This is a genomic window from Bacteroides sp. AM54-2NS (assembly GCF_003602935.1).
Lineage (GTDB): Bacteria > Bacteroidota > Bacteroidia > Bacteroidales > Bacteroidaceae > Bacteroides > Bacteroides xylanisolvens.
Map to the genome: position 1 here is coordinate 1 of NZ_QTMZ01000026.1, position 57,671 is coordinate 57,671.

34 protein-coding genes and 11 pseudogenes (1 of these 45 running past the window's edge) are annotated in these 57,671 nt (G+C 42.5%); 24 read left to right on the forward strand and 21 right to left on the reverse strand.

Annotation, left to right across the window (positions count from 1 at the left end; all coding sequences use genetic code 11):
* The first annotated feature begins 192 nt into the window (after positions 1–192).
* The 3 genes from DXA05_RS16070 (at position 193) to DXA05_RS16080 (ending at position 3,713) form a co-directional block, all read left to right on the forward strand.
* Entirely contained in the window at positions 193–1,848 is a 1,656-nt protein-coding gene (locus tag DXA05_RS16070) for a hypothetical protein (protein WP_128859378.1), read from the forward strand.
* A gap of 162 nt (positions 1,849–2,010) precedes the next feature.
* Entirely contained in the window at positions 2,011–2,415 is a 405-nt protein-coding gene (locus tag DXA05_RS16075; protein ID WP_128859379.1) for a hypothetical protein, read from the forward strand.
* Positions 2,416–2,426: 11 nt separating this feature from the next.
* Positions 2,427–3,713 carry a leucine-rich repeat protein gene (locus tag DXA05_RS16080; protein ID WP_074636427.1) on the forward strand — a complete coding sequence of 429 codons (1,287 nt, stop codon included), beginning with the start codon at positions 2,427–2,429 and terminating at the stop codon, positions 3,711–3,713.
* A 136-nt stretch (positions 3,714–3,849) separates the two neighbouring features.
* Here DXA05_RS16080 and DXA05_RS16085 read toward each other — a convergent pair whose 3' ends face one another.
* Both DXA05_RS16085 and DXA05_RS16090 read right to left on the reverse strand, forming a co-directional pair.
* Positions 3,850–4,557, reverse strand: coding sequence for a TIGR02757 family protein (locus tag DXA05_RS16085; RefSeq protein ID WP_128859380.1), 708 nt, complete (start codon positions 4,555–4,557; stop codon positions 3,850–3,852).
* 42 nt (positions 4,558–4,599) lie between these two features.
* On the reverse strand, positions 4,600–5,892 hold the full coding sequence (locus DXA05_RS16090) for an MATE family efflux transporter (RefSeq protein WP_128859381.1): 1,293 nt from the start codon (positions 5,890–5,892) through the stop codon (positions 4,600–4,602).
* Positions 5,893–6,331: 439 nt separating this feature from the next.
* On the opposite strand from DXA05_RS16090, the pseudogene DXA05_RS16100 reads away from it, so the two are divergent.
* Positions 6,332–7,644: pseudogene (locus tag DXA05_RS16100) on the forward strand (aspartokinase).
* 53 nt (positions 7,645–7,697) lie between these two features.
* Positions 7,698–8,512 (forward strand): annotated as a pseudogene (locus DXA05_RS16105) (pyrroline-5-carboxylate reductase).
* A gap of 92 nt (positions 8,513–8,604) precedes the next feature.
* Here the strand turns inward: DXA05_RS16105 and DXA05_RS16110 are convergent.
* Positions 8,605–9,944, reverse strand: a pseudogene (locus DXA05_RS16110) (sigma-54 dependent transcriptional regulator).
* A gap of 130 nt (positions 9,945–10,074) precedes the next feature.
* Here DXA05_RS16110 and DXA05_RS16115 point away from each other — a divergent pair.
* From DXA05_RS16115 to DXA05_RS16130, 4 genes are all read left to right on the forward strand, one after another.
* Positions 10,075–12,600 (forward strand): FAD-dependent oxidoreductase, encoded by a 2,526-nt coding sequence (locus tag DXA05_RS16115; protein ID WP_128859382.1) that lies wholly within the window; start codon positions 10,075–10,077, stop codon positions 12,598–12,600.
* 31 nt (positions 12,601–12,631) lie between these two features.
* Complete coding sequence (locus DXA05_RS16120) at positions 12,632–12,982, forward strand: winged helix DNA-binding protein (protein ID WP_004314299.1); 351 nt, start codon at positions 12,632–12,634, stop codon at positions 12,980–12,982.
* A gap of 227 nt (positions 12,983–13,209) precedes the next feature.
* Positions 13,210–13,845, forward strand: coding sequence for a DUF4136 domain-containing protein (locus DXA05_RS16125; protein ID WP_004314298.1), 636 nt, complete (start codon positions 13,210–13,212; stop codon positions 13,843–13,845).
* A gap of 15 nt (positions 13,846–13,860) precedes the next feature.
* Positions 13,861–14,487, forward strand: coding sequence for an outer membrane beta-barrel protein (locus DXA05_RS16130; protein ID WP_008019936.1), 627 nt, complete (start codon positions 13,861–13,863; stop codon positions 14,485–14,487).
* Positions 14,488–14,575: 88 nt separating this feature from the next.
* On the opposite strand, the pseudogene DXA05_RS16135 reads toward DXA05_RS16130, so the two are convergent.
* From DXA05_RS16135 to DXA05_RS16145, 3 genes and pseudogenes are all read right to left on the reverse strand, one after another.
* Positions 14,576–17,584, reverse strand: a pseudogene (locus DXA05_RS16135) (glycoside hydrolase family 3 N-terminal domain-containing protein).
* Positions 17,581–18,419: pseudogene (locus DXA05_RS16140) on the reverse strand (metallophosphatase). Before DXA05_RS16140 ends, DXA05_RS16135 begins: the two co-directional pseudogenes overlap by 4 nt.
* A gap of 25 nt (positions 18,420–18,444) precedes the next feature.
* Positions 18,445–19,230 carry a 5'-nucleotidase gene (locus DXA05_RS16145; protein WP_004307002.1) on the reverse strand — a complete coding sequence of 262 codons (786 nt, stop codon included), beginning with the start codon at positions 19,228–19,230 and terminating at the stop codon, positions 18,445–18,447.
* A gap of 155 nt (positions 19,231–19,385) precedes the next feature.
* Between DXA05_RS16145 and rplS the strand changes: the two genes are divergently transcribed.
* Positions 19,386–19,736, forward strand: coding sequence for a 50S ribosomal protein L19 (rplS, locus tag DXA05_RS16150; RefSeq protein ID WP_004296199.1), 351 nt, complete (start codon positions 19,386–19,388; stop codon positions 19,734–19,736).
* A 319-nt stretch (positions 19,737–20,055) separates the two neighbouring features.
* Here the strand turns inward: rplS and DXA05_RS16155 are convergent.
* A pseudogene (locus tag DXA05_RS16155) lies at positions 20,056–21,035 on the reverse strand (ROK family protein).
* A 179-nt stretch (positions 21,036–21,214) separates the two neighbouring features.
* Between DXA05_RS16155 and DXA05_RS16160 the strand changes: the two are divergent.
* The 6 genes from DXA05_RS16160 to msrB all read left to right on the forward strand — a co-directional run bounded on the left by DXA05_RS16160 (position 21,215) and on the right by msrB (position 28,144).
* A complete protein-coding gene (locus tag DXA05_RS16160) occupies positions 21,215–21,931 on the forward strand; it encodes an ABC transporter ATP-binding protein (protein WP_008026229.1) in 717 nt (238 codons plus the stop codon).
* A 90-nt stretch (positions 21,932–22,021) separates the two neighbouring features.
* Positions 22,022–23,281 (forward strand): ABC transporter permease, encoded by a 1,260-nt coding sequence (locus DXA05_RS16165; protein ID WP_008026227.1) that lies wholly within the window; start codon positions 22,022–22,024, stop codon positions 23,279–23,281.
* 4 nt (positions 23,282–23,285) lie between these two features.
* Positions 23,286–24,527, forward strand: coding sequence for an ABC transporter permease (locus tag DXA05_RS16170; RefSeq protein WP_008644985.1), 1,242 nt, complete (start codon positions 23,286–23,288; stop codon positions 24,525–24,527).
* Between the two features lie 56 nt (positions 24,528–24,583).
* Entirely contained in the window at positions 24,584–25,684 is a 1,101-nt protein-coding gene (locus tag DXA05_RS16175; RefSeq protein ID WP_008644983.1) for an efflux RND transporter periplasmic adaptor subunit, read from the forward strand.
* Positions 25,685–25,693: 9 nt separating this feature from the next.
* A complete protein-coding gene (locus tag DXA05_RS16180; RefSeq protein WP_008026224.1) occupies positions 25,694–27,031 on the forward strand; it encodes a TolC family protein in 1,338 nt (445 codons plus the stop codon).
* Positions 27,032–27,115: 84 nt separating this feature from the next.
* Entirely contained in the window at positions 27,116–28,144 is a 1,029-nt protein-coding gene (gene msrB, locus DXA05_RS16185; RefSeq protein WP_128859383.1) for a peptide-methionine (R)-S-oxide reductase MsrB, read from the forward strand.
* Positions 28,145–28,288: 144 nt separating this feature from the next.
* Here msrB and DXA05_RS16190 read toward each other — a convergent pair whose 3' ends face one another.
* On the reverse strand, positions 28,289–28,804 hold the full coding sequence (locus DXA05_RS16190; RefSeq protein WP_128859384.1) for a DUF3836 domain-containing protein: 516 nt from the start codon (positions 28,802–28,804) through the stop codon (positions 28,289–28,291).
* Between the two features lie 315 nt (positions 28,805–29,119).
* On the opposite strand from DXA05_RS16190, the gene DXA05_RS16195 reads away from it, so the two are divergent.
* Positions 29,120–31,078: a biosynthetic peptidoglycan transglycosylase gene (locus tag DXA05_RS16195; RefSeq protein ID WP_128859385.1), complete on the forward strand. Its 1,959-nt coding sequence runs from the start codon at positions 29,120–29,122 to the stop codon at positions 31,076–31,078.
* 27 nt (positions 31,079–31,105) lie between these two features.
* Here the strand turns inward: DXA05_RS16195 and DXA05_RS16200 are convergent, their stop codons facing one another.
* From DXA05_RS16200 to DXA05_RS16210, 3 genes are all read right to left on the reverse strand, one after another.
* Positions 31,106–32,341, reverse strand: a complete 1,236-nt coding sequence (locus DXA05_RS16200) for a hypothetical protein (protein ID WP_004314990.1) — start codon at positions 32,339–32,341, stop codon at positions 31,106–31,108.
* Positions 32,342–32,427: 86 nt separating this feature from the next.
* Entirely contained in the window at positions 32,428–33,120 is a 693-nt protein-coding gene (locus tag DXA05_RS16205) for a DUF4476 domain-containing protein (protein WP_128859386.1), read from the reverse strand.
* Between the two features lie 115 nt (positions 33,121–33,235).
* The gene (locus tag DXA05_RS16210; RefSeq protein WP_128859387.1) at positions 33,236–34,075 is read right to left on the reverse strand and encodes a S1-like domain-containing RNA-binding protein; all 840 of its coding nucleotides are present in this window, start codon (positions 34,073–34,075) and stop codon (positions 33,236–33,238) included.
* 187 nt (positions 34,076–34,262) lie between these two features.
* On the opposite strand from DXA05_RS16210, the gene DXA05_RS16215 reads away from it, so the two are divergent.
* Positions 34,263–35,264, forward strand: a complete 1,002-nt coding sequence (locus DXA05_RS16215) for a malate dehydrogenase (RefSeq protein WP_008644979.1) — start codon at positions 34,263–34,265, stop codon at positions 35,262–35,264.
* 71 nt (positions 35,265–35,335) lie between these two features.
* On the opposite strand, the gene DXA05_RS16220 is transcribed toward DXA05_RS16215, so the two are convergent.
* The 3 genes and pseudogenes from DXA05_RS16220 to DXA05_RS27785 form a co-directional block, all read right to left on the reverse strand.
* The gene (locus DXA05_RS16220; RefSeq protein ID WP_004314986.1) at positions 35,336–35,776 is read right to left on the reverse strand and encodes a transcriptional regulator; all 441 of its coding nucleotides are present in this window, start codon (positions 35,774–35,776) and stop codon (positions 35,336–35,338) included.
* A 7-nt stretch (positions 35,777–35,783) separates the two neighbouring features.
* Positions 35,784–37,729, reverse strand: a pseudogene (locus DXA05_RS16225) (heavy metal translocating P-type ATPase).
* 124 nt (positions 37,730–37,853) lie between these two features.
* Positions 37,854–37,985, reverse strand: coding sequence for a hypothetical protein (locus DXA05_RS27785; protein ID WP_008026195.1), 132 nt, complete (start codon positions 37,983–37,985; stop codon positions 37,854–37,856).
* A gap of 998 nt (positions 37,986–38,983) precedes the next feature.
* Here DXA05_RS27785 and DXA05_RS16235 point away from each other — a divergent pair.
* Positions 38,984–40,305, forward strand: a pseudogene (locus DXA05_RS16235) (ATP-binding protein).
* Between the two features lie 71 nt (positions 40,306–40,376).
* Here the strand turns inward: DXA05_RS16235 and DXA05_RS16240 are convergent.
* The 5 genes from DXA05_RS16240 to rpoN all read right to left on the reverse strand — a co-directional run bounded on the left by DXA05_RS16240 (position 40,377) and on the right by rpoN (position 45,543).
* Positions 40,377–42,221, reverse strand: a complete 1,845-nt coding sequence (locus DXA05_RS16240) for a 4-hydroxy-3-methylbut-2-en-1-yl diphosphate synthase (protein ID WP_008026191.1) — start codon at positions 42,219–42,221, stop codon at positions 40,377–40,379.
* Positions 42,222–42,368: 147 nt separating this feature from the next.
* Complete coding sequence (gene purE, locus DXA05_RS16245) at positions 42,369–42,878, reverse strand: 5-(carboxyamino)imidazole ribonucleotide mutase (RefSeq protein WP_004296231.1); 510 nt, start codon at positions 42,876–42,878, stop codon at positions 42,369–42,371.
* Between the two features lie 52 nt (positions 42,879–42,930).
* The gene (gcvH, locus tag DXA05_RS16250; RefSeq protein WP_087317834.1) at positions 42,931–43,311 is read right to left on the reverse strand and encodes a glycine cleavage system protein GcvH; all 381 of its coding nucleotides are present in this window, start codon (positions 43,309–43,311) and stop codon (positions 42,931–42,933) included.
* 29 nt (positions 43,312–43,340) lie between these two features.
* The gene (locus tag DXA05_RS16255) at positions 43,341–44,012 is read right to left on the reverse strand and encodes a hypothetical protein (protein ID WP_004316578.1); all 672 of its coding nucleotides are present in this window, start codon (positions 44,010–44,012) and stop codon (positions 43,341–43,343) included.
* Between the two features lie 46 nt (positions 44,013–44,058).
* On the reverse strand, positions 44,059–45,543 hold the full coding sequence (gene rpoN / locus DXA05_RS16260; RefSeq protein WP_074558636.1) for an RNA polymerase factor sigma-54: 1,485 nt from the start codon (positions 45,541–45,543) through the stop codon (positions 44,059–44,061).
* A 196-nt stretch (positions 45,544–45,739) separates the two neighbouring features.
* On the opposite strand from rpoN, the pseudogene DXA05_RS16265 reads away from it, so the two are divergent.
* From DXA05_RS16265 to DXA05_RS16285, 4 genes and pseudogenes are all read left to right on the forward strand, one after another.
* Positions 45,740–50,580: pseudogene (locus DXA05_RS16265) on the forward strand (RecQ family ATP-dependent DNA helicase).
* 43 nt (positions 50,581–50,623) lie between these two features.
* A pseudogene (locus DXA05_RS16275) lies at positions 50,624–51,423 on the forward strand (KilA-N domain-containing protein).
* A 115-nt stretch (positions 51,424–51,538) separates the two neighbouring features.
* Positions 51,539–52,912 (forward strand): aminopeptidase P family protein, encoded by a 1,374-nt coding sequence (locus DXA05_RS16280; RefSeq protein WP_015531661.1) that lies wholly within the window; start codon positions 51,539–51,541, stop codon positions 52,910–52,912.
* A gap of 16 nt (positions 52,913–52,928) precedes the next feature.
* Positions 52,929–54,237 (forward strand): annotated as a pseudogene (locus tag DXA05_RS16285) (acetylxylan esterase).
* A gap of 4 nt (positions 54,238–54,241) precedes the next feature.
* On the opposite strand, the gene DXA05_RS16290 reads toward DXA05_RS16285, so the two are convergent.
* On the reverse strand, positions 54,242–54,643 hold the full coding sequence (locus DXA05_RS16290) for a hypothetical protein (protein WP_008026182.1): 402 nt from the start codon (positions 54,641–54,643) through the stop codon (positions 54,242–54,244).
* Between the two features lie 220 nt (positions 54,644–54,863).
* On the reverse strand, positions 54,864–56,537 hold the full coding sequence (locus DXA05_RS16295; RefSeq protein ID WP_008016291.1) for a nucleoside kinase: 1,674 nt from the start codon (positions 56,535–56,537) through the stop codon (positions 54,864–54,866).
* 82 nt (positions 56,538–56,619) lie between these two features.
* On the opposite strand from DXA05_RS16295, the gene DXA05_RS16300 reads away from it, so the two are divergent.
* On the forward strand, positions 56,620–57,671 hold the 5' portion of the coding sequence (locus tag DXA05_RS16300; RefSeq protein ID WP_009040175.1) for a Na/Pi cotransporter family protein. Its footprint extends 646 nt past the window's final position; the window shows 1,052 of its 1,698 coding nt (coding positions 1–1,052); the start codon lies at positions 56,620–56,622; its stop codon lies off the right edge, out of view.

Here is a 57,671-nt window from a genome sequence, read left to right on the forward strand (position 1 = left end):
TACACAACAAACATTCAACTTTAAAGTTGAAAAAGAACTATTAAAAGACTATATATTCAAGATATATTGATATTAGTCCGAAAAATTCAACTCGAATCTATTTTCCTACCTTTACAAAATTAAACATCATAAGAATTATAAAGATATGACGATTCCATACTAAACTCGAAATATTTTCACTACATTCACAGCATGAAATGCAGAATTATACTCGAACTATTAGTAATTCTCTTTTTTACAGGATGTTATAACAGAGAACAGATTTCCCGGCTTGATGAGGCGGAAGCACTGTTACAAAATAAGCCGGATAGTGCCTTAACAATATTACAACAACTCAAATCGGAAGGCGGCCAGGCTGAACAGGCCAGGTATGCGTTGCTTTATTCAGAGGCTTTAGACAAAAATCACATCAAAGTAACCAATGATTCGCTCATTCGCCAGGCTTGGAGCCATTATAAACATCATCCCAAAGATTTACGCCGCCAATGCAAAACTCTCTATTATTGGGGACGGGTTAAACTGCGCGCAGGAGACAAACCGGGAGCGTTACGTCTTTTCCTAGAAATTGAAGAGAAACTGAAAGATACCAATGAGCCTTATTATGCAGGACTTTTATACAGTCAAATCGGTGAAGTGTATTATGACCAAATGAACTATAGCCGGGCTTATCATTATTTTCGTGAAGCTCGCAATAACTTCCGGCAGACTGATAACACTCGTGAAGAAACAGAGGCAACTCTCGATATGGCAGCCGCAACTTTCAATTCAAAAGATATGGAGAAAGCCATGCGACTCTATTCTGCCGCACTCGATTTGGCTGATGAGCACAAGTACAATAAGCTAGCCAAAGCCAGTCTCACCAATCTTGCTTCTCTCTATGTGGTGTCAGGCAAGAAACAAATTCCTCATGACCTATTGCAACGCATCGAACTCTCTGCCCGGCAAGATACGTTATACGGATACCATACATTAGTAGATGTGAATCTACTAAAAAACCGTATAGACAGCGCACGCTACTATCTGGCACTTGCAGAAACACATTCCACCGATATACGTGACATGGCAGACCTGCAATACACCGCTTATCGGATTGAAGCGCAGGCCAGAAACTTCGAGAAAGCGACAGAGAAGATACACCATTATATCTATCTGACTGACTCGCTGACACGTTCAAATATGCAATTCTCCGCCGGTATGGTGGAACGTGACTATTTCAAGGAACGCTCCAAATTTGCCGAATACCGGATGAAGAACCGTACTACCTGGGAGATTACCATAGCAAGCGTAATTTTTCTAATAATAGGGGTAGCATACTACATCATCCGTCAACGTCTGCGCCTGCAACGCGAACGTACCGACCGCTACCTGCTATTGGCGGAAGAAGCCAACACCCAATACAAAACCCTGACAGAACATATGGAAGGACAGCGCAATGCAGAAAGCCATTTAAAAGGTTTGATAGCTTCACGATTCGACATCATTGACAAACTGGGAAAGACTTACTATGAACGTGAGAATACCGCATCGCAACAAGCAGCCATGTTCCACGAAGTGAAACAGATTATCACCGATTTTGCAGAGAACAATGCAATGTTGCAAGAACTGGAACTTATCGTAAATACCTGCCATGATAATGCAATGGAGAAGCTGCGGAATGAATTTTCGTCAATGAAAGAAGCTGACATACGACTGCTTTGTTATATTTTTGTAGGTTTCTCTCCACAAGTAATCAGTTTGTTTATGAAAGATACGGTAGCTAATGTATATGCTCGCAAGTCACGGCTCAAATCACGTATCAAATCGGCAGAAACGGCCAATAAAGAGTTGTTTTTAGCACTTTTCGGATAGGTATTAGACCTGTGTTAGAAATCTTAGAATACATCTTTCATAATTCATTGAATATCAATATACTTTAAATCAAAGTGTTAGATTTGCGAGATTGCATCACAACCCGAATTTGATGCAATCTTATTACTTTTGCATTCGAAAAATTAGAAAAAAGAAAAGATTATGAAGAAGATTGTTATTCTATTAAGCGCCATGCTTTTCATGGTAGCATGCGAAAAAGGAAACGAAGAAATGAAAGAAGCAAAAGTAGTGGTATCCGTTTATGATGAGAATGGAAAAAATGCAACGGGCGTTCCCGTAAAAATGTATAATGAAAAGGATTATAAGGTTTTTGAAAAAGATAATTTAACTTTGCCAACTGCAATCATACAGACAAATGAAAGTGGTATGGCCACCTTTGTACTGCCACGAGAGGAATGGTTTGCAACACAGTCGCAACGGTTCCTGACATTCGTGGTACAAGAAGGGGGCGGCCCTAACAACTATCAGATATGGTCTTCCGGCAAAACCGTAGAAGCCGGAAAAGCCGTAAAAGTAGAAATACGTTTAACCCAATTCCCTAACTAAGCCTTTATCACATGAAGCAAACTAGACTTTATATAATAACCGCACTTTGTCTGCAAATGTTTTTGGGAACAATATTACTAAGTTGCAGCACCGAAAATGACGAATACAGGAAAGATTCACCTTCGGCAGCAAATCCTGCTGAACCCATAGAGGCTTCACTTGAAGATTTCTTCATAGAACAGCTACCCTCAAAAACAATTTATGCATTAGGAGAGAATATAGACTTAACCGGCCTTAACGTGACAGGCAAATATGATGACGGGAAACAACGGCCTGTAAAAGTTACCCCGGAACAGATCAGCGGTTTCTCTTCATCCACGCCTGTCGATAAACAAGAAGTAACCATCACACTGGAAGGAAAACAAAAAAGCTTTTCTGTTCAGGTTTCACCCGTCCGTGTAGAAAACGGAGTATTGACGGAAATATTGAAAGGATACAATGAAATCATACTTCCCAATAGCGTGAGATCAATCCCGAAAGCTGCCTTCAGCAACAGCCAAACAGCAAAGGTAGTACTCAATGAAGGATTAAAATCGATTGGAGATATGGCTTTCTTCAATTCGGCCATTCAGGAAATAGTATTTCCATCAAGCCTGGAACAGATGGAGGAAAACATTTTCTACTATTGCCGGAATTTGAAAAAAGCAGATTTAAGCCAAACGAAACTCACCAAACTTCCCGCCAGCACTTTTGTATATGCGGGCGTTGAAGAAGTGCTGCTGCCTGCGACACTAAAAGAAATCGGAGCACAGGCATTCCTTAAGACATCTCAACTGAAAACGATTGAGATTCCGGAAAATGTAAAAACAATCGGATTGGAAACATTCCGGGAAAGTAGCGTTACAACCGTGAAGTTACCGAACGGCGTTACAACCATGGCGCAAAGAGCCTTTTATTACTGCCCGGAATTGGCGGAAGTGACCACCTACGGGAGTACTTTCAATGATGACCCCGAAGCTATGATCCACCCCTATTGTCTTGAAGGATGTCCGAAATTGGCTCGCTTCGAAATACCTGAAAGTATTCGGATATTGGGACAGGGATTACTGGGTGGTAATAGGAAAGTGACCCAATTAACCATTCCGGCAAACGTCACACAGATTAATTTTTCGGCTTTCAATAATACAGGTATTAAAGAAGTAAAGGTAGAAGGGACAACACCTCCGCAGGTATTTGAAAAAGTATGGTACGGATTTCCGGATGATATTACCGTCATTCGTGTTCCTGCCGAATCTGTGGAAAAATATAAGAACGCAAATGGTTGGAGGGATTTCACAAACAAGATAACAACGTTCTAACAGTTCTCCAGTTTTTCGATTATAATCGAATAAAGTTGGTTTAATATCGACTTTTCCGGTTATAATCGAAATAACTTAAGAAAAACACTATATTTTCGATAATAACCGGAAAAATCAGTACTATTAGTTTATCTATTTAAATCTCCCCATTCACCCCCAAGCCGAACAGAGCAAAATCGCCCAGACAAGGATCATCCGGAAAGACTGTAGCCAATGCTGCCGTTATCTGGCGGGCATTTTTCAGAGAAAAGGTTTCCACATCCGTCAACTTAAAATAATGGGCTACCCGGCAGACATGTGTATCTAAAGGAACAATCAAATCTCTGCGATCAAAACTTTTCCAAATCCCCAAATCGACCTCCGAATCCCGGCGAATCATCCAACGCAAAAACATATTCAGTTTCTTTTGAGGACTTTTGGCAGAAACTTCAAGAAATGCACATAACTTTTCCATTGGTATTCCGGGATATAACATCAAAGCTTCCTCCAGACTTTCAAACTGTGTATAAGCTATATATAATCGCCGAAAGTATCCATAAAAATCAGCATACGACAACATCCGATAAAAGCTATTGGTCGCTCCCGAAGGAAAATCCTTCTCCCACTGGCGGGACAATACATACTGATAAGGCGAATCTCCCATTAGCCCGTGCAATTCGTCCGCTTTCTTCAAGATCTGTTTGCGATTGCCAAAACTCATAATCGCCGTCAGCAAACCGCTGACTTCGATATCCTGTTTCAGCGTATAACGATGGGGAAACTGCACCGGATCGCTTTGTATAAAGTCTGCGCGATGATACATCTCCGCACACATTAAAAGTTTATTCTTTATATCTTCAGTCATTTCGAGAAAGTATCAAGTATTGAAAGTACAAAAATACATATTCTAGTTGGATTTCCTCTTTAAGTAAATGACGGATTGTATCCCTAATAAAATAACAAACAAATATTCTGCCGTCATATACACAGTCAGAGAAGCATGAAAACATTCACTTAACAGATACAGATAAATCAAATATACAAGAATGGTGATTAACTGGAAGATAAAGGCGAGCTTCGTCTTTCCTGTACCGGTAACAGCATTGATATAAACATATCCGGGCAGTGCAAAAGCATAATTCAACAGCATAACTATAAAAGGATAGAAAGCTAGTCTCACCAGATTATCGTTATTCGTATAAAATCCGATAACCCATTGGTTACCCCAAAGAGCCATAACTATCAATGGCCCCCCCACGGCATAACCCAACCTAAGAACTTTATGGCAAACGGGAAAAAGTTCCTTCCCCTGCCCCGCCCCAATTAGATTGCTGACTAATGAACCAGTAGTGGATGCAAAAGAGTTGACAATCACAAAAAAGACGGTAGAAACACTACGAGTAATATTGGAAATAGCAAGCTCTGTCCTTCCCAGATGCTCGATAGCAACGAAGAACAGAAACCAGGGAGCAACGCTGACAAAAGAGTGAAGCATACTCCATACAGATATCCTCAACAACTTTATTAACACTTTCCCATCATAAACGACCTTCAGCCCATATTTCACTTTATCTACCCTCACCCACATATATAATAGGAGTACGATAAAAGCTCCGAACTCTGCCAAAGAAGAAGCCATCGCCGCCCCGGATATACCCAGATTCAGTTTGAATATCAGCAGATAGTTAAAAGGAATATTGATACAGATAGCCATGATAGCTGCCACGGACAATGCTTTGGTCGTTGTTATCCCTACCAGAAAAGACCGGAAAGCTAAAAAAGGAAATGAGAATAACAAACTGAAGCTACGCCAATCCAGATAATGAATCACTGCCTGATAAATTTCATCCGAAGTTATCAACCGGCACAGGATCAAGGGAGAAGCCAAATGGAGCAATAGGCAAAGAATGACTGCCATCCCCGACAGGAAATATACTCCCTGAAAAAATGTACGTCCCGTCTCTTTATAATGTTGTTCCCCATTTCTCCGGGCAATCATCACCTGCAGCCCGATGCTAAATCCGAAGCCCAGCATATAAACAGCTAAATAATAGATTCCGGCAAGCGCAGAAGCTCCCAGTTCGACTTCTCCCACATGCCCCAGGAAAATAGCGTCGGTAATATTGATTAATTGTTCCATCAGAATGCTCATCATCACAGGAAAGTTGATGAGCCATATTTGCTTATATGTATAATTCATTGCTCAACTTAAAAATAACACGATACGGTATACCACATCATAGCAGCACACAGTTCCGTAAATTTATAAAAATGGATATAAAACTCTTTGGCAGGCGAGTAGTTGCCTGTCGGATAGCTGAATAGCCCTGTTAGAAATGATGCTATTCGTTGAGCGTAGCTATATGCAGAGTTTCATAAATGGATGAATATTGCTGGTTTATCAATCAATTACGCAACAAAGATAAGAAATCTTATTTTCATATCCCAATGTGGTATGGTATTAGCAGATTACTTATAGTAAAGAGATGTATTAAAAACATTGATTGCAACATTAACAGATTGATTTATACAGATATACCATATTCTAAAGCTAAGGAATGATTCTTAAATATCTTTCTCTTTTGAAAAAAGGCATATCATTTTGAAAAGAGTAGTAACCAATAAATAACCAGATAACAATGAAAGTTTGTAAATTCGAGAAAATTAAAGATGAGGATGAAATGAAGCAAGTAATCAATTGTATTCAGAAAGAACATCCTTATGTAGCTGTAGTCCCTATATTGGCACAATTACAGGAGTGGTTACAGGCTATTTCCATCAGTTGGTTTCACGAAGAAGATGAAGCTTCTCATGCCACAGTCAATGCCATCGAAACATATTGCTGTGCCCTTGCCAATCATCTCATTACAGATTCGCACCTAAATCAGGAAATTAAAAACCGGATTCTGGAATGCATAAAGAAAATACATATACTTGTAGAAGACAAAGCAGATTTACTGATTGATAAATGATAAAAGCGGAAGTATACGGATTATCCAGTGATTTATTCACTTATTGCTTACGTCAACAGGGTCTTCGTGCCCAAACATTAGATACCGGCAAACTTATACAGATCAACCTGGAAAGAAAGCCGGATATCCCATATATTCAGGAATCTATCCAACAATACATTGACGAGAACCGGAATGTAGATATTTTTATCGCCCCACTTTCCATTTGCAGAAATGTGTATGGTGAAATAGACTTCATGAGCGAACAACGCAATGATTACTATGCAACAGTGCTTGCCACCCTATTCAAAGCGGACGAAATACTGTTATCCACCCCTATCAATCATATCTACGCAAACCGGAATTGCCTGCGAGAACAACATTCACTAACCTACATAGAAGCCGAACAACTGATTAACAGCGGAGTACACCTGCTCTACGCAGATTGTATAACCCTTGCGGCACGCTCCAATATAGTTATCCGCCTAACCGATACACACGATCTGTCAACAGAACGACTCTATATATCTTCCCATGACACAGGCAACAGTGTCAAGGCCATCCTCTCACAGGATTCGGCTACTTTTGTGCGTTTTACCTCATTGAATGTATTGCCCGGATATTTGTTTATGGGTAAGATATTGGAAGTTATCAACAAATATCAAATCAATGTCATCTCAATGGCCTCATCCAATGTATCCATCTCGATGATGCTGACAGCCAGCCGGGACACCCTGCGAATCATTCAAAGGGAACTACACAAATATGCCGAAATGGTTATGGACGAAAATATGTCTGTAATACATATCATCGGCTCCCTTCATTGGGAACGCACACAAGTAGAAAGCCATATTATGGATACTATCAAAGATATCCCCGTATCTCTCATTTCTTATGGAGGAAGCGATCATTGTTTCACACTATCTGTACATACCACAGATAAAAACAGACTGATTGGTTCGCTATCCAGACAATTTTTCGAGAGTCAGTGCGCAGCCTGATTCAAAGCCGGATAAAAAGAGACATCTGAAAGCCAAATAAAAAAAATAAAGAGATGAAAATAGCTATTATAGGAGCCGGACACATAGGGAGTGCAATCGTCACTTGTCTGGCGCAAGGACATCTTTACAATGAGAAAGACATTATTGTCTCCAATCCAAATATCGATAAACTGGAGAGACTGCAAGAACATTTCCCTGCAATACACATAACGACCGATAACCAACAAGCCATATCGGAAGCTGAAGTAATCGTCCTCGCCATCAATCCCTGGAAAGTAGATGAAGTATTGTCCCCTCTACGTTTCTCGCGTACACAAATCCTCGTATCTCTTGTGTCCGGAGTATGTATCTCCCACTTGGCTCATTTAACAGAAGCGAGATGCCTATCTTTCGGGCAGTTCCCAATATGGCCATTACAGAACGTTTCAGCCTCACTTTGATAGCTTCCCGCGGAACCGATAAAGAATATCAGCAATTAATAAAACAGATATTTGAAGAAGGAGGAAAATGCCTGTTCCTGCAAGAGAAACAACTAGATACCACTTCCGCATTAACCTCCAGCGGAATAGCTTTCGCCTTAAAATATATGCAAACGGTTATGCAGGCAGGGATTGAGCTAGGAATTCCCGGCAAGGATGCCATGCAAATGGCAGCGTATAGCATGGAAGGAGCGACAGAACTGATTCTGAATCATAACACTCATCCATTGCTGGAAATAGAGAAAGTAACCACTCCGGGCGGAACCACTATAAAAGGATTGAACGAACTGGAGCACAAAGGCTTCACTTCTTCTATTATTCAAGCCATCAAAAGCAGTGCCACAACTTTGATTGACAAAGAGGAAGAAGATGCAAAAAATTTCCGATAGTCCTTATGGTATGGTTTCTCAAGTCCTTTTTGCCTATTTTGAAATGCTATATATCCCAAAGCCAGCATAAAAGGACTTAAGAAAATGTATGCTTAGATTTTATATTCCTCTATCTTCCGGTACAGGGTGGTAAGTCCGATTTTCAACAAACGGGCAGCTTCCGTTTTATTCCCTTTTGTATATTCCAACACACGTGCAATATGTCTGCGTTCCATTGCGGCCAACTCAAAACTGCCTACACTATCATCCGAACATTCATAATGAGTGTTCTGGATTTCCAAAGGAAGGTCGCAGATATCCAGCCGTCCACCTTCGCAAACAATCAGGCTACGCTCAATCACATTTCTCAACTCACGGATGTTCCCTTTCCATGGCTGTTGTTCCAGCGCTTCCAGAAAAGCAGGAGTCATCTCATTGATGGCATACGAAAGTTTTTCGGAGAAACTTTTGGCAAAAGCAGTTGCAAGAATTCTGATATCACCGGTACGTTCACGAAGCGAAGGAAGATGCACCTGAAAAACCGAAAGACGATAAAACAAGTCCTCACGGAAATGCCCGGCTTTGATCTCCTCCTGCAAATTCCGGTTGGTAGCAGCGATGATACGCACATTGACTCTTGTCGGCTTGGTATCACCGATCTTTATATATTCTCCTGTTTCAAGGATACGCAGTAACTTTGCCTGCAATTCGAAAGCCATCTCTCCGATTTCATCCAGAAAGATCGTTCCGTTATTGGCCTCTTCAAAAAGCCCTTTCTTATCTTTCAACGCACCGGTAAACGAACCTGCCTTATGTCCGAACATCTCGCTTTCGAGCAGTTCTTTGCTGAAAGACGAACAGTTGACCGCCACAAAATTCTGTTTGCTCCGCTTGCTGTTATAATGTATAGCCTGCGCAAAGACCTCCTTTCCTGTTCCGGTTTCTCCCGTCAGCAATACGGGAACATCTGTCACAGACACCTTCTGCGCCAAAGACACCGACTCTTTCAGCACTTTTGACTCCCCCAGGATAGAATCGAACGAGTACATTTGCCCGACCTTCTTTTCCAGTTTTTCGAGACGGACATTCATTTTTGCTTTCTCTACGGCACGACTAATGAGAGGGATAATCTTGTTATTATCATCTCCTTTCGTTATATAATCAAACGCACCGTTTTTAATAGCCTGCACCCCGTCGGGAATATTGCCGTGAGCAGTAAGAAGAATCACTTCTACATTGGGAGCTATTTTTTTGATGTTCAACACCAGATCCACTCCGTTTCCATCAGGAAGAAAAACATCACATAAAGCTACGTCGGGCGATTGAATTTCCAGTTGTTTGATGGCAGTTTTGCAATCACCTGCCTGACACACTTCATAGCCTCAAGTTCCAGCATACGAGCTAAAAGGCTGCGAATCTGGACTTCATCGTCAATAATAAGAATTTTATTCATACAAATTGTCTACATTAATATAGAAGAATGAAAAACAGGGTGCGCAAATATAGTTTTTTTATCTGAATCCATGAACATTTCTTCGCCCCTGTTTGTTATTTCCACAGGAAACTATTTACACTATAAACAGATGAAAATAATTATTATTGGGGGAGTTGCAGGAGGAGCCACCACTGCTGCCCGAATCAGACGAGTAGATGAAACAGCAGAAATTATCCTTTTGGAAAAAGGAAAGTATATATCATACGCCAATTGCGGCCTTCCTTATTATATAGGAGGAGTGATAGAGGAACGGGATAAATTGTTCGTGCAAACGCCCGAAGCCTTCTCTACACGCTTCCGTGTAGATGTACGTACAGAAAACGAAGCGATTTTTATTGACCGGAAAAGAAAGACAGTGACCATCCGGCAAAGCAGTGAAGACACTTATGAGGAGAGCTACGATAAATTAGTCATCTCCACCGGAGCTTCCCCGGTGCGTCCTCCTCTTCCGGGAATCGACCTTAGCGGAATCTTCACGTTAAGGAATGTCACCGACACGGATCGGATCAAAGAATATATCAAGAGCCACGCTCCGCGAAAAGCCGTTATCGTAGGAGCCGGATTTATCGGTCTGGAAATGGCGGAAAACTTACATACACAGGGAGCGAAAGTGTCGATTGTGGAAATGGGCAATCAAGTGATGGCTCCTATCGACTTCTCGATGGCATCGCTCGTCCACCAGCACTTGATGGATAAAGGAGTCAATCTTTATCTGGAACAAGCTGTCGCCTCTTTTAGCCGGGAGGGAAAAGGATTGAAAGTAACGTTCAAAAATGGTCAGTCCATTTCTGCCGATATCGTTATCCTGTCAATCGGAGTACGCCCGGAAACCAGTCTGGCACGAGCTGCCGAACTGACTATCGGCCCTGCAGGAGGTATTGCCGTGAATGATTACCTGCAAACGTCTGATGAATCGATTTATGCCATCGGTGACGCAATCGAGTTCCGCCATCCGATCACCGGAAAACCCTGGCTCAACTATCTTGCCGGACCTGCCAACCGTCAGGGACGCATCGTTGCAGACAACGTTCTCGGGGCAAAAATACCTTACGAGGGTTCTATCGGCACTTCAATCGCAAAAGTTTTCGACATGACCGTTGCTTCAACCGGTTTACCCGGCAAGCGCCTGCGCCAGGAAGAGATAGATTATATGTCATCTACCATCCATCCCGCCTCTCATGCCGGCTACTATCCGGATGCCATGCCGATGAGTATCAAAATCACTTTCGACAAAAAGACGGGAAGATTGTACGGCGGGCAAATCGTCGGTTACGACGGAGTGGACAAACGGATTGACGAACTCGCGCTTGTCATCAAACACGAGGGAACGATCTACGACCTGATGAAAGTGGAACAAGCGTATGCTCCTCCGTTCTCTTCGGCCAAAGATCCGGTAGCACTGGCAGGATATGTAGCGGAAGACATCATTACCGGCAAAACCAATCCGGTATATTGGAGAGAGTTGCGGGACATTGAAATGGAAAATAAGTTCCTCCTGGATGTCCGCACCCCGGACGAATATTCTTTAGGCAGCCTACCGGGTGCCGTGAATATTCCGCTGGATGAGCTTCGTGACCGGCTGGCCGAACTGCCGAAAGATAAAATGATTTATACCTTCTGCGCTGTCGGACTACGGGGCTATCTTGCCTACCGGATATTGACTCAACATGGATTTGACAAGGTGCGTAATCTCTCGGGAGGACTGAAGACTTATCGAGCCGCCACTGCTCCGATTATCATACGCGAAGAAAATGGAAATGAAATAGACGAATCACCCGAACAACAGGGAGGTAGTCCCCAAGTTGGGCAACCTGCGGTTGCTAAGGTTTCGGATACCACGGTTACTGCCGCTGCTGCCGTCACCGCCGATCCCCTTGCAAACCCCGCTAAAACAGTTCGGGTAGACGCCTGCGGATTACAATGTCCCGGCCCGATTTTGAAAATGAAAAAAACAATGGATACACTGGCTTCAGGCGAACGGGTGGAAATCACCTCAACCGATCCGGGATTTCCGCGTGACGCCGCCGCATGGTGCAGTTCAACGGGCAATCAACTGATTTCGAAAGACAGCTCCGGAGGAAAATCTGTTGTTGTCATAGAAAAAGGAGAACCAAAATCGTGCAATATTGTTACTTCATGTGAGGGCAAAGGAAAAACCTTTATCATGTTTAGTGATGATTTGGATAAAGCTTTGGCCACTTTTGTACTAGCAAACGGCGCAGCAGCTACGGGGCAGAAAGTCACCATCTTCTTTACGTTCTGGGGACTGAACGTCATCAAGAAGTTGCACAAACCGGAAACCGAAAAGGATATTTTCGGAAAAATGTTTGGCATGATGCTGCCTTCCAGCTCCAAAAAGCTGAAACTTTCTAAGATGAGTATGGGCGGAATAGGCGGAAAAATGATGCGGTATATCATGAACAAAAAAGGGATTGATTCACTGGAATCCCTGCGCCAGCAAGCGCTGGAAAACGGTGTGGAATTTATTGCTTGCCAGATGTCAATGGACGTGATGGGAGTCAAACAAGAAGAACTCCTGGACGAGGTGACCATTGGCGGCGTAGCAACGTATATGGAACGGGCGGATAACGCAAACGTTAATCTATTTATTTAAAAAATGAACAAATGAAATATTTAAATAAGGTATGAAAACAATATGTGCAATGCGTGATGTATTCAAAGCAATGGGAAACTTTGAAACAGCATTTGAAAAAATGTACCAGATAACGCTTAATGAAGCAATGATATTGTGTGCCCTTAAAGAGGCTTCGGACAAAGTGACGGCTACCAACCTGTCTAAACAAACCGAACTAAGCCCCTCACACACATCCAAAATGCTGCGGATACTGGAAGAAAAAGGACTAATCGTCCGATCACTCGGAAGTGAAGACCGGAGACAGATGTATTTCCATCTGACTCAATTGGGTAAACAACGGGTAACTGAACTGGAACTTGATAAGGTAGAAATACCGGATCTACTAAAACCTCTGTTTTAATAAACGGATTTTTCAAATAAATATCTGTAAATAATAAACGGTGAGCAAACTCCCTGATAATAGGGCAGAGCGCTCACCGTTTTTCTTTCCGCCGGGCCAAAGAAATATGTTAATTTTCCGGCAAAAGAAATTTCCACGCGAACCTTTTTCCACCTTTCTTGTTGTTTGTATCAAAAGCCCAAGGTACCTGGGCGTGATTTTTATATAACCTAAACATTATAAAAGATATGAAGAAATTAATTCCTATTTTATTGGCGGTCTTTGCACTCGCTTCATGTGAAAAAGACCCGGACATGGGTAAACTGGATGACAATTATCTGGTATACACTAACTACGACAAGAAAGCCGATTTCAAAGTTCCTACATTCTATCTGGCACCACAGATTCTGGTCATCAGTGATAGTAAAGAACCGGAATATCTCGAAGGTGAAGGCGCAGAACAAATTCTGGCAGCTTATACAGACAATATGGAAGCTAGAGGTTACGAAGCAGCAGCTGACCAGGAAAGCGCAGATCTTGGTATCCAAGTGAGCTACATCGCAAGTACTTATTATTTCACCAGCTACACACAACCTGAATGGTGGTGGGGTTATCCCGGATATTGGGGCCCTGGCTACTGGGGTGGCAACTGGGGTGGTGGATGGTACTACCCGTATGCAGTAACTTATAGTTATAGCACCAACTCCTTCCTGACAGAAATGGTGAACTTGAAAGCCGAACAGGGAGACAGTAAAAAACTGCCTGTTGTATGGACAAGTTATCTGACCGGATTTGAAACTGGTTCCAAAGCTATCAACCGTACTCTTGCAGTAGAAGCTGTCAACCAGTCATTTACACAGTCACCTTATCTTACTAACAAATAAACAACTACAACTGTTATGAAAACAAGAAAAAATATATACTTCAAGGTAGTAGCCTTGGCGGCTATTGCCATCGCCTTCGCCATGCCGGCTAAGGCACAGCTATCGGACAATGGATATGCAAATATCGACTGGCAGTTCAACGCTCCGCTAAGTAACAATTTTGCTGATAAAGCAAGCGGTTGGGGTATGAACTTCGAAGGTGGTTATTTCGTGACTCCTAACATCGGTTTGGGTCTTTTCCTCAACTATCACAGCAACCACGAATATGTAGGTCGCGAAACCTTCCAAATGGGCGCCGGTGAAGTGACTACCGATCAGCAACATACCATTTTCCAATTGCCTTTCGGTGCTGCTGCACGTTACCAGTGGAATCGCGGTGGAGCCTTTCAACCATACGTCAGTGCTAAATTAGGTGCTGAATATGCTAAAATCCGCTCTAATTTCAGCATGCTGGAAGCAAGAGAAAACAGTTGGGGATTCTATGCTTCTCCTGAAGTAGGTATCAATGTATTCCCATGGGTTTACGGACCGGGTTTGCACTTTGCTTTGTACTACAGCTATGGTACCAACAAGGCTGACGTACTGCATTACAGTGTAGATGGATTGAGCAACTTCGGCTTCCGCCTGGGTGTATCCTTCTAAGACTGGCTGACAACTATCAGAATATTACGTTAATAATAAAAAAGGTAAAAGGTAGCTTTTAATATAGGCACCTTTTACCTTTCTTTTTTTATTTTTTCTTCATCGCATCATAAATAGCTCCCTGTATTCGCTCACGAATGTGCAGTTGGTTCAGTTTGCGATTTGTTACATCCGGATAAATCCGGTTGCTAAGGAATACATAAACCAGTTCATTGACCGGATCTACCCATGCACATGTACCGGTAAAGCCGGTATGACCGTACACTTCGGCAGGTGCAGCAGGAGCACAATTTCCTTTCTTCGGATCATCAGCATCCGGTTTGTCAAAGCCCAAGCCACGCCGGCTGATCTTTGAAGTTTCCGTAGTAAACAACTGACAGGTTTCTTTGCTTAGATAGCGTTGACCATCTATTTCTCCTCCATTCAGCAACATCTGATAAACGCGGGCTACATCACGGGCAGTAGAGAAAAGTCCGGCATTTCCGGCCAATCCGCCAAAGAAAGCGGAAGCCTCATCATGCACAAATCCCTGCAAAGTCTCTTTACGCAAGAAACGGTCTTTGTTGGAAGGGACAATTTCCGATTTGGCAAAACGGCGTAAAGGCAGGTAACCTGTATGTTCCAACCCCATCGGCTCATAAAACTCACGTTGCAAATAGGCTTCCATAGGCATACCGGCCAGTTGTTCCACCAACATTCCCAAGAGTATAAATCCGACATCACTATATACATAGCGCTTCTGCTTTAACGGAGCTTCTGCAATTTTCTCTTCTATCACCTTTCGGAAAGAACGGTTTAACCACAAACTGTCACAGATCTGAACAGTATAATCACCGGTCTTGACCGGAGAAATATATTCACTCTTGAATTTGAATTTCGGATTCGCCCACGTAGTCGTACCAATCTGTACCGGATGGTGGATATCTTTACGTGCGCTGAACAATCTTCCATCATAGCTATCCTTGTCAATAGCTTCCTGATAAAAAGGAATCCAGGAAGGTAAACCGGACTGATGATACAGAATTTCCTGAATCGTTATATCTTTCTTATCAGTACGTTGCAAAAACGGCAAATGATCCGAAATTTTATCTGTCAGATTAAAACGTCCCTTATCGTAGAGTTTCATAATGGCAAGCAAGGTGCCCGTCGTTTTTGAAAGGGAAGCCAGATCGTAGATATTCGTAGATTCGACACGAGGACTTCCTTTACCCGTATAAGTACCGAAAGCCTTGTCGAACATAATATGACCGTTTTTCAGCACCACCACCTGGCAACCGGGATAGGCTCCCTGATGAATACCATCCAATGCAATGGAATCAATCCGTTTTAGATGAGCAGAGGAAAGCCCGTATTCTTCCGGAACGAAATGCAACGGCGTTTTAGGGGTAATAGTCACTCCTGCTCCCGTTGGAAACAGTTCTCCCAGACTTGCCGACAACTGTCCGTCTGCAGATGCCTTGGCAAATAGCACATCTGCCACCTGGCGCTGCACGTCACTACTATAGCTATGTCCCAGCACCACCGCCGAAGCATGAGCCACCGCGCGCTGAATCTGCAACATCATCTTCCCGGGAGTAAAAAACAGATAAATGGCCGGGCTTTCGGGAACAAACTTAGCAAAGAAAGGCTGATAAGGAGCCAGCCGCTGTTCACTGACGGCTACAATAATCCGTTTATAGGTAGACAAAGAATCACGCAACCGCTGATTTTCCTCTTTCGTCTGATTGGCACGAAGGGAAAAACGAGCCAAAGACGTATAGCGGGAAAGTTGTTTCGCCAACGCATCAGTTTCTCCGGGATCTCCTACCTCGAGCAATGCAATCGTCTGCTCTTTGTCTGTATGCAAGGGGAGAATATGATTCTTGTTGTTCAGAACTGTTATTGCCGCTAAATTCAACCGGCGAACCAAATCACGCGTTTGCGGACTGTTAATCCGTTGTTCCAGACCGGATAATTGTACATACGACTTTTTCTTCAGTCCCAACACATATTTATAAGTCAAGACCTTACGACATTTGCTTTCAATATCTTCGCGGGTCAACTCTCCTTTTTCAATGGCTTCCAGTACGGCCGGTATCTCTTCCTTCAAGTTTCGGGGAGACAATACCATGTCATTACCAGCTTTCAAAGCCTGCAAACTGACATTTCCATTTCCCGCCACTCCTTTCATGGCAAGCGCATCTGTAAATATGAGTCCTTTGAACGCCAGTTCATCTGTCAGCAAATCGTATACGACATTGCGGGACAAGGAAGACGGAAGTCCACCAATCGGTTCTATCACCGGAACTTGCAAATGTCCTACCATCATACCGCCCAATCCGGCACGGATGGCTTCTTTAAAAGGATAAAGTTCCACACTGTCCAGACGCTCACGAGTGAAAGGAAGTACCGGAAGCGCCTTATGCGAATCAACATCGGTATCTCCATGTCCGGGAAAATGTTTACACACAGATAAAACCCCTCCACTTTCCAAACCGGAAGCATAAGCGATAACCTTATCAGCCACCTGTATCGGATCTTCTCCAAAAGAACGGGTATTGATTACGGGATTTTCAGGATTTATATTCACGTCCGCCACCGGAGCAAAGTTGACCTGTACTCCAATCTGTCGGCATTGACGAGCAACTTCACGCCCGTATTCATAGAGCAGCTTGTTGTCACGGATACATCCCAATACCATATTCCGTGGAAAAACAGGCATACCACGCAAACGCATGGCCAGTCCCCATTCTCCATCAAAGGTAATCATCAAAGGGACTTTTGCCTGCCGTTGCGCCCGGTTTGTCAGTTCAACCTGATTTTGCATCTTCCCACCGGAAAAGAGAAGTCCGCCCACTTTATAGGTGTCGATTACTTCGCGCAACAGTTCCAGGTTTCGTTTGGTATCTACCGGGGCAATGGTATAGATGAACAACTGCCCTACCTTTCTTTAAAGGAAAGCTTATCCATAACCGAATCAACAGTGCCGGCAGTCTTTGTCCTGAAGGGCTTTATACACCAGCAGAGGTTCAACGGTTGTAGCATTCTGCGCCGGACTTGAAACCGTGCCGGCCGCAATAAGGAATAAAAGCGTTACTATTGAGGGGATTATCTTCATTTATGTTTCAAAGTCAAATCGAGACGGCCTACACGAACACCATTTTTTCCCGTGTGCATAACAGGCACCTCTTTTCCGTCCATATTCAAGTATGTTTTGGGGCCTTTCATAAATGTATGAGAGTGCCCGCCCAGAATCACGTCGATATTGCGTGTTCCGGCAACCAGATGTTCATCCATTTGAATGCCAGATGAGACAGGCATACTACCAAATCACAACCTTCTTCGTCTTTCAACAAAGCAGCTATTTCGTTGGATACGCGGATAGGATCTTCATAAACGACTCCTTCGCATTTATTAGCCTGAATCATCCCTTCGGGTTGGGTTCCAAGGCCAAACACACCAATTCTCAAACCATATTTCTCAAGAACGACGTAGGGTTTAACTATATCTTTCAATACCGTAGCATCCAGATTATAGTTGGCACAAACAACCGGGAAATTAGCCATCTTGAAAATACGTTCCATATTATCCACATCGAAATCAAACTCATGGTTACCGATAGTCATAGCATCGTAACCCATTTCATTCATTAGTTTAACTTCCACTTCTCCGCGGAACATATTATAATAAGGTGTTCCCTGAGAAATATCTCCGCAGTCGAAAAGCAGCACATTCTTATGCTCCTTGCGGAACTGTTCGAGAAAAGCAGCCCGGCGAAGAAAACCACCTTTATTATAGTATTCGTCCCCCTTCTGATTGACAGGTTCGATACGACTATGCACATCGCTTGTTTGTAAAATAATCACTTCTTTGGTATCCTTATCCTGCGCAAAAATTGAGAAAGTAAAGCTCAATGCAAGACATAACAGGAATAATATCTGAATTCTTTTCATATTCAATATTTTTAGATTCTCCTTTTTATTTTATGGTAATACGTCCATCCAGTTTGGAGGTAATCGCTTTGCCTTCGGCAGTCTGTTTGCGTACATAATCAAGAAATAGTCCGCGTAAGGTTGCGTCTTCGGGGCATACTCTCTTTTCTGCCTGCAGGAAAGCATCCATCCGTCCATTTCCATCTGCCAGATAGTCGATAGTGGCCACCGTGTAAAGCTGGTCATCCTTTAGTGGTTTTTCACCGACAAAGGCGTTCAGCAACTTTCCATTTTTGGTGATTTCAAGGCGGATACCGCTCACTCCTTCTCCGTGCAGAGATGCAATCGCTTCAAAAAGACGTCTCAAGTCTGTTCCTTTCATAGTCAGTACGCAAAGAGAATTCTCAAAAGGAAGAATTTCAAACACATCGCCTACCGTGATATCTCCTTCGGGCAAGATATTACGCAAGCCGCCCATATTTACCAATCCCATATCAGCAGGTTTCCCCAACACCTGAACAGCCGCTTGCTGCAAAACACCTGCAACAAGGTTGGAAAGTAAACTTTCGGGACCTCCTTTGTCCATTTTCATCGCACTGGTGCCGATGACTTCATACATCATCGCATCCACCTTTTCCTTATAAGGCTTTAAGATTTCGGCAGCTTTCGCGTTGGGAATGGTGTCCCAAACAGAATCAATCGTTATCATGCTACCCTCTACTTTGGTTACTTCGTACTGTGCCGTAGTCTCGCGTGCGGTCCGGCAGGAAGTAAACAGGAAGCCTCCTGCAAACGTCGCCACCATCAGATACTTTACATAAGTCTGTTTCATGTTCGCTATTTTTAGATATGCCACAAATATACAAAAACATTTGGCTATCTGGCAAATAATTCGTTACTTTGCACCGCTTTCGCGCAATCGCTGTCAAGAGAAGAGATACTTGGTATGTTGCGTTGTAACGATGAAACAATTTAATAATAACAACAATGGATTTAATTAAAATTGCAGAAGAAGCATTTGCTACCGGAAAACAGCACCCGAGCTTCAAAGCAGGAGACACTGTAACAGTAGCATATCGTATTATCGAGGGTAACAAAGAACGTGTACAGTTGTACCGTGGTGTTGTTATCAAAATCGCCGGTCACGGAGACAAGAAACGTTTTACTGTACGTAAAATGTCAGGAACTATAGGCGTAGAAAGAATTTTCCCAATCGAATCACCGGCTATCGATAGCATCGAAGTGAACAAGGTAGGTAAAGTTCGTCGCGCTAAATTGTACTACCTGCGCGCTCTTACTGGTAAGAAAGCTAGAATCAAAGAAAAAAGAGCTAACTAATAAGCCGAACTTTTCGATTCGAAATAAAAAAGGGAACTTCATAATGAATGAAGTTCCCTTTTTTATTGCTACCATTCTCGCAAAGCTATTATCTGGGAAGTACATTTTCTCAACTATACTCACACCTGTGAGAAAAAATACTCATACCTATGAGAATATATTCCCATTAGTATGAGTATTATTTCTCATACTAGTGAGAATAAACCCTTTTCTGAATAGGCTGTAGATGCCTTGTAGATGGCGGAAAGGAATAATAAAACAAAGCCCCGAAAGTCATAGACTCCCGAGGCTTCATCACCTTTATTATAATAATGATATATTATTCTTTCAAATCTTTCAGTTCCCAAGCCAATGCACTGGCACCCAGTACAGCAGCATCAGAATCCTTCAATTCGGAAACGAGCAATTTCGTCTTACCTTTATAGATATTCAGGATATTATCATCAATGGCCTTCTGAATCGGTTTCATGATATAGTCACCGGACTTAGCCAAGCCACCGAACAATACAATGGCTTCAGGCTGGAGAATGCAATAGCATCCGCCAAAGCTTCACCCAAGATATTACCTGTAAATTCGAAGATCTCCTGTGCCAATTTATCTCCTTGTACAGCTGCGTCATATACATCTTTTGAAGTAATGTTTTCTGCAGGAATGTTACGAAGCAAGCTGGCATCCGTACGAGCGGCAAGGAATTCGCGAGCTGTGCGAGCTACACCGGTAGCCGAACAGTAAGTTTCCAGACATCCCTTACGTCCACAACCGCAAAGACGACCATCGCGACGAGCGATCACGTGTCCTAATTCGCCTGCAAAACCGTCATGTCCATATACCATCTGGCCGTTGATAACAATACCACTACCCACACCGGTACCCAGTGTAATCATGATAAAGTCTTTCATACCACGGGCAGCGCCATAAGTCATTTCACCGATAGCAGCAGCATTTGCATCGTTTGTCAAAGCAGTGGGGATACCCAGTCTTTCTTCAAACATGGCAGCCAACGGAAGAATTCCTTTCCAAGGCAAGTTTGGAGCAAATTCAATCGTTCCCGTGTAATAGTTACCATTCGGAGCACCGATACCGATACCTCTGATTTTATCAACGCCACCATTAGCAATAATCAATGGAAGCAGGCTTTTACACACTTCATCAGCGTATTCTTCTACTGTAGGATAACCAGATGTTTTGATTGAACTGCTGGCAATAATAGTTCCGCGTGCGTCTACAATTCCAAAGACGGTATTCGTTCCGCCTATGTCAATACCTACTACGTAGGGCTTTTCCATGTTTGAATTCATGATACTTTTATTTAAAAGGGTTAGTTAATCATTAAGTTTACTGCACACAAATTACGTAAAGAAGATTGAGTCTACAAAATGTTTTTCAAAAAAAGTTCAACCTCTTTGCAACTTTTCGTATCTTGCAGCCGTCTAATAGTAGAAAATTATTAGAAAACAGAATCTAAATAAAGAAAATTGTGATACAACTAACAAACGTCAACAAGACCTACAACAACGGAGCGCCTCTCCATGTACTTAAAGGTATCAATCTCAATATCGAACAGGGAGAATTTGTTTCCATCATGGGAGCATCCGGGTCTGGGAAATCAACTTTACTCAATATATTGGGAATTCTCGACAACTACGACACCGGAGAGTATTATCTGAATAACGTACTCATCAAGAACTTAAGCGAAACCAAAGCTGCCGAATACCGGAATCGCATGATCGGATTTATCTTCCAGTCATTTAACCTGATTTCCTTTAAAGATGCCGTAGAGAATGTAGCACTTCCTTTATTTTATCAAGGGATAAGCCGCAAGAAGCGAAATGCACTTGCCTTGGAATATCTCGACCGTCTGGGTTTAAAAGACTGGGCACATCACATGCCCAACGAAATGAGTGGCGGTCAGAAACAACGTGTGGCAATCGCACGGGCTTTAATCACCCAACCGCAAATCATTCTGGCAGATGAGCCTACAGGAGCTTTGGACAGTAAAACTTCCGTGGAAGTGATGCAAATTCTGAAAGATCTTCATAAGCTGGGAATGACGATTGTAGTTGTCACCCACGAAAGCGGAGTTGCCAACCAAACAGACAAGATTATACACATCAAGGACGGGGTTATCGAACGCATTGAAGATAATATCGACCACGATGCCTCTCCGTTCGGCAAAGACGGTTTCATGAAATAAGTATTAAGTAATAAGTATTAATTCCATGCGGTCGCAGCGCAGCTTAATACTTAATACCTAATACTTACTTATCACCTAATACTTAAAAAAATGATTGATATTTGGCAAGAAATATACAGTACCATCAAGCGTAACAAGCTAAGGACTTTTCTCACAGGATTTGCTGTGGCATGGGGTATCTTTATGCTGATCGTCCTGTTAGGCGCAGGCAATGGATTGATCCATGCATTCGAGCAATCGGCTTCCGAACGTGCCATGAACTCCATCAAGATTTTTCCGGGATGGACCAGCAAATCATACGATGGACTGAAAGAAGGAAGACGAGTGCAACTGGATAATAAAGACGTAGATGCTACCGACCATTATTTTCCGGACCATGTCATTAAAGCCGGAGCAACCGTGTGGCAAGGAGGCATTAATTTAAGCTTCGGGCAAGAATACGTCAGTTTGAATCTTTCCGGCGTATATCCCAACCATACGGAAGTAGAAGTGGTGAAACTCTTCAAAGGACGTTTCATCAATGAAATTGATATAAAAGAGCGGCGGAAAGTAATTGTGCTCCATAAAAAGACAGCAGAGATTCTTTTCGATAAAACGCATACCGAGCCTATCGGGCAGTTTGTCAATGCCGGTAATGTGGTTTATCAGGTAGTAGGGCTGTATAATGATAAAGGAGACAGCGGAGACAGCGATGCTTACATCCCCTTCACCACCCTGCAAACGATTTACAACAAAGGAGACAAGTTGAATAACCTTGTCATGACTACCAAAAACCTGGAAACGATAGAAGCGAATGAAGCATTTGAAGCTCATTACCGCAAGGTGCTGGGGGCTAATCATCGCTTTGACCCGACAGACCATAGTGCTATCTGGATTTGGAACCGGTTTACCAACTACTTGCAACAGCAGCAAGGCTCGAATATGCTACGCATCGCCATCTGGGTGATCGGTATCTTCACGCTGTTAAGCGGGATTGTAGGAGTGTCCAATATCATGCTGATTACCGTAAAAGAACGTACCCGTGAATTCGGTATCCGCAAAGCTCTGGGTGCCAAGCCGCTTTCTATTCTCTGGCTGATTATCGTAGAGAGTGTCACCATTACCACGATATTCGGATATATAGGTATGGTGGCGGGCATCGGAGTGACCGAATGGATGAATAACGCCTTTGGCAATCAGACAATGGATACCGGAATGTGGACGGAAACTGTTTTCCTGAATCCGACAGTAGATATAAGAATCGCCATACAGGCTACACTCACATTAATAATAGCTGGTACGTTAGCCGGATTATTCCCTGCCCGAAAAGCAGTCAGCATCCGACCAATCGAAGCACTTAGAGCAGATTAAGACTATGAGAATAGACATGGATACCTGTGAGGAAATCCTCATTACCATTACAAGAAATAAAACGAGAAGCCTGCTGACTGCATTCGGTGTTTTCTGGGGAATCTTTATGCTCGTCGCCCTGATCGGCGGCGGACAAGGACTGGAAGGCATGATGAAAAAGAACTTTGAAGGATTCGCAACCAACTCCGGCTTCCTTGCCGCACAGAAAACGGGCGAAGCTTACAAAGGTTTCCGCAAAGGCAGGTGGTGGAATCTGGAAGCTATCGACATCGAGCGCCTCCGTTCGCAAGTCAAAGATGTGGAGGTCATTACTCCTTCCATTGCCCGTTGGGGTTCCAAAGCTGTATACGAAGATAAGAAATACGATTGCAGCGTGAAAGGATTATATCCGGACTATCTCCACATCGAATCACAGGAAATGGCCTACGGCAGGTTTATCAACGAAGTGGATATACAGGAAGCGCGTAAAGTGTGTGTGATCGGAAAGCGTATCTATGAAAGCCTGTTCAAACCGGGAGAGGATCCTTGTGGAAAATACATACGTGTGGACGGAATTTATTATCAGGTGATCGGCATGTCTTCCTCCGAAGGGGATATGAACATACAGGGACGGGCTTCGGAAGCTGTCACCCTGCCTTTCACCACGATGCAGCAAACGTATAACTTAGGAGGACGGATCGACGTCATCTGCTTCACCGTGAAGCATGGAATCAAAGTGTCCGACGTACAACCGGAAATGGAACAGATTATTAAAGCTGCGCATTATATCGCGCCTAACGACAAACAGGCACTTATGTACCTGAATGCGGAAGCAATGTTTTCGATGGTAGACAATCTGTTTACCGGTATCAACATACTGGTTTGGATGGTAGGATTGGGGACTCTGTTGGCAGGTGCCATCGGCGTATCTAATATTATGATGGTAACCGTGAAAGAACGTACCACCGAAATTGGTATCCGCCGGGCAATCGGCGCACGCCCCAAAGATATCCTGCAACAGATTCTATCGGAAAGTATGGTGCTTACTACCATTGCAGGAATGTGTGGAATCTCTTTTGCCGTCATGGTGTTGCAACTGGTAGAGATGGGAGCAAACGCCGACGGAGGAGACGTCCGTTTTCAGGTTACCTTCGGACTGGCAATCGGCACTTGTGCTCTTCTGATCGCACTGGGAATGTTGGCAGGTCTGGCACCTGCTTATCGGGCTATGGCTATCAAACCGATTGAAGCTATTCGAGACGAATAAAGAGGTGCGAGGGATTTCAATTATTAATCGTAAACAATAAAAATATAAATAAAGTCATGAAAAAGTATCTGAAAATCACATTATTGGTAGTCATTGCTATCATTCTTGTCGGAACATTCGTATTCCTTTATCAGAAGTCTAAACCCAAGGTAATCACTTACGAAATAGTAAAACCGGAAGTCACTGACCTCCAAAAGACCACAGTAGCTACCGGAAAGGTGGAACCGAGAGACGAAATTTTAATCAAACCGCAGATTTCGGGTATTATCGACGAAGTGTACAAAGAAGCCGGACAAGCTGTGAAGAAAGGGGAAGTGATCGCCAAAGTAAAAGTAATCCCTGAACTCGGTCAACTGAATTCTGCGGAAAGTCGTGTGCGCCTGGCAGAGATTAATGCAACACAGGCAGAAACGGATTTTGCCCGCGTAAAGAAGTTATACGAAGATCAGCTGATTAGCCGGGAAGAATATGAGAAAAGTGAAGTAGCCTTGAAGCAAGCTCGTGAAGAGAGACAGACGGCTAAAGATAATCTGGAAATCGTAAAAGAAGGGATTACTAAAAACAGTGCATCGTTCAGTAGTACGATGATTCGTTCTACCATTGATGGGTTGATTCTGGATGTACCTGTAAAAGCCGGTAACTCTGTGATTATGAGTAACACGTTCAATGATGGAACCACGATTGCTACGGTAGCCAATATGAACGACATGATTTTCCGTGGTAATATTGATGAAACGGAAGTGGGACGTATCCATGAACAGATGCCGATCAAACTGACAATCGGAGCTTTGCAGAATCTGACTTTCAACGCCATTCTGGAATATATCTCTCCGAAAGGGGTAGAAACCAATGGTGCCAACCAATTTGAAATCAAGGCTGCAATTACCATTCCGGATTCCGTTCAGATTCGTTCCGGATATTCGGCTAATGCGGAAATCGTGTTGCAAAGGGCAAATCAAGTATTGGCAGTCCCCGAAAGCACTATTGAGTTTAATGGCGACTCTACATTTGTGTACATCATGACAGATTCAGTGCCCGAACAAAAGTTCCAGCGTACGCAGGTGACTGCCGGAATGAGTGATGGAATCAAGATAGAAATCAAGAAAGGAATAACTGCACAGGATAAAATACGGGGTGCAGAGAAAAAAGATAAATAATTGAATTCAATGAAAATAATTCGTAAAACCATATCAGCCCTTCTGCTTGCCGGGATCGGAATCACTTCTATCCAAGCACAGAACAACTCCCCGCAAGCATGGACATTGCGGCAATGTATCGACTATGCCATCGAGCATAATATAGAGATTCGTCAATCGACCAACAGTGTTGAAGCCAATAAAGTGAGTGTAAACACTAGCAAATGGACACGTCTTCCGAATTTGAGCGGTAGCGCCAGCCAAAACTGGAGTTGGGGACGTACTGCTTCTCCGATAGACAACTCGTATAGTGACATTAACAGTGCCAATACCAGTTTCAGCTTGGGAACCAATGTACCTATATTTACCGGTTTGCAGTTATCCAACCAATATTCACTTGCCAAGTTGGATTTAAAAGCCGCTATAGAAGATTTGAATAAAGCCAAAGAAGACATTGCAATCAATGTCACTTCCGCTTATTTGCAGGTTTTATTCAACCAAGAATTAAGTAAGGTTGCTCATAATCAGGTAGATTTAAGCAAAGACCAGCTAAAGCGCATCCAAGGGCTCCACGGAGTAGGTAAAGCATCTCCTTCTGAAGTGGCCGAAGCACAAGCCCGTGTCGCACAGGACGAAATGACTGCTGTACAATCAGACAATACGTACAAGTTATCATTATTAGACCTCACCCAACTTTTGGAATTACCTACGCCTGAAGGATTCGTGCTCGAAAGTCCTAAGGAAGAACTAGAGTTCGAATCTCTCACCCCACCGGATGATATATATACACAGGCTCTTGCTTACAAACCAAGTATTAAGGCTGCAGAATACCGTTTACAAGGTAGTCTTAATAGCATTCGTATTGCTCAAAGTGCATTCTATCCACAACTCTCTTTCAGCGCCGGTTTGGGTAGCAATTATTATACGGTGAGCGGAAGATCAGAAAACAGCTTCGGCAGTCAGATAAAGAACAACCTAAATAAGTATATAGGATTCAATTTGAGCGTTCCGATCTTTAATCGTTTTTCTACACGAAACCGAGTACGCACCGCTCGTTTACAACAAATAGACTTATCTTTGAGATTGGATAACGCAAAGAAAGTACTCTACAAAGAGATTCAGCAGGCTTGGTATAATGCTCTAGCTGCTGAAAGCAAGTACAACTCCAGTGAAGTGGCAGTGAAAGCCAACGAGGAGTCTTTCCGCCTGATGAGTGAGAAATTCAATAACGGCAAAGCTACCTTTGTAGAATATAATGAAGCCAAACTTAATCTGACGAAAGCTCTTTCGGATAAGTTGCAAGCTAAATACGACTATCTGTTCCGGACTAAAATTCTGGATTTCTACAAAGGACAGATCATTGAATAAAAAGAAATATATTTGAGTTTAGTATAGTAGTTCCTTCAAACATATCCGTTGGTTCATTCGTTATTATAGAAAGAACTAACGGATATGAAGTATTTTATCATCATAGTGATCGTAGTGATTAGTAATACATTTTTAGGAGTTGCTAAACCAATGAAAAATCAAGCAGAAATCTATTTTGCAGGAGGATGCTTCTGGGGAACAGAACATTTCCTGAAACAAATTCGAGGAGTAGAAAGTACTCAAGTAGGATATGCCAACAGTAATGTTGCCAACCCGAGTTATGAACAGGTCTGTTCAGGAAAAACCAATGCTGCGGAAACAGTAAAGGTGGTTTATGATCCTAAAACGGTAGATTTAAATTTGCTGCTCGATCTGTATTTCAAGACAATTGATCCTACCAGCCTCAACCGTCAGGGTAATGACCGGGGAACACAGTATAGAACCGGGATTTACTATGTAGATAAAGAAGATCTTCCTGTCATCAACCAGGCTATTAAACTATTGTCTGCACAATATAAGACTCCTATCGCTATAGAAGTAAAGCCATTGACTAATTTCTATCCCGCAGAGACTTACCATCAGGACTATCTGGATAAAAATTCTGGAGGATACTGCCACATCAATCCTGCTTTATTTGAAATGGCACGCAAAGCCAATGCACCGAAAACTAAAGTGTATCAAAAACCGGATGACTCAACCCTCCGCAAGGAACTGTCGGCGGAACAATATGCAGTAACCCAGAAGAATGCCACCGAACCGGCCTTCCACAATGAATACTGGAATGAGCACCGCCCAGGCATTTATGTTGATATTACCACCGGAGAGCCTTTGTTTGTTTCTACCGACAAGTTCGATTCGGGTTGCGGGTGGCCTAGCTTTTCCCAGCCGATTCAAAAAGATATCATCGCAGAGAAGAAAGATACTTCGCATGGCATGATACGTACGGAAGTGCGCAGTAAAACTGGGGATGCGCATCTGGGACATGTATTCACAGATGGTCCGAAAGAGAAAGGCGGATTACGTTATTGCATCAATAGCGCCTCCCTTCGTTTTATCCCGAAAGAGAAAATGAAAGAGGAAGGTTATGGAGAATATTTGCCACTCGTTAAATAGGCACCGCACCGGAAAGTAATACAAATCAATATAAGCTGTTTATCAGATAAACAGAACGGTGGATTTCCTCATAGGGCAATCCACCGTTTTTAATGCAGTTAAATTAAGAGAGAGAGAAGGAGTTTCACAACTCCTAATTTATTTTTATCTGCTGGCAGTCAGCAGAGTTGCTTCATTCGTTGCCGGAGTAGCCACGTTCATAGCCCAGTTCACACTAGATTCTTCAATCCATTTATCATTCCATTTATAGTTCATATAAGCTACCGGCATATTAGCGTCGTTCAATTCGTACACGCTCTTTTCAACAGATGCATCGTAAGCTCTGTGTGAGTCATTCCAACGTGCGTATACCAAAGTGATTTCATTAGAAGAATAAGTATAATCAATCTTGAAGTACGGCAGCCATTTGTCAGTGGAAGCGTCCCATTTGAAAGCCTCTTTGGTAGCCATTCTCTTTTGATCGTCATAGGTAAAATCATATTTCATGTGACGATAAAGAGAACCATCCAATCTGTAAATCACTTTCGACACCACGAGATCATCTACTTTTTCTTCATTAGTAATGAAGTTATTGTTTTGTGCCTTCACTGTTGCATTAGAGATACCTGCAAATACCATAGCAACTAAAACGATCATTCTGAATAATACTGTAGTTTTCATAATTGTATATTTTTTATTTGTTCAACATTCTGTTTTTTTGTTCTTCTGTTTATTAGACGGCTCAAGTGTCTCAAACGGTTGCAACATTCTGAACTTTTTTTCATTTTTCTTCGTTGTCCGCTTGCGACTATAGATATGCAACGAGCGTGCCAAAAAGATAACAAGCTAATAATCAGAAAGATTGCAAAACAGAGTGGTGTACGAAAATGAACAGTTGTACGCTTAGAATCGAACAACCAATTAAAAAAACAGTTTATATACTACGAAACAGAATATTGTCTACCTTTGCATCCGATAAATTATCAAAATCAAACGATGAAAAAGAACAGTAAGAAACATATTCTTCTGCTGTCAGCCAGTGGGGGTCTACTCATCTGTCTCATCAGTCTTTATTTAAGTCGCAACGCTCTCTTAAGAAGCATAGTCGACAAACGTACCTCCCATATTGAGCAAACTCACGGGCTACGTATTCATTACGATAATCTGGAAATGAATGGATTGAATGAAATCATCCTCGAAGGTCTCTCTGTTGTACCCGAACAACGAGACACATTACTGACACTCACATCCACTCGTGTCAAACTGAACTTCTGGAAATTACTAAGCAGAAAAATAAAAATACGTTATGTAGCCGCAGACGGAATTACACTTGCATTCACAAAGCGGGATTCCGTCGCCAACTACGATTTTCTTTTTAGAAAGAAACCAGAATATCTCACTCGAACGTCGCCACAAACGGCCCCCCAAACAAATTACGCAGAAAGAATCAACAAAATATTAAATTTATGTTATGGTTTTATGCCCGAAAACGGACAACTAAACAATATCTGTATCACGGAAAGAAAAAACAATAATTTTGTATCTCTCACTCTTCCTTCTTTTATCATTAAAGAAAATCATTTTCAATCCGTCATCACCATACAAGAAGACAGTTTTGCACAGCATTGGATAGCCAATGGTGAACTGCACCAACATTACAACTCATTAAAAGCAACGCTTTATTCATCTGATTCTCTAAAAGTTTCCATACCTTATATAACACGTAGATATGGTGCTAAGATAACCTTTGACACTTTATCGTATAGCCTGACGAAAGAAATAGGGTCTTCCAAACAAGTCTATCTCAAAGGAAAAGCAAGAGTGAACGGGCTGGACGTATTTCATAAAGCCCTCTCTCCTGAAATCATTCATCTCGATCGCGGACAACTCTGTTACGAGATGAACATAAACGGGCACTCATTTGAATTGGACAGTACCACCATTGTTGACTTCAACAAACTCCAGTTTCATCCTTATTTACGGGCCGAGAAGGAGAAGGGAAACTGGCATTTCACTGCAGCAGTCAACAAATCCTGGTTTCCGGCAGACGATCTGTTCAGTTCTCTGCCGAAAGGATTATTCAGTAATCTGGAAGGCATCAAGACAAGTGGCGAGCTGGCTTATCATTTTCTGTTAGACATTGATTTTGCGCAACTGGATAGTCTCAAACTGGAATCTGAATTGAAAGAAAAAGATTTCCATATCATAAGCTATGGAGCTACTTCACTCTCCAAAATGTCCGGTGAGTTCATTTACACAGCTTATGAGAATGGAGTGCCGGTACGAACCTTCCCTATCGGCCCTTCATGCAATCACTTTACACCCTTAGACAGCATTTCCCCCATTCTAAGAATGTCTGTCATGCAAAGCGAAGATGGAGCATTCTTTTATCATCGCGGTTTCCTGCCCGATGCCTTACGGGAAGCACTGATTTACGACCTGCAAGTGAAACGCTTTGCACGCGGAGGAAGTACGATCACCATGCAACTGGTAAAGAATGTATTCCTGAACCGTAACAAGAACTTTGCGCGTAAACTGGAAGAAGCATTGATTGTGTGGCTGATAGAGAATGAAAGACTAACTTCCAAAGAACGTATGTACGAAGTATATCTGAATATTGTAGAATGGGGACCGCTCGTTTATGGTATTCAGGAAGCGTCTGCTTATTATTTCAAGAAACGCCCTTCGCAACTGACCACGGAAGAAAGTATTTTCCTAGCTTCCATTATCCCGAAACCCAAGCATTTCCGCAGTTCTTTTGCAGAAGACGGACAATTAAAGGAGAATATGGAAGGTTACTACAAGCTGATTGCAAAACGTCTTGCACAGAAAGGAGTAATAAGTGAAATCGAGGCGGATAGTATCCGCCCCGATATCCAAGTTACGGGCGACGCCCGGAATAGTCTAGCCGGTGAAAAACCGAAGTCTAGTTCTCCTACCGCTGAGGAGCAATGAGATTGATATAAATAATAAAGGAATAGGTTATCTTCTTGAACTGCTGTTTCTTTCAGAAGAACGGGAAGAGCTTTGAGTGCTATTACTTCTCGTACTTCCGGAAGAAGAGCGTCTTTCTGTTTGTCCGCTGGAAACATTGCTCCGGGTAGAGCTACCGCTGCTTCGAGTAGAACTCGAACTACCGCTACTACGGCTAGAGGTAGTACTACTGCTACGGCTGGTAGTATTTTCACTACTGCGACTGGAAGAACTACGACTGGAGCTAGAACTGCCACGATTGGAACTAGAACTGCCACGACCGGAGCTACCACGACTGGAAGAACTATTGTTTCTATCAGAACTGTTATTTCTATTATAGGAACCACTACTATCGTTTCGCCTACTTGAACTTTCCCTTGAGCTGCGACTTGTCTTTCCACTTTCACGGTTGGAACCGCTACTTGTCGAACTTCCGCTTGTCGGTCTGCGATTAGAGCTTGAAGAACCGGAACTTGTTTCCGGACGGGGACGAGTCGACGTACCAGGTCGCGTTGTCGTTCCGGGACGAGACGTATCAGGACGAGTAGATGTGCTTGGACGAGACGTTCCGGGACGTGTTGTTGATGAACCCGGACGGGAAGAATTACCCGGACGTGTCGGTGCATTATGCGGACGAGTGGAAGTATTCGGACGGAACCGGACAGAACCAAAGTCCGAACGACGATAAGAGTGATATACTCTCTGATCTCTCACCCGGTGCGGTGCAGAGTAATGGTTGAAATTAGTATATCTTCCCCGATAGTAGCTTGTATGGTGAAAGTGTGGACGATAATGCGCTCCACAATAAGTACGGTAATGATAAGGCACACCAAAATAGAACAAGCTACGGTTCGGGTAATTGATGTAAACCCTGAAACTCCATTTCCCTCCGGTTACATAAATCGGCCGATAGAAATACTCGGCACCGAGAAACCGACGATACTGCGCATCACTCAATACCCAGCGAAGATCGTCGTTACGGATATCCAAAGCTTCATAATAATCATCCAATGCCCATTCGTAACCACGTGCTACGTAATCCATTATATTACGGACAGAATAAATAAAGTCGTAATTAATCTCATACGCATCATTATATTGCTGTGTACTCAAACTCAATTCATACGCCATCTTATCGGTAAGAAAACGTGTCTCCTTACGTACCTTGCTGGTGCTCATTCCAGCCATTACGGTCATATTGGCAGTCAGACCGACCGCAAAGAGTAAAAAAAGTATTCGTTTCATAATTCAATCTCCTATCATTTATTATTCCGATAATATTCCTCAATAAACATGCGTAACATATCTCTATAACCGTACAGTTAATAGTATCAACGCCGACCATACCCTATCACAAAATCATTCATCTTGTCCTTGCTGGAAGTAAATGTCAGGGTATTAATCACTGTAAAGAAAGCTTCTTTATCTACAATGCGGGGATACATTATCTTCATAATTTCCATCCGGTCATCGTCAAATGTATAAAGTTTGGTCAGTTGGAGACATTGGGCAGATGTAAAATCAGAACCGGCCAATGCAGCATTAAGCAACTTTATACGATCATCTTTAAAAGGCTCCTTCTTCATCTCATTATAAAACGTTTGAAAGAGCTGATCGTTCATGACCCTGTTGTAACCATATCCCGGGCGGTGTTCTCCTTGTCCCGGACGATGTCCCCCCTGTCCGGGGCGGTCGGGTCTTTCCGGATGCATGTTATCACGTCCGTCTACCCATATCTCTTTCACTCCCCTACCATCGAAATAAACATAGTCTTTATACAATTTTTCTCCTTTCCATACTCGCTCTCCCGGACGGGTAAAGCGGGTGGCATATACTTCAACAATATAATGTCCGGGATTCAAATTGGCTATAAAGCAGGTAGTAGTAGGCAAACTGATTTGGTTTCCTCCCAAGTAAACAAGTATCGGAGTGTTCCCACCGTCGATACGGATTCCGTTAACAGACTGCGCTTGTAAGGAAAGGGCAGCGAACAGGATGCAGAAACTTATTATAATCTTACGCATAACTTATCTCGTTTTTATTATTTATATCTTTAATCTGATACCACAAAAATAGGGTGAGGAAACTCCCCACCCCAATGATTCTCTCTATTCGTATGTAGGGAAATCCCTATTCTGTTTAGGAATCCGCCAAAACAATGCCATCCTCGTGCAAGGTAATCAGACGTTTCTTATACAAGTCGCTCACTCCTTTCTTAAAGGTTTTCTTGCTGACACCAAACGTATCGTAGATATCTTCCGCAGGACTTTTATCATTCAAGTTAATTCGTCCCCCGTGCTCTTTGATATAGTCTAGCAGCGTTTTCGAAAAATCGTCAATCTTTTCAAAACCGGGTTTCTGAAGAATCAAATCTACTTTACCATCTTCACGCACCTGTTTCACAAAAGCTTTCATTTCCATCCCTGTCTCCAACGGACAGAATATTTCATTTTCATACAACAAACCGCTATACATATCATCTATAATTGCCTTAAAGCCTAAGTCCGTCTTCTGCCAGATAAGAATATTCACCTCTGCTCCCGGAGCATATTCCGGCTTTTCTTTCGACAGATAACGTTCCACTTTTGCTGAAGCCACAATACGGTAACTCTCTTCATCCACATGTGCATGAACCACGTATTTCCGTCCAACCTGCATTTTCATCTTCTGCTCACGGAACGGCACAAATAGGTCTTTCATCAATCCCCAGTTCAGGAAAGCTCCGTATTGATTTACCCAGGAGACTTCCAGACAAGCAAACTGTCCGACCTGCACTAACGGGGTCAGTGTCGTAGCAATCAGCCTCTCATCCATATCCAGGTAAAGAAACACATTCAAAAAATCTCCTATCTTACAATCCTCGGGCACATAGCGGGTAGGCAACAAAATCTCACCTTCTTCCCCACCATCGAGATATACGCCGAAATCGACTTCCTTCACGACTTCAAGCTGGTTGAACTTTCCTAATTCGATGCTCATATTCTTATCTATTATATTATATAAGCAGCAAAGATAATCTATTTTGAATAGATCCCTCAATCTGTCAGCTATAACTTTTCGTTATCGAGAAAAACTATTTGCAATGAACAATCTGCGTTCTAATATGTTAACTTTGTAGCGACAAAAAGAAAGAGTAAATTATTCACCTTTTTAAACATATAAAATTATGGAATTTCTAACCAACGAGAAACTTACGATTGTGGGAGCTGCCGGAATGATCGGCTCCAACATGGCACAAACAGCCATGATGATGAAACTCACTCCGAATATTTGTCTCTATGATCCATTCGCACCAGCTTTGGAAGGAGTAGCTGAAGAACTGTATCATTGCGGTTTTGAGGGTGTCAACCTTACCTATACTTCCGACATCAAAGAAGCGCTGACCGGAGCTTCTTATATTGTTTCTTCCGGTGGAGCAGCCCGTAAGGCAGGTATGACCCGCGAAGATCTGTTGAAAGGAAATGCAGAGATTGCCGCTCAATTCGGAAAAGACGTTCGTCAATATTGCCCGAACGTAAAACATATCGTTGTCATCTTTAATCCTGCAGACATCACCGGCTTGATTACTTTGTTGTATTCAGGTTTGAAACCTTCACAAGTTTCTACATTGGCTGCGTTGGATAGCACCCGCCTGCAAAACGAACTGGTGAAATACTTCCATATCCCCGCTTCCGACATTCAGAATTGTCGTACGTATGGCGGTCATGGAGAACAAATGGCTGTATTTGCATCTACCACCAAAATAAAAGGAGAACCCCTGACCGATTTCATCGGTACTACCCGCCTTCCGTTGACGGAATGGGAAGCACTGAAAGTACGTGTCATCCAGGGTGGAAAACATATCATCGACCTGCGCGGCCGTTCTTCTTTCCAAAGCCCGGCTTATCTGTCTATCGAAATGATTGCTGCTGCTATGGGCGGACAGCCATTCCGCTGGCCTGCCGGAACGTATGTTTCCAATGGCAAATTCGACCATATCATGATGGCGATGGAAACTTCAATTACTAAAGACGGCGTTACTTATAAAGAAATAGCCGGAACTCCTGCCGAACAGGAAGAATTAGAAAAGAGCTACGAACACTTATGTAAACTTCGTGACGAAGTGATTGAAATGGGAATCATCCCAGCCATCAAGGACTGGCATGCTTTGAATCCCAATATTGACTAATCAAACAATATTAGCGAAAGCAGAAGGCCGAAACCTGACGATCTTTTTATCGTTCCGGGTTTCGGTCTTTTTTATTTCATTGCCAATGTCATTCCCACAGAAGAACATTCCTGACAAATCCCTTTAAGGACATAATTAATGCTATGCAAAGTAAATCCTTCAGGCAAATCAATCACCGGGATATGGGTACCTTCCAGGCAGAATGTCCGATGACATTTCTCACAATAAAAATGCGAATGTAAATCCTGTACCACACAATTGCAAGAGTTGTCGCAAACGGCATACTTCAACGAACCGCTTCCATCGTCTATGCTATGTATGAGGTGATGAGACAAGAAGAGAGCGATGGTACGGGATATGGTCGATTTATCGACTGTGTCGAGCAATGTTTCAAGGTCAAGCAATGACACTGCACGCTCTGCCTGCATCATCTCTTTTATCACCAAGAGCCTTATTGCAGTTGGCTTAATATCTCTTCTGACCAGCTTATCCAAATAAATATCTTCTTCCATCTTTCTCCTACTTTATCATTTTCTGTATTCTGACGGCGTTCATTATGGCAAGCAACGCAACGCCTACATCTGCGAAGACAGCTTCCCAAAGAGTAGCGATTCCACCGGCTCCCAAAATCAATACAAGCAATTTCACTCCAAATGCCAGTGATACATTCTGCCAAATGATTCTTCGTGTCAGCTTTCCTACTTTGATAGCTTCGGCTACTTTCGACGGCTGATCTGTCTGTATCACGACATCGGCTGTTTCAATGGCTGCATCACTGCCCAATCCTCCCATAGCAATACCGACATGACTTAAAGCGAGCACCGGTGCGTCATTCATTCCATCGCCGACAAATGCAATCCGGTTTGCCTCATCCTGACGCAATTCTTCCAGGTGTTTCACTTTCCCTTCCGGCAGCAAGTCGCCATAGGCTTTCGATATGCCGAGCTTCTCCGCAAAGTTAGTAACAATACTCTGTTTATCACCGGATAATATCTGTATGTTTTCAATATTTAAAGCTTTTAAGCGGTCAATAGCTACCTTTGCGTCTTCTTTCAAGGCATCAGCCAACAACAGATAACCGGCATAACGGTTTCCAACAGCACAGACTACAATGGTATCTGTCATCTTCAACAATTCTTGCGGAAAGGATATATCAAACTTGGACAGTAACCGGCAATTACCAACCAGAACCGGAATTCCGCCTACCGTTGCTTCCAATCCGAAGCCGGCATATTCTTTCGTACCGATAACAGCTACACGTTCTATGTTTTGTTCTTTTGCGTAGTTTACAACAGCCTTGGCAATCGGATGTGTGCTATCACTTTCTACCGAAGCAACCAGTTTCACTAATTCTTCTTCCGAAATATCGCCTGCACTTTTACAGGCCTGCACGTCAAAGGTTCCTTTTGTCAGGGTTCCTGTTTTATCGAATACCACCGTGTTGATCTTGGTGATAGCATCCAGATAATTACCTCCTTTGAATAAAATACCCAATCGGGATGCCGCTCCGATACCACCAAAATAGCCTAACGGAATACTAACCACCAATGCGCATGGACATGAAATCACCAAAAAGACCAAAGCCCTGTATAGCCAATCATTAAATGTAAATACAAATGTAGGATTGATAAGTGAATAGACAAATGGAGATAATACAATTAATACGGCCAGTATGATAACAATCGGTGTGTAAACACGGGCAAACTTGCGAATAAACAATTCTGCCGGAGCTTTACGTTCGGCGGCATTCTGAACAAGTTCCAATATTCGGGCGAGTGCGCTCTTGTCAAAAGGTCTCGTCACTTCAAGTCGGATTACCTTGTCGGTTACAATCATTCCGGCAAGCACTTCCTCCCCTTTCCGAATATTACGAGGCGCGCTTTCGCCCGTTAATGCAGCTGTATTAAAAGCGGCAACCTCATTCTGCATGGTTCCATCGAGTGGTACTCGCTCACCTGCCTTTATTTCTATGATTTCACCGACTTTTATCTTTTTAGGACTTTCAAGAACAAGATTACCCTCTCTAAGTACCAGTGCTTTCTCGGGTCTTACATCCAATAAGGCTCCGATATTACGTTTGGCCTTATCTACCGCTTTATCCTGAAACAGTTCTCCTACTGTATAAAATAACATCACGGCCACTCCTTCCGGATATTCGCCAATATAGAAAGCCCCCAGAGTAGCAATAACCATTAGAGTAAACTCACTGAAATAGTCTTTTTCCCTGATACTTTCCCAGGCTTCTTTCATCACCGGAATCCCTACCGGAAGATAGGCTACGATATACCATATCAAAGAAACATATCCTCACGGAAGAATGCTAAATCGAGAGCATTCATTATTATTCCACCTGCCAGCAGCAGGAGAGAGAATATCACTTTCCCATATTCATGGAATACCGAAACCTTTACATCAACCTTTTTTTCTGCTGCGCATGAGTGAGCGCCACAACTACAATGTCCCATAACATTCATCATTTAGTTGATGCAAAGGTAGCAAATGATTTATGCAACAAAGTTGCATAAATCGGTTTTAGCACCTTTCAATGTCAGCAATATCGCAACAGCCATTTCCAAACCGGCACGACTTCTATATCCAACTCATTCCCTGAAATTGTCCTTTCTTCATCCCAAGTAATGATATCGGTCTTTCAACCAGCTGAATCTTACTAATTTCTTGCTGACGCTCGGCTATAATTGCCTTTATTATTCGTTTTTCCATAAAATATGCTCTTTATATTGCACAAATATAGCAAAAACATGCTTAATATATTAAGCAAGACTTCTTTTTCTTTCCAACTGTAGCTACTATTTTCTTTAGTTGTCAACTGCTACTTATCCTTTACAGGACGAACTTTGACAGGACAGAAGAAGATTACATATAAATTTGATGATTCTTATTGTCAACCAAAGTTTTTTCCCGATAGTATAATGATTATCACCGGTTTACATGCTGACAATAAGCCATGACAATAGGCTGACAATAAAAAATCAGAACTTTTATTGTCAGCCTGTTCCATTTTATAAGCACCTGAAGGACATCATCGCCTGCAGTAACCATACCATCCACATAGAAAGCAGCTTTTTAAAATGAATCCCTCTATTAAATGAATGTTATATAGCCGGTATCTTTCACTTAACAAGTAGGTATTGTTCCATTAAAGCATCAGTATTGTTAACTCTCCACGCTGTGACGAGATCTTTCCACAGCCGTGGTAGGAACTCGTCACGGCTGTGGGAAGAAGTTACCACGGCCGTGACAAAGTAAAGATAGCGGTACTTTAGTAGAACTATACTGGCACTCTAGGGCAACTACATAGGCACGTTAATGGAACTATATAGGTAGATATCACTTTGGGAGGCTGTTACTAAAATGCGACGTTACTTCAGAACATGCTTCTAAAGCTATTATTTATCAAGTCATAAAAGGATCATAAGAGATAAAAATAAGGCTGACAGTAAAAGTAGATATATTTTATTGTCAGCCTATTATCAGCATCTATTGTCAGGTGATATAGTATTGATATTCATATACTTGAATATCACCCTGACAGTTTGACAATAAAATTGGTATAAATCAATAGAAACGATCATAAAATTTTTAATTGGGAAGGGTAAAGAATTTATAAAAAGAAAGAAAAAGTTTGCCGTTCCCCTAAGAATAAATATCTTTGTAACCGTGGTTACAGTAACCACAGTTACTAATATAATTCACTGACTATGAGGTTTTATAATAGAGAAGAAGAACTAAAAGAGCTAAAACGAATTCAGCAATTGGCATTTGAGGAAAGTTCAAGAATGACAGTCGTTACCGGTCGCCGTAGAATTGGGAAGACAAGCCTCATTATGAAAGCCGTTGAACAGACTCCCACTGTCTACTTATTTATAGGGCGCAAAAATGAAGCAACCTTGTGCGAAGAATTCATCCCACTTATCGCACAAGCCCTACAAATCTTTGTTCCGACAGAAATCCGAAGTTTCCGAAACTTATTCCAATACCTAATGCAGCTTTCGACACAACGGACTTTCAACCTAGTTATTGATGAATTTCAGGAATTCTATACTATTAATGAATCCATATTCAGCGATATGCAAAATATTTGGGACCAATATCGGAAGTCCTCACACATGAATTTGATTGTCAGTGGTTCCATCTATTCTCTTATGCAAAAAATTTTCCAAGACAACAAAGAACCACTCTTCGGAAGAGCTGATAACATAATCAAGCTGTCAGCCTTTAGTCTCTCTGTTCTAAAAGAAATCATGCATGAATATGCCCCGACACATTCGAATGATGATCTTTTAGCACTTTATACTTTTACTGGCGGGGTACCTAAATACGTGGAACTTTTTTGCGACAACCATATGCTTCACGTGGAAAGCATGATCCATTTTATGGCTCGCGATAATTCTCCCTTTACCGAAGAAGGAAAAAATTTGTTGATAGAAGAATTTGGAAAAAATTACGGAACCTACTTTTCTATTTTAAGTGCAATTGCCGGAGGCAGAAATACACAAGCAGAAATTGAGGCAGCACTAGGAGAAAAAAGCGCAGGTGGCTACCTGAAACGTCTGATAGACGATTATAATATTATCATACGCCAACGTCCCATTTTAGCTAAAGAGAGCTCAACAACTGTCCGATATGAAATATGTGATAATTTTATTAGGTTTTGGTTCAATTACTTCGATCGTAACCGTTCATTGATAGAAATTAAAAACTTTGTAGGGCTGCGTAATATCATAAAAGCTGATTATCCAACCTACAGCGGAAAGATATTAGAACTTTACTTCAAACAGAAATTCGCAGAAGTTATCAATTCCGTGCCATCGGGTCATGGTGGGAAAACAAAGGGAACCAAAACGAAATAGATATTGTTGCACTCGGTCTTGAAAAAAACAAAGCAGTAGTTGCTGAAGTAAAACGCCAACGTAAAAACTTTAAGCCAGAGTTGCTGGAACAGAAAGTTGAACATTTGAAGAAAAAGCTATTGCCTCGTTATACTATTGAAACAATGTGTTTGTCATTGGAAGATATGTAGTACATAGTTAGGCACGGATGACAGTTTTTCTATGAGATCAGTCCCCATCACCTGTATTCCGTGCCCAATTATCATTGTTGGTTTTCTTCCCGATCTGTCCGGATAAACTCCAGGAGTCGTTCTACCGCCTCTTCTTCAGGAATATTCTTCTCTACGCACACCTTGCCTTTATAAAGACTGATTTTGCCACGTCCTGCTCCTACATAACCGTAGTCAGCATCCGCCATCTCGCCGGGACCATTCACGATACAGCCCATAATGCCGATCTTCAAGCCTTTCAAATGTGAAGTGGCTGCCTTGATACGAGCAATTGTTTTTTCCAAGTCGTAAAGCGTACGGCCGCAACCGGGACAGGATATGTATTCTGTCTTAGAGGTACGGGTACGTCCGGCCTGCAAGATTCCGAAAGCAGTGGCGTCGACAACGGCATGGCTCAAACTGCCCTGATTGAACAGGAAGATACCATCGCAAAGACCGTCAAAGATCAAGGCTCCCATATCGGCTGCGGATTTTATCTGCAAATTCTCCGCATCATCTTCCGCATAATGCTGGAAGAAGACAACCGGATTCTGCAAACCTTCCGTCATTAGCTGATGCACCAATGCACGGTGCTCACCCAAACGGTTCGGATGGTTGCTTTGAGAGATGATTACCACTTCCGGGTGGTACTTCAAACAGGCTATCACTTCATCTGTTTGGGCCATATAGGGTATAAACAGGAATTTAAGCGCTGCATCACATTCACCCATCAATGGTAGTTGCGCATGATTGAAAGCAGGCCAGGTTCCGGCCTCTCCTTGCCATACGTCCGCATCAAGAATATATTCCACGCCTTCTTCCCGTTGTTCGGGCAAGGCTCTTCCGGCATAAATATAGTCCGGAGTGAATTGCGGATTTACTTCTGTCTTTCCGTCCATGCGGTCGGCAATGACTACGGGCACATGTTCGCCTCCGATATTACGGACCGCTTTTGTCTTCCGGCGTTCAGGAGACAGATAGTTAAATTCAGGCGCCTCCAATCCCGGAATATAAGGATGCTCCTGCCTCAATAGAACATAATCCACCAATTTACGGGCCACCGGAATTTCAGCTTCGGGTGCTTCACTCAAAGATACGCGGATGGTATCGCCCAACCCGTCGCTCAACAATGCTCCGATGCCGAGAGCCGACTTGATACGCCCGTCCTCTCCGTCTCCGGCTTCTGTCACTCCGAGGTGTAATGGGAAAGCCATCCCCTCTTTTTCCATGACGTCCACCAACAGACGAACGGTTTTCACCATTACCACGGTATTGGAGGCTTTGATAGAAATCACCACATCTGTGAAGTTCTCCGCTACACAGATACGAAGGAATTCCATACAGGATTCCACCATTCCTTCGGGAGTATCACCATAGCGTGACATGATGCGATCGGACAAAGAGCCATGATTCACACCGATCCGGATCGCAGTGTGATTCTCCTTACAGATATTCAGGAACGGGACAAACCGGTCATGGATTTTCTGTATTTCCTGCGCATACTCCTCGTCTGTATATTCCAGTTTCTTAAAAGTACGCGCAGCATCTACATAGTTTCCCGGATTGATGCGCACCTTTTCCGCATATTGAGCAGCTACATCCGCCACTTTCGGATTGAAATGCACATCGGCAACCAATGGAACCATATATCCCTGACTGCGTAGTCCGATATTGATATTCATCAGATTCTCCGCTTCCTTGATACCCTGCGTTGTGAGGCGGACATACTCGCCACCTGCATCAACAATACGTTTCGCCTGTTCCACACAAGCCTGCGTGTCCTGTGTAGACGTATTGGTCATCGACTGGACACGAATAGAATTGGGGCCGCCCAACGGCACAGCCCCAATATTTACTTCTGTGGTTTCTCTTCGAAAATAATTGAATAGATCAACCATTTTGATTTATGATTTATGATTTACGATTTATGATTTGATGACTGAAAACACTTTCTGCGCAATATGCAAAGACAATGCGCAAAGACAACATACGATTTACGAAGATATTTCAATCGTCAATCGTAAATTGTCAAATCGTAAATCACATTAGTTTGTTTTATATTCAAACTTAACTTCTTTCAGTTCTTCGTTTGCTTTTACGATTTTCTTTTTCAGTCCTTCTTTGTAAGCAGCAAAAGCTTCTGCCAATTTCTCGTCACTCAATGCCAACATCTGAATGGCAAGGATAGCGGCATTCATCGCTCCGTTTATAGCAACCGTTGCCACAGGAATGCCCGGAGGCATCTGGATGATAGAATAAAGTGCGTCTACACCATCGAGCACGGAACCTTTTACGGGTACTCCGATCACCGGTAGTGTAGTGTTGGCTGCAATTACACCGGGAAGGGCGGCAGCCATTCCGGCAGCGGCGATAATAACTTTAATGCCACGGTTGCGGGCATTCTTTGCAAACTCTTCCACAGCTTCAGGCGTGCGGTGAGCAGAAAGCGCGTTCATTTCGAACGGTACATGCATATCATTCAGCAGTTGCGCAGCCTTCTCCATAACAGGAAGGTCGGACGTGCTACCCATGATAATACTTACAATTGGAGTCATTTCGATTTACTATTTTACGATTTACTATTTACAATTTAAAGTGAGGTAAGAATTATCCGTTCACCACAGCTTTGTATGCTTCGGCATCCAGCAGGTCTTCCACAGCTTTTATATCTGTCGGTTTCATTTTAATCAACCAACCTTCGCCATACGGATCTTTATTAACCAGTTCCGGATTTTCTTCCAATGCTTCATTTTGTTCCATCACTTCACCTGCTACAGGCAGGAAAAGATCGGAAATTGTTTTCACTACTTCGATGGTTCCGAATGTCTCACCGGCTTCCAACGTTTCACCAACAGTCGGTATGTCTACGAACACGATATCACCCAATTGTTCTTGAGCATAATCAGTGATACCTACGTATGCAATGTCTCCTTCAACGCGAATCCATTCGTGTTCGTTCGTGTACTTCAAATTCTGTGGAAAGTTCATAATAATTAGTTTTTAGGATTTATACTGTTTTAAAATAAAAATACTCGAAATAAGATGTTGCTCACGGGATGAAGTACCAAAAGGGCACATATCAAGCCAACCGCAAAACCGGAAAGCACCTCACCCAACGTGTGATGTCCCAATACAATTCGTGCAGAACCTAATATACCGGCAATCAATATAAACAGGCATAACCATCCGACCGGATTGTAACCGAACAAAGCACTGAAAGAAACCAGTCCGCCGATCACTCCGCCTATTCCTGCCATGTGTTCACTCAATTTCCATTTCAAATTCACTGCAATGCAGATAATAGATACTACCAAAGAAACGAGGATGATCCCTGTCATATACCAAGGTATATTCAGCCGGCGCATCATCAACAGGCAGAACACATACGAGATGATAGTCAGCAGAATCGGTACATAACGTTTCTTGCGCTCACTTAACTCCTGACGGGCAAAGCCATTGATTTTACGAAACAGGAAAATGGTAATGGTAGGTGTCAGTATGGTAAAGCAGTAAACAATTCCCAACACGATCAACTTATATTGTATCGGCATGATACGAAGATAAGAAAACAGGAATAACACCAGAAACGATAAAAACGGAATAGAAAATGGAGTAAAGACCATCGAAGTAGCTCTCGCCACCTGCAACATTGTCTTATCCGCTATGATATGTTCTCTCTCTCTGTCCATCAGCACTAATACTTAATACTTTATACTTAATACTTTATATTCGTTCTCATTTTCGAAGTCGCGCAACCGGAATATTCAACTGCTGACGGTATTTGGCTACCGTTCTACGAGCAATGGGATAACCTTTCTCTTTCAAGATGTCCGCCAATTCATCATCTGTCAGCGGTTTCTTCTTGTCCTCCCCATCAATACACTCTTTCAGAATCTTGCGTATCTCGCGGACAGACATTTCTTCGCCGTCCTCTGTGGTATACCCGTCGCTGAAAAAGAATTTGAGCGGATAGATGCCGTAATTTGTCTGCACATATTTACTGTTGCTCACGCGGGAGATCGTTGAAATGTCCAGTCCGGTACGTTCAGCCACATCTTTTAAAATCATCGGTTTCAACAGAGATTCGTCTCCTTCCAAGAAGAAAGGACGTTGTAAGTCAATGATAGCCTGCATGGTAGTCATCAGGGTATTCTGACGCTGCCGCACAGCATCGATAAATCCTTGTGCCGCATCCATTTTCTGCTTCAGGAACATCATCGCTTCTTTGGATTCTTTTGATTGATTAGCCCTGTTTTTGGTATGTTCTTCCACCATTTCCGTGAAGTCGCGACTCATACGGAGTTCAGGGACATTACGGTTATTGAGGCTTATATTGATGGTTCCGTCATCATACGTTTCCACGATAAAGTCGGGAACTATCTGTTGGAGATTCCTGCCGATCGCTTCTCCCAAAGAAGCACCCGGACGGGGATTCAGCTTGGTTATCTCATTAAGAGCTTCCTGGAAAGTCTCTTCATCAATGTCCAGTTTCTTTATAATCTTCTCCCAGTGTTTACGGGTGAATTCTTCATAGCACTCTCTAATGATACGTTCTTCCAACTCCAGTATCGGATTGGGCTTCTTCTCTTCATCCTTCTTCCGGCAAATCTGTATCAACAGACATTCCTGAAGGCTACGGGCACCGATACCAGCGGGATCAAAATCCTGCAAGATACAGAGTGCTTCTTCCAGTTCTTCTTCTGTCGATTCGATGCCGGCATAAATCGCCAGTTCATCACAGATGCTCTCCAATGACTTACGGAGCAGTCCGTCATCGTCCAATGAACCGATCAGATATTCCACCAAGTCACGCTGATGTTCAGTCAGGTTGCGTTCACGCAACTGTTCTTTCAGGATTTCATAAAAAGAAGTGGAATCGGAGAACGGAATATCCTCCGCCTGTTCATCTTTCGAACGGTTGTTTTCTTGTAATTTATAATCGGGAATATCGTCTTCAGTCAGATAATCACTCAAAGAATCATAATCGTTGGCATCGCTATCCATGCCATCTTCCGTAGTGTCGGAATCAGCATACTCATCCGCAGTGTTTTCTTCTTTACCTTCTTCAAGTGCCGGATTTTCAAGCAGTTCAGCATGGATACGGTCTTCCAGCTCTACTGCGGGAAGCTCCAACAGTTTCACGACCAGAATCTGCTGGGGCGAGAGCGTTTGTACTTGCTGTTGCGCCTGAGATTGTATTTGACGGGAACCTTGTGCCATATTCGTTTTTGCTTTCTACTATTTCTCGCTACAAAAGTAACTTTTTAACGAGAGATTACACAGATTAGGGAGATAATTTTTAATCCTATAACACTAAAATTATCTAATGAACAAATATTTATCCACCGAAGTTCACGAAATTTCAATCAGTTAGTATTATCTTTGGACAGTTGATTTACAAAATAAAACAACACGTATGACAAATATCACATTCATCGACCTTGAAGTTAATCCTGTAAATCGTCAAATATTGGACATGGGAGCCATCCGCAACGACGGAGTCCCTTTTCATGCCAATTCGCCTGCCCAATTCATACAATTCATCACGCAAACGGAATACATAGGCGGGCACAATATACTCAATCACGATCTTAAATATATCATTCCCCTATTTCAACAAACCGGGTATATACAGCCCAAAACAATAGATACGCTCTATCTGTCCCCACTTCTGTTTCCTGCCAAACCGTACCATCATTTACTAAAGGATGACAAGTTGCAAACGGACAGCCTCAACAATCCGCTGAATGATTCGATGAAAGCGCATGAACTTTTTCTAGCGGAAGTGGAAGCCTTCGGACGCCTGGACGAAGATTTGAAATATATCTATTACTCATTGCTGCATCCTACTGACGAATTTAAGTCTTTCTTCGATTTCATTGCTTATACCATACCATTCGGAAAGTACGATAATCCGGAAACAGTTATCCGTCGTCGTTTCGCAAAGGAAGTATGCGAGCATGCCCAGCTCGAAAACTATATTTCCCGGGCTCCCATCGAACTGGCTTATTGCCTTGCACTTATCAATTGCCGGGATCGGTATTCCATCACCCCGCCATGGGTGCTGCATAACTTTCCAAGAGTGGAATCAATCATGTACGTGTTGCGCAATACTCCTTGCCTGACAGGGTGCGTCTATTGCAACCAGGCTTTCGATATACACCGTGGATTAAAACATTTTTTCGGTTTTGACGCTTATCGTACTTACAACAACCAGCCTTTACAGGAGAATGCGGTACAAGCGGCGGTAGAAGGGAAATCGATTCTCGCTGTTTTCCCTACCGGCGGGGGAAAGTCTATCACTTTCCAAGTACCAGCTCTAATGAGCGGGGAACAGGTAAAAGGACTTACCGTAGTCATTTCTCCCCTGCAATCTTTAATGAAAGACCAGGTGGATAATCTGCGAAAAAACAACATCACTGACGCTGTCACTATCAACGGACTGTTGGATCCTATAGAACGTGCCAAGTCCTTCGAAAGTGTAGAAAACGGTTCCGCTTCAATACTTTATATATCACCGGAATCATTAAGGTCAAAAAGTATCGAAAGGTTACTATTAGGACGGAAAGTAGTCCGCTTTGTTATTGACGAAGCACACTGTTTCTCTTCTTGGGGGCAGGATTTCCGTGTGGATTATCTTTATATAGGTGATTATCTTAAACAGCTTCAGGAGAAGAAAGGTTTGCAACAGCCGATACCCGTCTCCTGTTTCACAGCCACGGCGAAACAGAAAGTTATTGAGGATATCTCTACCTACTTTAAGGATAAATTAAATATCCGTCTCGAACTGTTCCGTAGCGACATCAGCCGGACCAACCTGCAATATCAGGTTTTCGAGCGGAATCAGGAAAATGAAAAATACAATAGTCTGAGAGATATTATCGAGCAGAAAAGCTGTCCGACCATTGTTTATGTCGCCCGTACCCGTACAGCTACCAAACTGGCAGCACGCCTGAAACAGGATGGATTTTCGGTTGCCGCTTTTCACGGGAAAATGGACATTAAGGATAAGACAGAAAACCAGAATGATTTTATCGCCGGCAACATACAGATTATGGTAGCTACTTCTGCCTTCGGAATGGGAGTGGATAAAAAAGATGTCGGTCTAGTCGTCCATTATGAAATATCGGATTCTCTCGAGAATTATGTTCAGGAAGCAGGCAGGGCAGGACGCGACGAGCACATCAACGCTTCCTGTTATATTCTCTTCGATGAGGAAGACTTGAATAAACATTTTATCCTGCTCAACCAGACCAAATTGCATATCGGAGAAATACAGCAAGTATGGAAATCCATTAAAGAAATTACCCGTCTTCGCCCCAAGGTTTCCCAGTCCGCTTTAGAGATAGCACGCAAAGCCGGATGGGATGAAAACGTAACCAACATAGAAACCCGTGTCACCACTGCCATAGCGGCACTTGAAGAGTCCGGTTATCTGCATCGCGGACAAAACTCTCCCCGGGTGTTTGCCGACAGCATATTGGCCAAAACGGCTCAAGAAGCTATTGACAAAATAAATCTGTCTCCCCGCTTCAACGAGAAACAGAAGATGCAGGCTACACGAATCATCAAGAAACTGATTTCAACCAAAAGTCGCAAGCATGCAAACAGCGAAGTACCGGAATCCCGGATTGATTATATCTCCGACCATCTAGGCATCTCCAATGAAGAGGTTATTCAAATCATCACCCTGCTTCGGGAAGAAAAGATACTGGCTGACTCACGTGACCTCACTGCTTATATTTTAAGAAAAGAGCAGTGCAACCGTTCACTGGAAATAATCAGATTTTATAATAAGCTAGAGAATTTCCTACTGACTGTTTTTGAGGAAGAACAAAAAATAGTCAATCTGAAGGAATTACGGGAAGAAGCGGAAAATGCAATTCAAAGAAATGTAAGCCCGGACAAGCTAAAAGCACTTATAAACTTCTGGGCGGAGAAAAACTGGATAAAACGTTCCTATCGGGACGACAACAGAAATCATATTTCCGTTTATCTTCGTCCGCAAACCGGCATTCCATTCGAAAAAAGATGTGAGAACAGGCATTGCCTGTCCGAGTTCATTATCGATTATCTTTTCAATAAAATCGAATCAGATACTGAATCTGTAACAAGAGAAGAAATTCTTGTCGAGTTTCCATTTTGGAATTAAAGAAGGCTTACGAGAATCAGAATGTTCTGTTCCAAGAATCAGTCACTCTCGAAGAAATAGAAGATACTCTCTTTTATCTCTCCCGAATGGGAGCTTTACAGATAGAGGGTGGGTTTCTTGTGATATATAACCGGATGAACATTGAGCGGTTGGGGGCTACTAATATACGATATAAACAGGATGATTACCGTAAGTTGGAACAGTTCTACACCAATAAGATACAACAGATACATATTGTAGGCGAATATGCCCGGAAAATGGTCCATGACTATCAGGCTGCCTTGCGACTTGTAGACGATTATTTTAGTTTGAACAGTACTTCTTTTATTCAGAAGTATTTTCCCGGCAGCCGGAAGGATGAAATTAACCGACGAATCACACCGGGCAAATACAGGCAGTTATTTGGGGAATTATCCAAAACGCAGTTGGAAATCGTTAATGACAATCAACCGGGGCATATCGTTGTAGCCGCCGGTCCGGGAAGCGGAAAGACACGCCTGCTTGTGCATAAACTGGCTTCTCTCCTGTTAATGGAAGATGTGAAGCATGAACAATTATTGATGCTCACTTTCTCCAGAGCAGCCGCCAATGAATTCCGAAGCAGGTTACACGATTTAATAGGTAATGCGGTGGGGTATATTGAGATAAAGACATTCCACTCCTATTGCTTTGATTTGTTGGGACGCCAAGGGTCTATCGAGAAATCAAAATCCGTAATTAAGGATGCAGTAGAAAAGATTAGAAACAGCGAAGTGGAAATCAGCCGCATCACCAAAAGCGTACTCGTGATTGATGAAGCCCAGGATATGACAGAAGACGAGTTCGCACTTATCGCAGCACTTATCGAAAAGAATGAATCATTGAAAGTTATTGCTGTGGGAGATGATGACCAGAATATCTATGCTTTCAGAAATTCCGACTCCCGGCATATGCAGTCTCTTATTACCAACTATCAGGCACGGCATTATGAGTTATGCGAGAATTTTCGAAGCAGGAGCAATCTCGTTGCATTTGCCAACGCGTTCGTCAATCTGATCCCGCACCGGATGAAACATACACCGATACAAGCCCATCAACTTGAAAAAGGTTCCATCCGTATTACACAATATCAATCCGACAATTTAATTGTTCCGCTAATAAAGGGTGTTCTCGAAAGTCCGCTAGCCGGCACCACCGGCATACTTACAAAAACAAATGAGGACGCTGTCTTTATAGCTTGTCTTTTACAGGAACAAGGGATGCCTGTCCGGTTGGTACAAACTAATAGTGGAAACTTTTATCTGGGTGATTTAGACGAGATTCGTTATTTCAACCGGGCATTGGATCTGAGTCAAGATACTCATCTTATTGATGACGAACGGTGGGAAACTGCTAAGAGATGCCTTAAAAGAGAATTCGGCCATGCCCAATCATGGGAAATATGTCGCAATATAATACTCAATTTTGAACAAGTCTATTCGCGCAAATATCACTCGGATTGGACTAATTATCTTTTTGAGTCAAAGTTGGAAGATTTTTATCCGGTTCAAGGTGAAGCGATTGTTGTCTCTACTATTCATAAAGCGAAAGGAAAAGAATTCGACAATGTTTTTCTGCTCCTTACTAATATAGAATCACTTTCGGACGAAAAGAAGCGTGAAGTCTATGTCGCCATCACTCGTGCCAAACAAAATCTGTCTATTCACACAAACGGACATTATCTGAGCAATATTGCTAATGGTCTTGCAGAATACCGGATAAACAGCAATACATATCCGGCTCCGCAAAGTTTATGTTATACGTTAACTCATAGAGACTTATGGCTTGATTTCTTCATTGACTCTCATTGCCAGGCTGCAATAAATACCCTAAAAAGCGGTATGTCTCTACGACTTACAGAGAAAGGATGCACAGATTTTTCAAATAATGAGATTCTACGTTTCTCTAAAAAGTTTAAAGATATACTCAACGAATTAATACAGAAAGATTATAAACTGGAAAAAGCTTCTGTCAACTTCGTTGTATATTGGGAAAAACAGGAAGATAAGAAAGAAGCCAAGATTGTATTGCCGAGGTTGTTTTTAAAAAGGTATAAAAGGAAATTGGATTACTCGGTTATTTACTAATATATTATCGTACCTTTGAAAAGTTAAAACCTAAAAGACTGACATGACAAAGATAAAAGTACAGAATACAGAGATTGCAGTCGTATCATATCATGATGACGATTATATTTCATTAACCGATATGGCACGCAGTCAAATGCAAGAACATATTATTTTCAGATGGCTTAGTCTGAAAAGTACCCTTGAATATATAGGTGAATAGGAAATGCTATACAACACTAATTTTAATTGTACCGAATTCGGTACAATTAAAATGCAGCCGGAAGCAATAATTTTGTACTTTCTGTAAAGACGTGGATTGAGCGCACAGGAGCTATCGGCATTATCTCAAAGGCAGGACGATATGGAGGCACATATGCTCACCGTGACATTGCCTACCATTTCGGAATGTGGATCAGTCCTCGTTTTCAATTGTTGCTTGTTAAAGAATACCAACGTTTAAAAGAGCAAGAACAGACTCAAGTAGGATGGAATGCAAAAAGAGAACTATCTAAGATTAATTACCGTATTCATACTGACGCTATTAAGCAAAATCTAATTCCTACCGAAGTTACCCCCAAACAAATAAGTATTATCTACGCCGACGAAGCTGATATGCTAAATGTAACGATGTTCGGCATGACAGCTAAGATGTGGCATGAACAGAACCCCGAACTAAAAGGAAATATCCGCGACTATGCCTCTATCAACGAACTCATTTGTCTTTCTAATATGGAAAATCTCAATGCTGTCTTTATTAATCAAAGCATCCCACAAGGTGAACGGCTGATTAAGCTCAATCAAATTGCCATTCAACAAATGAAGATATTAGAAGGTGACGGAAAGAGGAAACTACTGAAATAAACTTCTTTATTATGTGTTTAGGATGTTCATGAGTAAGACACATATTCTTCCAACTTTATTCGTTTATTCCAACGTTTTTATGTAAATTTGCTACAAAACTAAAAATTAGGACAATATGTTTGCCAAAGAAACGTATATGCAGCGAAGAGCCCTGCTAAAAAAGAATTTAGGCTCCGGGGTATTGTTATTTCTCGGAAATGACGAGTGCGGACTGAACTACGAGGATAACACCTTCCGTTATCGTCAGGATTCTACTTTCCTTTATTATTTCGGACTTTCATGCGCCGGCCTTTCGGCTATTATCGATATTGATGAAGACAAAGAAATCATTTTTGGAGATGAACTGTCTATCGACGCAATCGTATGGATGGGATCGCAACCTACATTACACGAAAAATGTGAACGTGTGGGCGTAAAAAATCTGATGCCGTCCGCAGAAATTACAAGCTATCTCCACAAGTGCGTCCAGAAAGGGAAAGCGGTTCATTATCTGCCACCTTACCGTCCCGAGCATAAATTGAAACTGATGGATTGGTTGGGTATTCCCCCTACACGCCAGGAAGGTTCTGTTCCATTCATCCGTGCCGTTATCGCCCAACGTAATTACAAATCTGCCGAAGAAATTGTAGAAATAGAGAAGGCTTGCGATGTAACTGCCGATATGCACATCACCGCCATGAAAGTGCTCCGTCCGGGCATGTATGAATACGAAGTGGTAGCGGAAATGAACCGGGTAGCCGAATCTAACAACTGCCAGCTTTCTTTTGCCACCATTGCCACTATCAACGGACAGACTTTACACAACCACTATCATGGAAATAAAGTAAAACCGGGTGATTTATTCCTAATTGATGCAGGCGCAGAAGTAGAATCAGGCTATGCAGGCGATATGTCGTCTACCATTCCTGCCGACAAAAAGTTTACAGCCCGCCAGCGCGAAGTATACGAGATTCAGAATGCGATGCATCTGGAATCTGTAAAAGCCCTCCGTCCGGGTATTCCTTATATGGAGGTATACGAACTGTCTGCCCGTGTCATGGTAGACGGTATGAAGGCACTCGGATTGATGAAAGGAAATACGGAAGATGCGGTCCGCGAAGGTGCTCATGCGTTATTCTATCCTCACGGATTAGGTCACATGATGGGATTGGATGTACACGACATGGAAAATCTAGGAGAGATATGGGTAGGATATAACGGTCAGCCGAAGAGCACACAGTTCGGTCGCAAATCGCAACGTCTCGCCATTCCGTTGGAACCGGGATTTGTACACACGGTAGAACCAGGTATTTATTTTATTCCGGAACTGATTGACATGTGGAAAGGAGAAAAGAAATTTACCGATTTCATCAATTATGATGTAGTGGAAACTTATAAGGACTTCGGTGGTATCCGCAATGAGGAAGATTATCTAATTACAGAAACCGGCGCCCGCCGATTAGGTAAGAAGATTCCTTTGACACCGGAAGAGGTGGAAGCTTTAAGATAAAACAATGAATAACACCATGAAGAGACTACTTTTATCTGTATGGCTATTGTCACTTACCTTGCTATCCGCCGTAGCTGAAAACTATCCTTATAAAAGCGATGTGCTTTGGGTCACCGTACCCAATCATGCCGACTGGCTTTATAAAACAGGAGAAAAAGCAACTGTGGAGGTACAATTCTATAAATACGGTATCCCCAGAGATAACGTAACCGTCACTTATGAAATAGGTGGTGATATGATGCCTGTTGCCGATACCAAAGGAAGTGTAACTTTAAAGAATGGCAGGGGAGTGATTCCTGTGGGCACAATGAAAGAGCCGGGATTCCGCGACTGTCGCCTGAAAGCAACCGTAGATGGAAAGACCTATTCACATCATATCAAAGTAGGATTTTCACCGGAAAAACTTCGTCCGTATACCACCATGCCTTCCGATTTCAAGGAATTTTGGGAAAAGGCAAAAGCGGAACAAAAGGAGTTTCCCCTAACGTATACCAAAGAACATGTCGAAAAATATTCCACTGATGAAATAGACTGTTATCTCGTAAAATTGCAACTGAACAAACGTGGGCAATGCGTCTACGGATATTTATTCTATCCGAAAAAAGAAGGAAAGTTTCCGGTTGTCCTGTGCTCCGGGAGCAGGTATCAAAACCATCAAAGAACCTCTACGTCATAAATATTATGCGGAGCAAGGATGCATCCGTTTTGAATTCGAGATACACGGCCTGAATCCGGAAATGACTGATGAAGAATTTAAAGAAATCAGCAACGCTTTCAATGGCAGAGAAAACGGCTATCTGACCAATGGGCTCGACAGTCGTGATAATTATTATATGAAACGGGTATATCTGGCCTGTGTACGCGGTATCGACTTTCTAACTTCCCTGCCGGAATGGGATGGCAAAAATGTAATTGCACAAGGAGGTAGTCAGGGAGGCGCCCTGGCATTAATCACCGCCGGACTGGATGAACGGGTGACAGCTTGTGTCGCCAATCATCCTGCATTAAGCGATATGGCAGGCTATAAAGCCGGACGTGCCGGTGGATATCCTCATTTCTTTAGAAATTCGGTAGATATGGATACCCCCGAAAAAATAAAGACAATGGCCTATTATGATGTAGTGAACTTTGCTAAATTGATAAAAGCAGACACCTATATAACATGGGGATTCAATGATGACACCTGTCCTCCAACCACCAGTTATATTGTATACAATGTACTAAACTGTCCGAAAGAAGCCCTAATTACTCCTATTAATGAGCATTGGACCTCTAACGATACGGAGTATGGACATCTGCTTTGGATAAAGAAGCATTTAAAATAAAGAATCAATCATTCCATCTGGATACGGGCAACTCTTTCTTCCCGTAACCTTTCTTCCAGGCATACGCTTTTCTCTTTCGGAGATAAAGCGTATCACCGCTATGCTTTATCGCCTCCCAATTAAATATTGAATGGTGGTAGATGATCTTTTCAAACCAATAAAGGAGGTCATAAGTTATGAATGGTAGTATCATACACCACCATGAAAACAGTAATGACAAAATCAACGCTGGTATCAGAGTCAGAGAAAAGCATTCCCAATATTGCTTTGCATGTATCCGTAACTCCATATCTTCCCAAACTTCCAGATATTTATACCGGGTAAAGAAAAACCAGCCTAACATAAAATAGTGTTTCTTTCCTTTTCCCAAGAACCACTTTGCTAAAAGACTATTATAAAAAATCATATTCACATTTTTTTTGTTGCATGTAGTCCTTTTATAACAGCAAAAGTAACCAAAGGTTCAATATTATAGTTTAGTATAACAGTCATTATACAGTATTCTCCCCTAAAGAATCCTATTCAAATATTGTTTATTTTGTGTTCTCTTGCCTTACTACAACAAAAGGTAATTCATATTTTCTGCAAAGAAAGTACAAATAACGAATATATCCTAATTTTTCTACTTAATATTTAAAGCTACTACCTCCCAAAAATTCGCGCAGTAAAGACGTAGGCGGAATCTCCTTATCCTGTACAGGAACAAAATATTTGATAAACTTAAGTAACCGGTATGCTTCGCAATATTCAGGACAGTTGCGCGGTACACCCATCAGAATAGGTTCGGCATGCAAACGGAGTACTGCAAACTCAAAAAGCAACGCTGAATTAAACATTACGTCGGCATTCTCCTGATAGGGAAAAATCCATTTATCTTCACCGGCACGTACACTCGGCCAGCGTGATATCGTTTCACGTGCCGAATATCCCCGATAATTGAAGTCACGGATAATACGACGCAACAGACGGTTGTCAGTTGTCGGAATCCAGTTATGGTCATCCAAAGAGATGGTGGTCAATGCCGAAACATAAATCTTGAATTTCCGTTCAGCCGGTATATGCGGCGTCAGTTCCGGGTTCAGGGCATGAATACCTTCCAGAATCAGAATCGTATTATCTTCTATTTTCAGTTTATCACCTTTATACTCCTTCTTGCCAAGGGAGAAATTAAAACGAGGCAGTTCGACCTCTTCACCGCGCAGGAGTGCCTGCAACTGTTGATTGAACAGTTCCAAATCAAGTGCATACAGTGATTCATAATCATAATTTCCGTTTTCATCCAGAGGAGTCTCTTCACGATCCACAAAGTAATTATCTAAAGAGATCGGGAATGGTTTCAGTCCATTGGTCATTAGCTGTATAGAAAGCCGTTTGCTGAAAGTTGTCTTTCCCGAAGAGGATGGTCCGGCAATCAATACCAGTTTTACCCGGTTACCGTTTTCACCACGATGGAATATGGTATCGGCTATCTGGGCTATTTTCTTCTCCTGCAGTGCTTCTGCAACATTTATCAGATCGGTTGCATGTCCCTCTTCACAGGCCAGGTTAAAATCTCCGGCATTGTTAAGCCCCATGATATAACTCCAGTTCAGGTATTCTTTAAAGACATCCAGCATTTTTTCCTGCTTCACCACATCTTCAAGCACATTCGGGTTTTCCCGGCTCGGAATCCGAAGGAGCAATCCATCGTAATATTTCACGATATCGAATAATTTAAGATATCCGGTACTGGGTAGCAGATTCCCATAATAATAATCAATGGTATCACCCAATGTATAATAATAGGTATAGAGCGAACCGGAAGTTTCCAGTAATCTCACTTTATCATTCATTCCCCGTTCGCTGAAAACACGCACAGCTTCAGCCGTATGACATTCGATGCGATGATAGGAAATATTCTCCGCGATAATCTCCTGCATCCGTTGCTTGATGCGTGTCACATCTTCCAGTTCGATGGGACGGCCAATCCGCAAATTGCAGAAATAGCCTTTTGAAACAGGATGTTCTACAAACAATTTTCCGTCGGGAAACAGTTCCGTGACAGCCTTAAACAAGACAAAACAAAGCGAACGGACATACGTACGCATACCGGACTGATCTCTCACATCCAGAAACTCTACATCTTTATTATTATAAACTCTGAAATTCAGTCCCTCGGAACGATTATTGACCTTGGCACTTACTACTTGATAAGGAAAATTAAGATTAAAACCGTAATAAATATCCAAAAGTGAGCTTCCGATAGGGAATTCTTTGGAAATATTGTTATTTTTGCAACATATTTGTAACATCTGTTTCATCGAGTTCGTTAAAAGGTGAATAATTTGGGACTAATATACTTATAATCAGATAGAGAACAAATAACCATTAAAAATATTATAGATGGAATATTCTTTTTATGATTTTTTAAAGCTCATAGGCTCATTAGGACTCTTCCTTTACGGAATGAAGATTATGAGCGAGGGTTTACAAAAGGTCGCGGGTGACAGATTGCGAAGTATTCTAACGGCAATGACTACCAATCGGGTAACGGGAGTTTTAACAGGAGTGTTGATAACAGCTCTTATCCAGTCTTCTTCAGCAACGACAGTGATGGTCGTAAGTTTCGTAAACGCCGGATTGCTCACACTTGCCGAATCCATCAGCGTTATTATGGGTGCTAATATCGGTACTACCGTGACTGCCTGGATCATTTCAATTTTCGGATTTAAGGTTGATATGGCTGCCTTCGCTCTTCCGCTCTTAGCCATCGCCCTCCCGCTCATCTTCTCCGGCAAAAGCAACCGCAAGTCCATCGGTGAATTCATTTTCGGTTTTTCTTTCCTTTTCATGGGGCTTTCTTATCTGAAAGCAAACGCGCCCGACCTGAACGCCAACCCGGAAATGCTTGCCTTCGTACAGAACTACACGGACATGGGATTCTTCTCCATCATTCTGTTCTTACTCATCGGTACTATATTGACGATGATTGTACAGGCCTCCGCCGCCACCATGGCAATTACATTGATTATGTGCGCCAACGGATGGATCAGTCTGGAACTGGGAGCAGCACTTGTTTTGGGAGAAAACATCGGAACCACTATCACGGCCAATCTTGCCGCACTTACAGCCAATACACAGGCTAAGCGGGCAGCATTGGCTCATTTTGTTTTTAACGTGTTCGGCGTTATCTGGGTCTTGATTGTCTTCCATCCTTTCATGGAACTGGTAAACTGGGTAGTAGATACCTTTTTCCAAAGTAACAATCCGGAAGTTGCCATCTCCTACAAGTTATCGGCTTTCCACTCGATTTTCAATATCTGTAATGTATGTATTCTGATATGGGCGGTTAAACTGATTGAACGTACCGTATGTGCTCTTATCCACCCCAAAGAAGAGGACGAAGAGCCCCGTTTGCGGTTTATCACCGGTGGTATGCTTTCTACCGCAGAACT

Coding starts and splice junctions, on each gene's coding strand:
- DXA05_RS16070 (WP_128859378.1), top strand. CDS start 193: ATGAAATGCAGAATTATACTCGAACTATTAGTAATTCTCTTTTTTACA.
- DXA05_RS16075 (WP_128859379.1), top strand. CDS start 2,011: ATGAAGAAGATTGTTATTCTATTAAGCGCCATGCTTTTCATGGTAGCA.
- DXA05_RS16080 (WP_074636427.1), top strand. CDS start 2,427: ATGAAGCAAACTAGACTTTATATAATAACCGCACTTTGTCTGCAAATG.
- DXA05_RS16085 (WP_128859380.1), bottom strand. CDS start 4,557: ATGACTGAAGATATAAAGAATAAACTTTTAATGTGTGCGGAGATGTAT.
- DXA05_RS16090 (WP_128859381.1), bottom strand. CDS start 5,892: ATGAATTATACATATAAGCAAATATGGCTCATCAACTTTCCTGTGATG.
- DXA05_RS16115 (WP_128859382.1), top strand. CDS start 10,075: ATGAAAATAATTATTATTGGGGGAGTTGCAGGAGGAGCCACCACTGCT.
- DXA05_RS16120 (WP_004314299.1), top strand. CDS start 12,632: ATGAAAACAATATGTGCAATGCGTGATGTATTCAAAGCAATGGGAAAC.
- DXA05_RS16125 (WP_004314298.1), top strand. CDS start 13,210: ATGAAGAAATTAATTCCTATTTTATTGGCGGTCTTTGCACTCGCTTCA.
- DXA05_RS16130 (WP_008019936.1), top strand. CDS start 13,861: ATGAAAACAAGAAAAAATATATACTTCAAGGTAGTAGCCTTGGCGGCT.
- DXA05_RS16145 (WP_004307002.1), bottom strand. CDS start 19,230: ATGAAACAGACTTATGTAAAGTATCTGATGGTGGCGACGTTTGCAGGA.
- rplS (WP_004296199.1), top strand. CDS start 19,386: ATGGATTTAATTAAAATTGCAGAAGAAGCATTTGCTACCGGAAAACAG.
- DXA05_RS16165 (WP_008026227.1), top strand. CDS start 22,022: ATGATTGATATTTGGCAAGAAATATACAGTACCATCAAGCGTAACAAG.
- DXA05_RS16170 (WP_008644985.1), top strand. CDS start 23,286: ATGAGAATAGACATGGATACCTGTGAGGAAATCCTCATTACCATTACA.
- DXA05_RS16175 (WP_008644983.1), top strand. CDS start 24,584: ATGAAAAAGTATCTGAAAATCACATTATTGGTAGTCATTGCTATCATT.
- DXA05_RS16180 (WP_008026224.1), top strand. CDS start 25,694: ATGAAAATAATTCGTAAAACCATATCAGCCCTTCTGCTTGCCGGGATC.
- msrB (WP_128859383.1), top strand. CDS start 27,116: ATGAAGTATTTTATCATCATAGTGATCGTAGTGATTAGTAATACATTT.
- DXA05_RS16190 (WP_128859384.1), bottom strand. CDS start 28,804: ATGAAAACTACAGTATTATTCAGAATGATCGTTTTAGTTGCTATGGTA.
- DXA05_RS16195 (WP_128859385.1), top strand. CDS start 29,120: ATGAAAAAGAACAGTAAGAAACATATTCTTCTGCTGTCAGCCAGTGGG.
- DXA05_RS16200 (WP_004314990.1), bottom strand. CDS start 32,341: ATGAAACGAATACTTTTTTTACTCTTTGCGGTCGGTCTGACTGCCAAT.
- DXA05_RS16205 (WP_128859386.1), bottom strand. CDS start 33,120: ATGCGTAAGATTATAATAAGTTTCTGCATCCTGTTCGCTGCCCTTTCC.
- DXA05_RS16210 (WP_128859387.1), bottom strand. CDS start 34,075: ATGAGCATCGAATTAGGAAAGTTCAACCAGCTTGAAGTCGTGAAGGAA.
- DXA05_RS16215 (WP_008644979.1), top strand. CDS start 34,263: ATGGAATTTCTAACCAACGAGAAACTTACGATTGTGGGAGCTGCCGGA.
- DXA05_RS16220 (WP_004314986.1), bottom strand. CDS start 35,776: ATGGAAGAAGATATTTATTTGGATAAGCTGGTCAGAAGAGATATTAAG.
- DXA05_RS27785 (WP_008026195.1), bottom strand. CDS start 37,985: ATGGAAAAACGAATAATAAAGGCAATTATAGCCGAGCGTCAGCAAGAA.
- DXA05_RS16240 (WP_008026191.1), bottom strand. CDS start 42,221: ATGGTTGATCTATTCAATTATTTTCGAAGAGAAACCACAGAAGTAAAT.
- purE (WP_004296231.1), bottom strand. CDS start 42,878: ATGACTCCAATTGTAAGTATTATCATGGGTAGCACGTCCGACCTTCCT.
- gcvH (WP_087317834.1), bottom strand. CDS start 43,311: ATGAACTTTCCACAGAATTTGAAGTACACGAACGAACACGAATGGATT.
- DXA05_RS16255 (WP_004316578.1), bottom strand. CDS start 44,012: ATGGACAGAGAGAGAGAACATATCATAGCGGATAAGACAATGTTGCAG.
- rpoN (WP_074558636.1), bottom strand. CDS start 45,543: ATGGCACAAGGTTCCCGTCAAATACAATCTCAGGCGCAACAGCAAGTA.
- DXA05_RS16280 (WP_015531661.1), top strand. CDS start 51,539: ATGTTTGCCAAAGAAACGTATATGCAGCGAAGAGCCCTGCTAAAAAAG.
- DXA05_RS16290 (WP_008026182.1), bottom strand. CDS start 54,643: ATGATTTTTTATAATAGTCTTTTAGCAAAGTGGTTCTTGGGAAAAGGA.
- DXA05_RS16295 (WP_008016291.1), bottom strand. CDS start 56,537: ATGAAACAGATGTTACAAATATGTTGCAAAAATAACAATATTTCCAAA.